This is a genomic window from Variovorax sp. GW822-FHT04E09, assembly GCF_058800845.1.
Genome location: NZ_JBXAMR010000004.1, coordinates 612,465 through 658,476 on the forward strand (window position 1 = coordinate 612,465; position 46,012 = coordinate 658,476).

44 protein-coding genes (1 of these 44 running past the window's edge) are annotated in these 46,012 nt (G+C 67.9%); 27 read left to right on the forward strand and 17 right to left on the reverse strand.

Annotation, left to right across the window (positions count from 1 at the left end; all coding sequences use genetic code 11):
* Nucleotides 1–702 carry the 3' portion of a porin gene (locus AC1RL8_RS19920; protein ID WP_492686119.1) on the forward strand. Its footprint begins 576 nt before the window's first position, so the window shows 702 of its 1,278 coding nt (coding positions 577–1,278); the start codon falls outside the window, past its left edge; its stop codon occupies nt 700–702.
* A gap of 32 nt (nt 703–734) precedes the next feature.
* Nucleotides 735–2,081, forward strand: coding sequence for an amidohydrolase (locus tag AC1RL8_RS19925; RefSeq protein WP_492685736.1), 1,347 nt, complete (start codon nt 735–737; stop codon nt 2,079–2,081).
* A 71-nt stretch (nt 2,082–2,152) separates the two neighbouring features.
* Here the strand turns inward: AC1RL8_RS19925 and AC1RL8_RS19930 are convergent, their stop codons facing one another.
* The 7 genes from AC1RL8_RS19930 to AC1RL8_RS19960 form a co-directional block, all read right to left on the reverse strand.
* Nucleotides 2,153–3,664 carry a tripartite tricarboxylate transporter permease gene (locus AC1RL8_RS19930; protein WP_062479412.1) on the reverse strand — a complete coding sequence of 504 codons (1,512 nt, stop codon included), beginning with the start codon at nt 3,662–3,664 and terminating at the stop codon, nt 2,153–2,155.
* 18 nt (nt 3,665–3,682) lie between these two features.
* Nucleotides 3,683–4,168 (reverse strand): tripartite tricarboxylate transporter TctB family protein, encoded by a 486-nt coding sequence (locus tag AC1RL8_RS19935; RefSeq protein ID WP_062479410.1) that lies wholly within the window; start codon nt 4,166–4,168, stop codon nt 3,683–3,685.
* Nucleotides 4,169–4,385: 217 nt separating this feature from the next.
* A complete protein-coding gene (tfpB, locus tag AC1RL8_RS19940) occupies nt 4,386–6,176 on the reverse strand; it encodes a type IV pilus assembly ATPase TfpB (RefSeq protein WP_492685735.1) in 1,791 nt (596 codons plus the stop codon).
* 18 nt (nt 6,177–6,194) lie between these two features.
* Nucleotides 6,195–6,977, reverse strand: coding sequence for a class I SAM-dependent methyltransferase (locus AC1RL8_RS19945; protein ID WP_159278211.1), 783 nt, complete (start codon nt 6,975–6,977; stop codon nt 6,195–6,197).
* Complete coding sequence (locus AC1RL8_RS19950; protein WP_492685734.1) at nt 6,977–7,519, reverse strand: DNA-deoxyinosine glycosylase; 543 nt, start codon at nt 7,517–7,519, stop codon at nt 6,977–6,979. The genes AC1RL8_RS19945 and AC1RL8_RS19950 overlap by 1 nt, the downstream gene beginning before the upstream one ends.
* Nucleotides 7,520–7,624: 105 nt before the next feature.
* A complete protein-coding gene (locus AC1RL8_RS19955; protein ID WP_062479399.1) occupies nt 7,625–8,110 on the reverse strand; it encodes a hypothetical protein in 486 nt (161 codons plus the stop codon).
* Nucleotides 8,111–8,240: 130 nt separating this feature from the next.
* Entirely contained in the window at nt 8,241–9,101 is an 861-nt protein-coding gene (locus AC1RL8_RS19960) for a TatD family hydrolase (protein WP_492685733.1), read from the reverse strand.
* A gap of 89 nt (nt 9,102–9,190) precedes the next feature.
* Here AC1RL8_RS19960 and AC1RL8_RS19965 point away from each other — a divergent pair, with 89 nt between their 5' ends.
* The 4 genes from AC1RL8_RS19965 to AC1RL8_RS19980 are packed head-to-tail and all read left to right on the forward strand — an operon-like array spanning nt 9,191 to nt 13,245.
* Nucleotides 9,191–10,189, forward strand: coding sequence for a S1C family serine protease (locus AC1RL8_RS19965; RefSeq protein WP_139700083.1), 999 nt, complete (start codon nt 9,191–9,193; stop codon nt 10,187–10,189).
* 20 nt (nt 10,190–10,209) lie between these two features.
* Nucleotides 10,210–11,235: an AAA family ATPase gene (locus tag AC1RL8_RS19970; RefSeq protein ID WP_095949404.1), complete on the forward strand. Its 1,026-nt coding sequence runs from the start codon at nt 10,210–10,212 to the stop codon at nt 11,233–11,235.
* A complete protein-coding gene (locus tag AC1RL8_RS19975) occupies nt 11,216–12,211 on the forward strand; it encodes a DUF58 domain-containing protein (RefSeq protein ID WP_492685732.1) in 996 nt (331 codons plus the stop codon). The genes AC1RL8_RS19970 and AC1RL8_RS19975 overlap by 20 nt, the downstream gene beginning before the upstream one ends.
* Entirely contained in the window at nt 12,208–13,245 is a 1,038-nt protein-coding gene (locus tag AC1RL8_RS19980; protein ID WP_062478619.1) for a VWA domain-containing protein, read from the forward strand. Before AC1RL8_RS19975 ends, AC1RL8_RS19980 begins: the two co-directional genes overlap by 4 nt.
* Here AC1RL8_RS19980 and AC1RL8_RS19985 read toward each other — a convergent pair.
* Together AC1RL8_RS19985 and AC1RL8_RS19990 are read right to left on the reverse strand one after the other, a co-directional pair.
* Nucleotides 13,229–13,870 (reverse strand): TetR/AcrR family transcriptional regulator, encoded by a 642-nt coding sequence (locus AC1RL8_RS19985; protein ID WP_139700079.1) that lies wholly within the window; start codon nt 13,868–13,870, stop codon nt 13,229–13,231. The two genes, AC1RL8_RS19980 and AC1RL8_RS19985, sit on opposite strands and share 17 nt — an antisense overlap.
* Nucleotides 13,871–13,941: 71 nt before the next feature.
* A complete protein-coding gene (locus AC1RL8_RS19990; RefSeq protein ID WP_095743881.1) occupies nt 13,942–14,544 on the reverse strand; it encodes a phenylacetic acid degradation protein PaaY in 603 nt (200 codons plus the stop codon).
* Nucleotides 14,545–14,694: 150 nt separating this feature from the next.
* On the opposite strand from AC1RL8_RS19990, the gene AC1RL8_RS19995 reads away from it, so the two are divergent.
* From AC1RL8_RS19995 to AC1RL8_RS20065, 15 genes are all read left to right on the forward strand, one after another.
* Nucleotides 14,695–15,498: an enoyl-CoA hydratase-related protein gene (locus AC1RL8_RS19995; protein WP_447741538.1), complete on the forward strand. Its 804-nt coding sequence runs from the start codon at nt 14,695–14,697 to the stop codon at nt 15,496–15,498.
* Nucleotide 15,499: 1 nt separating this feature from the next.
* Nucleotides 15,500–15,946, forward strand: a complete 447-nt coding sequence (gene paaI / locus AC1RL8_RS20000; protein ID WP_492685731.1) for a hydroxyphenylacetyl-CoA thioesterase PaaI — start codon at nt 15,500–15,502, stop codon at nt 15,944–15,946.
* 14 nt (nt 15,947–15,960) lie between these two features.
* Nucleotides 15,961–17,271 carry a phenylacetate--CoA ligase PaaK gene (gene paaK / locus AC1RL8_RS20005; RefSeq protein ID WP_159275001.1) on the forward strand — a complete coding sequence of 437 codons (1,311 nt, stop codon included), beginning with the start codon at nt 15,961–15,963 and terminating at the stop codon, nt 17,269–17,271.
* Nucleotides 17,272–17,311: 40 nt separating this feature from the next.
* Nucleotides 17,312–18,322, forward strand: coding sequence for a 1,2-phenylacetyl-CoA epoxidase subunit PaaA (paaA, locus tag AC1RL8_RS20010; RefSeq protein ID WP_492685730.1), 1,011 nt, complete (start codon nt 17,312–17,314; stop codon nt 18,320–18,322).
* Entirely contained in the window at nt 18,319–18,615 is a 297-nt protein-coding gene (gene paaB / locus AC1RL8_RS20015) for a 1,2-phenylacetyl-CoA epoxidase subunit PaaB (protein ID WP_159275003.1), read from the forward strand. Before paaA ends, paaB begins: the two co-directional genes overlap by 4 nt.
* A gap of 14 nt (nt 18,616–18,629) precedes the next feature.
* The gene (gene paaC / locus AC1RL8_RS20020) at nt 18,630–19,409 is read left to right on the forward strand and encodes a 1,2-phenylacetyl-CoA epoxidase subunit PaaC (RefSeq protein ID WP_095949436.1); all 780 of its coding nucleotides are present in this window, start codon (nt 18,630–18,632) and stop codon (nt 19,407–19,409) included.
* The gene (gene paaD / locus AC1RL8_RS20025) at nt 19,409–19,933 is read left to right on the forward strand and encodes a 1,2-phenylacetyl-CoA epoxidase subunit PaaD (protein WP_492685729.1); all 525 of its coding nucleotides are present in this window, start codon (nt 19,409–19,411) and stop codon (nt 19,931–19,933) included. Before paaC ends, paaD begins: the two co-directional genes overlap by 1 nt.
* Before the next feature lie 12 nt (nt 19,934–19,945).
* Nucleotides 19,946–21,031: a 1,2-phenylacetyl-CoA epoxidase subunit PaaE gene (gene paaE, locus AC1RL8_RS20030; RefSeq protein ID WP_062478643.1), complete on the forward strand. Its 1,086-nt coding sequence runs from the start codon at nt 19,946–19,948 to the stop codon at nt 21,029–21,031.
* A gap of 53 nt (nt 21,032–21,084) precedes the next feature.
* Nucleotides 21,085–22,230 (forward strand): ABC transporter substrate-binding protein, encoded by a 1,146-nt coding sequence (locus AC1RL8_RS20035; protein WP_070063655.1) that lies wholly within the window; start codon nt 21,085–21,087, stop codon nt 22,228–22,230.
* A gap of 139 nt (nt 22,231–22,369) precedes the next feature.
* Entirely contained in the window at nt 22,370–23,398 is a 1,029-nt protein-coding gene (locus AC1RL8_RS20040) for a branched-chain amino acid ABC transporter permease (RefSeq protein WP_062478648.1), read from the forward strand.
* Nucleotides 23,395–25,293 (forward strand): branched-chain amino acid ABC transporter ATP-binding protein/permease, encoded by a 1,899-nt coding sequence (locus AC1RL8_RS20045; RefSeq protein ID WP_492685728.1) that lies wholly within the window; start codon nt 23,395–23,397, stop codon nt 25,291–25,293. The genes AC1RL8_RS20040 and AC1RL8_RS20045 overlap by 4 nt, the downstream gene beginning before the upstream one ends.
* On the forward strand, nt 25,290–26,021 hold the full coding sequence (locus tag AC1RL8_RS20050) for an ABC transporter ATP-binding protein (RefSeq protein WP_492685727.1): 732 nt from the start codon (nt 25,290–25,292) through the stop codon (nt 26,019–26,021). Before AC1RL8_RS20045 ends, AC1RL8_RS20050 begins: the two co-directional genes overlap by 4 nt.
* Before the next feature lie 58 nt (nt 26,022–26,079).
* On the forward strand, nt 26,080–28,140 hold the full coding sequence (gene paaZ / locus AC1RL8_RS20055; protein WP_492685726.1) for a phenylacetic acid degradation bifunctional protein PaaZ: 2,061 nt from the start codon (nt 26,080–26,082) through the stop codon (nt 28,138–28,140).
* Nucleotides 28,140–28,898, forward strand: coding sequence for an SDR family NAD(P)-dependent oxidoreductase (locus tag AC1RL8_RS20060; RefSeq protein ID WP_492685725.1), 759 nt, complete (start codon nt 28,140–28,142; stop codon nt 28,896–28,898). The genes paaZ and AC1RL8_RS20060 overlap by 1 nt, the downstream gene beginning before the upstream one ends.
* 29 nt (nt 28,899–28,927) lie before the next feature.
* Entirely contained in the window at nt 28,928–29,488 is a 561-nt protein-coding gene (locus AC1RL8_RS20065; protein WP_095949416.1) for a methyltransferase family protein, read from the forward strand.
* Here AC1RL8_RS20065 and AC1RL8_RS20070 read toward each other — a convergent pair.
* The 5 genes from AC1RL8_RS20070 to AC1RL8_RS20090 all read right to left on the reverse strand — a co-directional run bounded on the left by AC1RL8_RS20070 (nt 29,469) and on the right by AC1RL8_RS20090 (nt 33,066).
* Nucleotides 29,469–29,891 (reverse strand): hypothetical protein, encoded by a 423-nt coding sequence (locus AC1RL8_RS20070; protein ID WP_492685724.1) that lies wholly within the window; start codon nt 29,889–29,891, stop codon nt 29,469–29,471. The genes AC1RL8_RS20065 and AC1RL8_RS20070 overlap by 20 nt on opposite strands.
* A 5-nt stretch (nt 29,892–29,896) precedes the next feature.
* Nucleotides 29,897–30,505, reverse strand: coding sequence for a flavin reductase family protein (locus tag AC1RL8_RS20075; protein WP_492685723.1), 609 nt, complete (start codon nt 30,503–30,505; stop codon nt 29,897–29,899).
* A gap of 92 nt (nt 30,506–30,597) precedes the next feature.
* Complete coding sequence (locus AC1RL8_RS20080; RefSeq protein WP_062478668.1) at nt 30,598–31,074, reverse strand: hypothetical protein; 477 nt, start codon at nt 31,072–31,074, stop codon at nt 30,598–30,600.
* A gap of 49 nt (nt 31,075–31,123) precedes the next feature.
* The gene (locus AC1RL8_RS20085) at nt 31,124–31,849 is read right to left on the reverse strand and encodes a hypothetical protein (protein ID WP_492685722.1); all 726 of its coding nucleotides are present in this window, start codon (nt 31,847–31,849) and stop codon (nt 31,124–31,126) included.
* A 257-nt stretch (nt 31,850–32,106) separates the two neighbouring features.
* On the reverse strand, nt 32,107–33,066 hold the full coding sequence (locus AC1RL8_RS20090; protein WP_139700034.1) for an AraC-like ligand-binding domain-containing protein: 960 nt from the start codon (nt 33,064–33,066) through the stop codon (nt 32,107–32,109).
* Nucleotides 33,067–33,278: 212 nt separating this feature from the next.
* On the opposite strand from AC1RL8_RS20090, the gene AC1RL8_RS20095 reads away from it, so the two are divergent.
* The 6 genes from AC1RL8_RS20095 to AC1RL8_RS20120 are packed head-to-tail and all read left to right on the forward strand — an operon-like array spanning nt 33,279 to nt 39,220.
* A complete protein-coding gene (locus AC1RL8_RS20095; RefSeq protein ID WP_095743865.1) occupies nt 33,279–34,469 on the forward strand; it encodes an amino acid ABC transporter substrate-binding protein in 1,191 nt (396 codons plus the stop codon).
* Nucleotides 34,470–34,473: 4 nt separating this feature from the next.
* On the forward strand, nt 34,474–35,352 hold the full coding sequence (locus AC1RL8_RS20100) for a branched-chain amino acid ABC transporter permease (RefSeq protein ID WP_492685721.1): 879 nt from the start codon (nt 34,474–34,476) through the stop codon (nt 35,350–35,352).
* Nucleotides 35,349–36,281 carry a branched-chain amino acid ABC transporter permease gene (locus AC1RL8_RS20105; RefSeq protein WP_492685720.1) on the forward strand — a complete coding sequence of 311 codons (933 nt, stop codon included), beginning with the start codon at nt 35,349–35,351 and terminating at the stop codon, nt 36,279–36,281. The genes AC1RL8_RS20100 and AC1RL8_RS20105 overlap by 4 nt, the downstream gene beginning before the upstream one ends.
* A complete protein-coding gene (locus AC1RL8_RS20110; RefSeq protein ID WP_095747464.1) occupies nt 36,278–37,027 on the forward strand; it encodes an ABC transporter ATP-binding protein in 750 nt (249 codons plus the stop codon). The genes AC1RL8_RS20105 and AC1RL8_RS20110 overlap by 4 nt, the downstream gene beginning before the upstream one ends.
* Nucleotides 37,024–37,734, forward strand: coding sequence for an ABC transporter ATP-binding protein (locus AC1RL8_RS20115; protein ID WP_492685719.1), 711 nt, complete (start codon nt 37,024–37,026; stop codon nt 37,732–37,734). The genes AC1RL8_RS20110 and AC1RL8_RS20115 overlap by 4 nt, the downstream gene beginning before the upstream one ends.
* 34 nt (nt 37,735–37,768) lie before the next feature.
* Nucleotides 37,769–39,220 carry an aldehyde dehydrogenase gene (locus AC1RL8_RS20120; protein WP_492685718.1) on the forward strand — a complete coding sequence of 484 codons (1,452 nt, stop codon included), beginning with the start codon at nt 37,769–37,771 and terminating at the stop codon, nt 39,218–39,220.
* A gap of 28 nt (nt 39,221–39,248) precedes the next feature.
* Here the strand turns inward: AC1RL8_RS20120 and AC1RL8_RS20125 are convergent, their stop codons facing one another.
* From AC1RL8_RS20125 to AC1RL8_RS20135, 3 genes are all read right to left on the reverse strand, one after another.
* Nucleotides 39,249–40,637: a T6SS immunity protein Tli4 family protein gene (locus AC1RL8_RS20125; RefSeq protein WP_493196593.1), complete on the reverse strand. Its 1,389-nt coding sequence runs from the start codon at nt 40,635–40,637 to the stop codon at nt 39,249–39,251.
* Between the two features lie 11 nt (nt 40,638–40,648).
* Nucleotides 40,649–43,723 (reverse strand): phospholipase D-like domain-containing protein, encoded by a 3,075-nt coding sequence (locus AC1RL8_RS20130; RefSeq protein WP_492685716.1) that lies wholly within the window; start codon nt 43,721–43,723, stop codon nt 40,649–40,651.
* A gap of 12 nt (nt 43,724–43,735) precedes the next feature.
* The coding region (locus AC1RL8_RS20135; RefSeq protein ID WP_492685715.1) for a type VI secretion system Vgr family protein at nt 43,736–46,012 on the reverse strand (2,277 nt) is incomplete at its 5' end.

Genomic DNA, 46,012 nt, shown 5'->3' on the forward strand with positions numbered 1-46,012 from the left:
CTGCCGCCAGACCTCGGCGGCTTCCACGGGCAGCTCCAGTACGCCTTGCCCGAGAACGTCCGCTACAGCCCGGACGTGACGCCGACGAACGCGCGTGGGCGCTACCTGGGCGGGCGCTTCGGCTACGCCAAGGGACCGCTCAACGTGGCGCTGGCGTTCGGTGAAGACAACAAGGACCGCCTGCCCTCGGGTTCGGCGGCCAAGCCGCCCGTCGACGCCGGCGGCGAGGACCGGCTGAAAACCCTCAGCCTGAGCGCCACCTACGACTTCGGCCCCGTCAAGCTGCTGGGCGAACTGTCGCAGCTGCGGCACCGGCGCGCGCAGGCACAGCCGTGGATGCAGGATCGCACCGACAAATACAACGGCTACCTGGTGGGTGCCACGGTGCCCGTGGGCCCGGGACTCGTCCGCGCGTCGTTCGGTCGCGTCAGCTACAAGCCCGGCGCCACCGGCCTGCCGGGAGACACCGCGCAAGGCGCCAGCGCCAGCCAATGGGCGCTGGGCTACGTGCACCACCTGTCCCGCCGCACGGCGCTGTACGCCACGTTCGCTCGCGTTCGCATCCGGGACGGCCAGAACGACAAGGCGATCGGCGCCGTGACGAGCGCCAGCGACGCGCCCTATCCGGGCTACATGACCGCCAGCGGCTGGCGCCCGCGCAGCGCCACGGGCTACGACTTCGGCATCCGCCACATCTTCTGATCTTCATCTTCATGCGCCCCTGCATTCATTCCATGCCGACCCACGCACACACCTTCGCCCTTCGTTCACTGGCCGCCGCCCTCCTCGCCTTCAGCCTCGGCGCAGGCGCAGGCGCACAGACCCAGCCCGCCGCATCGCCGCAGGCGTCGGCGATCCCGCCGCTCGTCGATGCGATGTACCCCCGGCTCGACGCCCTCTACAAGGACCTGCACGCCCACCCCGAACTTGCTTTCAAGGAAACACGCACCGCCGCCCTGCTCGCCGCCGAGATGCGCGCCATCGGCTTCGAGGTGACCGAGAAGGTCGGCGGCACCGGCGTCGTGGCGCTGTACCGCAACGGCCCCGGGCTGGTCGTGATGGTGCGCACCGACATGGACGGCCTGCCGATGGAAGAGAAGACCGGCCTGCCCTACGCCAGCCAGGCCCGCACCGAGTGGGGCGGGCGCGACAGCTTCGTGGCCCACAGCTGCGGCCACGACATCCACATGGCCAGCTGGCTCGGCACCGCGCGCACGCTGGTCGCGCTCAAGGACCAATGGAAAGGCACGCTGATGTTCATCGGCCAGCCCGCCGAAGAAACCGTCTCGGGCGCCAAGGCGATGCTCGCGGACGGCCTGTTCACGCGCTTTCCCAAGCCCGACGCCGCGTTCGCGCTGCACACGGCGCCCACGCCCCACGGCGCCATCGGCTACGGCATCGGCATCAGCAGTTCCAACTCCGACGCACTGGAAATCGTGTTCAAGGGACGCGGTGGCCACGGCTCGCGGCCGCACACCACCATCGACCCGATCGTGATCGCCGCGCGCTTCGTGACCGACGTGCAGGCCGTGGTGAGCCGCGAGAAAGACCCGGCCGAATTCGGCGTCGTGACCATCGGTGCCATCCAGGGCGGCACCGCCGGCAACATCATTCCCGACACGGTCACGCTGCGCGGCACCATCCGCTCGTACAAGCCGCAGGTGCGCGAGCAGCTGCTGGCCGGCGTGCGCCGCATGGCCATGGCCGCCGCCGCGACGAGCGGCGCGCCCGAACCCGTGGTCAAGCTGGTGCCGGGCGGAGAAGCGCTGGTCAACGACGAAGCGGTCGTGACCCGCGCGGCCGCCGCGCTCAAGCAGGCGCTGGGCGCGGCACAGGTCGTTCAATCCACGGTGCCATCGACGGGCAGCGAAGACTTCTCGGCCTTCGTCAACGCCGGCGTGCCGTCGATGTACTTCACGATCGGCGTGCTCGATGCGCGGGACATCGCGGCCTCCGCCCAACCCGGCGGCAAGCCGCTGGCCCGCAACCATTCGCCCTTCTTCGCACCGGTGCCCGAGCCGTCGATCAAGACCGGCGTGCACGCGATGACCGTGGCGGTGCTCAGCGCGCTGGGCAGGTAGGGACAACGGCATCCCCCAAAGAAAAACGGCGCCCGAGGGCGCCGTTTGTGTGTTCAGAGAAAGCCCGTCGATCAGTCTTCGACGAAGGCCTCTTCGCGCTTCGATTTCACGGCCGGCAGCAGCACGATGATGAGCAGCAGGGCTGCGGCCGCCAGCAGGCTGGCCGAGATCGGACGCGTGACGAACACGCTCCAGTCGCCACGCGACAGCAGCAGCGAACGGCGCAGGTTCTCTTCCATCATCGGGCCCAGGATGAAGCCCAGCAGCAGCGGCGCAGGCTCGCAACCCAGCTTGAAGAAGGTGTAGCCCACCAGACCGAAGATGCCCACCATCCAGATGTCGAAGGTGTTGTTGTTGGTCGAGTACACGCCGATCGCGCAGAACAGAACGATCGCGGGGAACAGGAACTTGTAAGGCACCGACAGCAGCTTGATCCACATGCCGATCAGCGGCAGGTTCAGCACGATCAGCATCGCATTGCCCAACCACATCGAGGCGATCAGGCCCCAGAACAGCTCGGGGTTGCTGGTCATCACCTGCGGGCCGGGCTGGATGTTGTGGATGGTCATCGCACCCACCATCAGCGCCATCACGGCGTTGGGCGGAATGCCCAGCGTGAGCAGCGGAATGAAGGAGGTCTGCGCACCGGCGTTGTTGGCCGACTCGGGAGCCGCCACGCCGCGGATGTTGCCCTTGCCGAAGGGCACTTCGCCCGGCTTCAGCTTGGTCTTCTTCTCGATCGTGTAGGCCGCGAAAGCCGCCAGCAGTGCACCGCCGCCGGGCAGGATGCCCAGGGCCGAACCCAGCGCCGTGCCGCGCAGCACGGCAGGCACCATGCGCTTGAAGTCTTCCTTGGTCGGGAACAGGCCCGAGACCTTGGCGGTGAACACTTCGCGCTCGTCGTCCGGGCGCGAGAGGTTGGCAATGATTTCGCCGTAGCCGAACACGCCCATGGCGATGGCCACGAAGCCGATGCCGTCGGTGAGTTCAGGGATGTCGAAGCTGTAGCGTGCGACACCCGAGTTCACGTCGGTACCGACCAGGCCCATCAGCAGGCCCAGCACGATCATCGCGATCGCCTTGAGCAGCGAGCCCGAGGCCAGCACCACGGCGCCGATCAGGCCCAGGATCATCAGCGAGAAGTATTCGGCCGGGCCGAACTTGAAGGCCAGCTCGGTCAGCGGCGGTGCGAAGGCGGCAAGAATCAGCGTGCCGACGCAACCCGCGAAGAACGAGCCCAGACCGGCCGCGGCGAGCGCCGGACCTGCACGGCCCTTGCGCGCCATCTGGTAGCCGTCGATCACGGTCACCACCGACGACGATTCGCCCGGCAGGTTCACCAGAATCGCGGTGGTCGAGCCACCGTACTGTGCGCCGTAATAAATACCGGCCAGCATGATCAGCGCCGACACAGGCGGCAGCGCATACGTGGCGGGCAGCAGCATCGCAATCGTCGCGACCGGGCCGATGCCCGGGAGCACGCCGATCAGCGTGCCCAGAATGCAGCCGACCAGGCAGTACAGCAGGTTCGTGAAGGTAAAGGCAACGCCAAAACCCATTGAGAGGTGTTCAAACAGTTCCATGTGAGCAGCTTTCTTCTCTCAACCGATGAAGGTCGGCCAGACCTGGATCTGCAGCTTCAGCGCCCAGATGAATGCAACGTAGCTGCCGATGGCCAGAACGGTGGCCAGGATCAGCACGGTGGGCAGCTTGAACTCGTGGCCCGCGAGGCTGGCGATGATCACGAGCGCGTAGATCGCGATGATCATGCCCATGGCCGGCACGCCGATGCTCGGCAGGCCGCCGAGCAGCACGCCGAAGGCGAGGTTGGCGCCCAGGATGAACACCACTTGCTTCCAGGCCCACTTGCCGATTTTTTCGCCATCGGTCGTTTCAACGGTGAGCCCGCTGAACATGATGCCCAGGCCGATCAGCGCCATCAGGATGCCCAGCATGAGCGGGAAGTAACCCGGACCCATGCGGGCGCCGCTGCCCACGCTGTAGGTGGTGGCGCCCCATGCGAACGCCACGCCCACGACGGTGAACATCAGTCCCGAGAAAAAGTCTTTCTGACTTTTGATTTTCACGAACAGTCTCCTCGAACAATTTCGATGCGGGATTGTCGAGTCAGCCTCCGGTCAGGCCGATGTGGATTCCACTAACCGAGGGACTAGGGATAACCCGAAATGACTCATCGGATCCCTTCAAGAAACACCGCGGAACCGGCTTTGCCGGGCCGCTGGTGTTGCCCCCGGCGAGGGGGTTGGCGTAGCGACACGAAGTGCGCGAAGCCTGGGGGAGGACCTATTCCAGCGGAGGCGTGGCGCTGAGCACTTCTTCGATGGTCGTCACGCCCTCGGCCACGCGCAGCGCGCCGGCCAGGCGCAGCGGCCGCATGCCGTCGATCACGGCCTGGCGTCGCAGGCCCGTGAGGTTGGGCTCCTTGGTGACCTGGTCCTTGAACGGCTCGGTCACGCTCAGCAGTTCGTACAGGCCCATGCGGCCCATGTAACCGGTCATGCGGCAATCGACGCAGCCCACCGGCTTGTAGGCGCGCACGGGGCCGGTGATCTGCCACGGCTTGACGATGGCCTCGAGGCTCTCGCGCGTGACCGCGTCGTCGGGCTGCTTGCAATGCGGGCACAGCGTGCGCACCAGGCGCTGCGCGAGCACGCCCAGCATCACGGCGGTGATGAGGTACGAGGGCACGCCCAGCTCCATCATCCGCGTGATGGCGCTGGGCGCATCGTTGGTGTGCAGCGTGCTGAACACGAGGTGGCCGGTGAGCGCGGCCTGCACCGCCATCTCGGCGGTGGCGAGGTCGCGGATTTCGCCGACCATGATGATGTCCGGGTCCTGCCGCATGAGCGCGCGCAGGCCCTCGGTGAAACCGAAGTCCAGCTGCGGCTGCACCTGCGTCTGGTTGAACGAAGGCTCGATCATTTCGATCGGGTCTTCCACCGTGCTCACGTTGACCTCTTCGGTCGCCACGCGCTTGAGCGTGGAGTACAGCGTGGTGGTCTTGCCCGAGCCCGTGGGCCCGGTCACCAGGATGATGCCGTTGGGCCGCGTGACCAGCTGTTCCCAGCGCTGCGCGTCGTGCTGCGCGAAGCCCAGCGCGTCGAGGTCTTTCACCGCAGTGTCGGGGTCGAAGATGCGCATCACCATCTTCTCGCCGAAGGCGGTCGGCAAGGTCGACAGGCGCATTTCGATTTCGTCGCCGCGCATGTTGCGGGTCTTGATGCGGCCGTCGAGCGGGCGGCGCTTTTCGACCACATCCATGCGGCCCAGCAGCTTGATGCGCGCGACCATCGCGTTCATCACGCCCATGGGCATCTGGTAGGCCGGGTGCAGGATGCCGTCGATGCGAAAGCGGATCACGCCCTGCTCGCGACGCGGCTCCAGGTGGATGTCGCTGGCGCGCTGGTCGAAGGCGTACTGCCACAGCCAGTCGACCACCTGCACCACGCTCTGGTCATTGGCGTCGAGCTGCTTGGTGCTCTTGCCCAGCTCGACCAGCTGCTCGAAGCTCGCGCCGCCGGTGTTGCCGCCGGCCTTCTGCGCGGCGCGCACCGACTTGGCGAGCGCGAAGAACTCGGCCGTGTAGCGCTGGATGTCGGCCGGGTTGGCCACCACGCGGCGCACGGTGCGCTTGGACTGGCGCTCGACCTCGGCGATCCAGTCGATGAGGAACGGTTCGGCCGTGGCCACCACCACCTCGTTCGGCAGCACCTGCACGGGCAGCACCTTGTGGCGCTCGGCATACCCGGCGCTCATGGTGTCGGCCACCTTGCCCACGTCGACCTTGAGCGGATCGATGCGCAGGTAGGCCAGGCCGGCGCGGCCGGCGAGCCATTGCGTGAGCGCCTCGAGGTCGAGCGGCTTGCCGTCGGCCTCGCGCGTCATGGCCACGTTGGCCAGGCGCACCAGCGGCGCCTGCCGGCTCTCGGCCTGGGCGCAGCGTGCGATGGTGCGCTTGGCCTCCATCGGCGAGATCACGCCGTCGGTGGCGAGCCATTCGATCAGGCGACGCAGGTCGAGCGGCCCTTCGTGGCGGGCAGCGGAGGCGGAAGCGGCGGCGGGTACAGCGCTCATGAACCGGAGGTCAGGTGATCAGGTGGTGAGGGAAAGCGTCATCGGCTTGAAGACCCGCAGCCATTTCGGCGCGGGCAGGCCCCAGCGAGTCTGGATGGTTTGGGCGCGCTCGGCAAGCACCTCGCGCTTCGGGCGCGACGCCGTGCGCTGGGCCAGCACCACCGTGTTGCCTTCGCGCGTCGGCTTGAAGGCCCAGACCGCGTCGGCGCCGAAAGCGGCGGCGATTTTCTCGAGGCTGCGCTCGTAGCTCGACGAGCGGCCGAACAGGTTGACCGTCATGCAGCCGTCTTCGGTGAGCAGCGCGCGACAGTCGGCATAGAAGGCTTCGCTGTCGAGCACCGGCGCGGCGGCCTCGTGGTCGTACAGGTCGACCTGCAGCGCGTCGACCGTGCCCTGCCACTCGGGCTTGCGGATCTCCTCGGCCGCGTCGGCGATCACCACGCGCAGCTTCAGGTCGTCGGCCGGCAGCTTGAACCAGCCGCGGCAGGCCGACACCACCTGCGGGTTCAGCTCGACCGCGGTGGTGCGCATGCGCAGCGTTTTGCGGCTGAACTTGGTGAGCGTGGCCGCGCCCAGGCCCAGCTGCATCGCGTGGCGGTTGCCCACACCCTTGCTGTCGACGAACAGCAGCCAGGCCATCATGCGCTGCACGTACTCGAGCTCGATCTCGAAGGGCGCGTCGAGCTTCATCGAGCCCTGGACCCATTCGGTGCCCAGGTGCAGGTAGCGGATGTCGCCCCAGTCGGAAAAATTGACTTCGGGCAGGACGAGGGTTTTCTTGGAAGAAGCGGAAGAAGCCATCAGAGAAGGTGGTGGGCAACGAAGACCTCGCGCCAGGCCGCGAGCTTGCGCTCGAAGGACCACGACGCGTTGGCGGGGCTGGTGGAGGGCAGCGAATACACCGGCACCCCGAGGGTGCGCGTGTGGCGTGCGTGCTTGAAGCTCTCGCCGCCGTTGTGGGCGATGGCGGCGAGCTTCGGCAGTTGCAGGCCGGCGATGTCGTTCACGACCGGCGAGCGGATCGCAGTGTCGAGGCTGCCCTCGCGCTCGCAGGCGCCGTACACGTCCCACACGCCGAGGCCGCGATCGAGCAGCCAGTCGCAGCGCGCGCGGTAGCTGTCTGCGCCCATCGGAAGCAGGGGGTCGGGCCAGAGGGCTTGCAAGATCTTCCAGAACTGATTTTGGGGATGCGCATAGTACTGCTGCCGCTCGAGCGACTTGACGCCCGGGAAGCTGCCGAGGATGAGCACACGTGTGTTCGGCGAGACGATGGGCGCAAGGCCGGTCAGCACCGCGGCGGCGCTGGCGGCGACGGTCGGGGACGGGACGGCGGTCGGTTTCATGGGCGGTATCTTGGCATTGCCGCACGGCGTGCCTGAACGCCCATAAAAAAACCCGCCGAAGCGGGTTCTTTCGTCAAGCACGGGCCGAAGCCCGGTGCATGGAAGTTACGGCTTCTTGGCCGCTTCGTTCTCGGCCGTGCCCGGCACCTTCTCGCCGATCGCCTTGCCGGCGCTGCGCATGCCGTCGGCCGTCTTGTGGCCGGCCGTTTCCACCGCGTCGCCGGTCTTCACGGCCGCCTTCTTGGTGGCGGTGGTGGCCTTCTTGGTGGTGTTCTTGGTCGCGTTCCAGGCCTTCTTAGTGCCGCGCTCGGTGGCGTTGGCTGCCTTCTTGGTGCCGCTCTTGGTGGCATCCCAGGCCTTCTCGGCGCCGCTCTCGGTGGCGTTCACGGCCTTCTTGGTCGTGCTCTTGGTGGCGTCCCAGGCCTTTTCGGTGCCGCGTGCGGTCGCATCGACGGCGTCCTTGCCGGCTTCCTTCACCTTCTCGGTGGTCGTGGGCTCGGCCGCGGTGGTCTGCGCGATGGCCGACACACCGATGGAGGCCAGCGCCAGTGCGAGCGCGACGGGCAGGGTACGAACAAAAGATGTGGTCATGAAAGACTCCTTTTTTGAGTGAAGTGCGGAGTGACGACAGTGCCACTGGACAACCAACGTCACTTCGAACTTCAAGGATGACAGCAAAAAGGGCCCGATGACCTGCGCTGGCGCAACTCGGGAACTTGGCCTACGCGGCGGGCGGACGCCCCTCCGACACGTTCAGCAGACTTTGGAGCTTCGGCAGGGCTGCCACCGCATTGCGCGTGGTGTTTTCGGCCAGCGACGCGATGTCGATGCCCCGCAGCTGCGCGACCACTTCGGCGATGCGCGGCAGCTCGCCGGGCTCGTTGCGGCCCTGCGCCTGGCCCGCGTCGCGCTGCGCCTGCGTGCGGTACAGCCAGTGCGGCTGGATGTCGGGCGCGTCGGTTTCCATCACCAGCGCGTCCATCGGCAAGGTGGCCGCGAGGCGGCGCAGCTGCAGCGCGCGCTCGAAGGTCACGGCGCCGCCGAAGCCCAGCTTCAGGCCGATCTCGATGCAGGCCTGCGCCTGCTGCTCGCTGCCGTTGAACGCATGGGCGATGCCCTGCCACGGCCGCCCACCCGCGGTCTGGCGCAGATGCTTGAGCACCTTGTCGACCGAGCGCCGCACATGGATGAGCACGGGCAGCCGGTGCTTGCGCGCCAGTTGCAACTGAGTGTGAAAGAAGCGTTCCTGTCTATCGGCGTCCAGGCTTTCCACGAAGTAGTCGAGCCCGATCTCGCCGACCGCCACCAGGCGCGGGTCGTCGCGCCGCGCGTGCAGCTCGGCATCGAGCGTCTGCAGGTCGTCGTCGCTCGCCTGCCCCGTGCACAGCGGGTGGATGCCCAGCGCGTAGGCGTCGCCCTGCGCGTGGGCCAGCTCGCGCACGGTGGCGAAGTTGAAGGCCGCCACCGCCGGAATGACGCACAGCACCACGCCCTGCGCCGCCGCGCGGGCGCGGATGACGGGCATCTCGGCACCGAATTCGGGCGCATCAAGGTGACAGTGGGTATCGACAAACGCAGCCATCGCGCGATGATGCCCGAAGGGATGCACAGGCGCGGAAAGCGTGCTACTGTGAACTCCTTCACGCGTCCTTTTTTGCCGGAGGTGCTCCGATGCGCAGGCCCGCTTTCTACAGCCGCTCGCCCCGCACGCTGCCGCCGGCCGCAGCACCGGCGGCCGGGTCGCCGGCGGATGCCGCGGCTGTGGCCGAGGCCGACGCCGTGCAAGCCCCACCCCCTCGCGCACGCTGGCAGCCCGGGCGCCGCGCCTTCGCACTGCTCACCGTCAGCTGCATCGCCATCGCCGCCGGCGGCGCCTTCTGGGCACCGCGCCAGGGCGCCAAGGCGCTCACGCAGAAAGACATCGACGCCGCCGTGCTGCGCACGCTGCAGACCGCCACCCTGCCCTCGCCCGCCGCCAAGGCCGCCGACATCGTGCGGCCCTCGGTGGTGCGCGTGGTCGGCTACGGCCCCGAGAAGGCCACGCCCGAAGCCAAGACCCAGAAGCGCGGCCGCAACATGGCCAAGGGCAAGCCGCCCGAGGCGCCCGCCGACGGCGGCACGCCGGGCGAGGTCGAACGCGGCGTGGGCACGGGCGTGGTGATCGTCGACAAGGGCGTCATCCTCACCAACCTGCACGTGGTCGCCGGCGCCGAGAAGATCAAGGTCACCTTCGCCGACGGCCTGGAGGCCATCGCCGTCATCACCGGCGTGCAGCCCGAGAACGACCTGGCCGTGCTGCAGGCGCAGAAGATCCCGGACGACCTGATCCCCGCCGTGATGCGCTCCACCGCCGACCTGCGCTCCGGCGACCAGGTGGCGGCCGTGGGCTTTCCGTTCGGCATCGGGCCCTCGGTGTCGGCCGGCGTGGTGTCGGGCCTGAAGCGCTCCTTCCGTTCGCCCGAGGGCAAGCAGGAGCTGGGTAACCTGATCCAGTTCGACGCCGCCGCCAACCCCGGCAACTCGGGCGGGCCGCTCATCAACATGGACGGCGAGGTGCTGGGCATCGTCACCGCCATCCTCAACCCGACGCAGCAGCGCACCTTCATCGGCATCGGCTTCGCGGTGCCGATCGAGAACGCCGCTTCGGCGGCCGGCTCGCCGCCCTTCTGATTTCTTCGAAAGCCCTTCGCATGAGCACAGAAAACCCGACCTCGTCGACCTTTGCAACAGCCCCTGCCACCGCCGAGCTGATGGAGCAGATCCTCTACGAGGTGAAGCGCGTGGTCGTGGGGCAGGACCGCTTTCTCGAGCGCGTGATGGTCGCGATGCTCGCAGGCGGCCACCTGCTGGTCGAAGGCGTGCCGGGGCTGGCCAAGACGCTCACCATCAAGACGCTGGCCGACACCGTGCGCGGCCAGTTCAAGCGCATCCAGTTCACGCCCGACCTGGTGCCGGCCGACCTCGTGGGCACGCGCATCTACAACCAGAAGACGGGCGAGTTCAGCACCTCGCTGGGGCCGGTGTTCGCCAACCTGCTTTTGGCCGACGAAATCAACCGCGCGCCGGCCAAGGTGCAGAGCGCGCTGCTCGAAGTGATGCAGGAGCGCCAGGTCACCATCGCCGGCGAGACGCACAAGGTGCCGCGCCCCTTTCTCGTGATGGCGACGCAGAACCCGATCGAGACCGAGGGCACCTACCCGCTGCCCGAGGCGCAGGTCGACCGCTTCATGATGAAGGTGATGGTCGACTACCCGAGCGACGAGGAAGAGTTCGTGATCGTGCAGCGCGTGATCGGCCCGGTGGTCACGGCCACGCCGGTCGCCACCACCGAACAGCTGGCCGAGCTGCAGGCCGAGGCGCGGCGCGTGTACGTCGACCCCTCGCTGATCCAGTACGCCGTGAAGCTCGTGTCGGCCACGCGCACGCCCGAGAAGCACGGCCTGAAGGACTTGCGCCGCTTCATCACCTTCGGCGCCAGCCCGCGCGCCAGCATCAGCCTGACCGAAGGCGCGCGCGCCCTGGCGCTGCTGCGCGGTCGCAGCTACGCGCTGCCCGAAGACATGAGCGCGCTGGTGCCCGACGTGCTGCGCCACCGCGTGACGCTGTCCTACGAAGGCCTGTCCGAAGGGCTCACGCCCGACGGGCTGATCGAGAAGATCATGAAGGCCGTCCCCGCCCCTCCCAAGCCCCTCGAACATGAAAAGCTGGTGGCGTAAGGCCCCCGAGGCCGCGAACGACGACCGGCTCGCGATCGAAGCCGGCGGGGCCGAACGCGCGCTGCGCCGGCTCGAATGGACCGTGATCCGCCGCCTCGACGGCCTGCTGCAGGGCGACTACCGCACGCTCATGCGAGGCACCGGCCTGGACCTGGCCGACCTGCGCGAGTACCAGCACCACGACGACGTGCGCCACATCGACTGGAACGTCACCGCGCGGCTGCAGACGCCGCACGTGCGCGTGTTCACCGAAGACCGCGAGATGGCCGCGTGGTTCGTGCTCGACCTGAGCCGCTCGGTCGATTTCGGCTCGGGCCTGAAGGCCAAGCGCGAGATCTCGGCCGGCTTCGTCGGCGTGCTCGCGCGGCTGCTCACGCGGCACGGCAACCGCGTCGGCGCGCTGGTCTACGGCCGCGACCTCGAGGCCGTGATCCCGCCGCGCACCGGCCGCCGCCATGTGCTGCACCTGCTGCACGCGATGGAAAAGCGCGCGAACCAGGCCGAGGCCGCGCCCGCGCAAAAGGGCATGACGCGCCTGGCCGACCTGCTGACCTCCGCCGCCGCGCTCATGCCGCGCCGCTCCACCGTCTTCGTGGTGTCCGACTTTCTCAGCGAGCCCGGCTGGGAGCGCCCGCTGGGCCAGCTGGTGCAGCGGCACGAAGTGATTGCCGTGCGCCTGTTCGATCCGCTCGAGCTCGAGCTGCCCGACCTCGGCCTGGTGCCGCTGCGCGACGCCGAGACCGGCGAGCAGCTGTGGGTCGACACCCATGACGCGGGGTTCCGCGAACGCTTCGCGCGGCTGGCCGCCGAGCGCGAGACCACCCTGCGCGAATCGCTGGCCCGGGCCGGCGTCGACGCCCTCGAACTCTCGACCAATGACGATCTGGTCGAAGCCATCGTGCGATTCGCGGACCTGCGCAAGCGCCGGGTCCGCGGTGTTGCAGCGGGTGGCGGGAAGGCGGTGGTGGCGGCATGACATTCCTCTGGCCTCAATTCCTCTGGCTGCTGGCGGCCTTGCCGCTGCTGGTGCTCCTGTATGTCTGGCTGATCCGCCGCAAGAAGAAGATGGCGGTGCGCTACGCCAGCCTGTCGATCGTGCGCGAGGCCATGGGCCCGGGCCAGAGCCTGCGGCGCCACATCCCGCCGCTGCTGTTCCTGGTGGCCATCACCGCGATGCTCGTGGCGGCGGCGCGGCCGATGGCGGTGGTGGTGCTGCCGTCGAACCAGCAGACCATCATCCTGGCGATGGACGTGTCGGGCAGCATGCGTGCGGCCGACGTGCAGCCCAACCGGCTGGTGGCCGCGCAGGAGGCGGCCAAGAGCTTCATCAAGGACCTGCCGCGCCACGTGAAGGTGGGCATCGTCGCCTTCGCGGGCAGCGCACAGGTGGCGCAGCTGCCCACCACCAACCACGACGACCTCGTGACGGCCATCGACAGCTTCCAGCTGCAGCGCGCCACGGCCACGGGCAATGCCATCGTGGTGTCGCTGGCCACGCTGTTCCCCGACGCGGGCATCGACATCTCGCAGTTCAGCGCCCCCAGCCGCCAGCGCGGCATCCCGATCGACCAGAACGAGAAGCAGCTCAAGGAGTTCACGCCCGTGGCGCCCGGCTCGTTCACCTCGGCCGCGATCATCATGCTGACCGACGGCCAGCGCACCACCGGCGTCGACCCGCTGGACGCCGCCAAGGCCGCGGCCGACCGCGGCGTGCGCATCTACACGGTGGGCGTGGGCACGGTCGACGGCGAGACCATCGGCTTCGAAGGCTGGTCGATGCGCGTGCGGCTGGACGAAGAAACGCTCAAGGCCATCGCCAACAAGACCAGCGCCGAGTACTTCTACGCCGGCACCGCGAGCGACCTGAAGAAGGTCTACGAGACGCTGAGCTCCAAGCTCACCGTCGAGAAGAAGGAAACCGAGATCTCGGCGCTGTTCGCGCTGGGCGCCGCGGTGCTCACGCTGCTGTCGGCGGGGCTGTCGCTGCTCTGGTTCAACCGGATTCTTTAGCGGCGTTTTCTTCCTGTGCCACGGCGGGCGGCAGCTTCACCGCCCCCACGCCGCCCAGGAACAGGTCGGCCACGATCGGCGCGATGGCCGCGTGGTCGAGCCGGCCGCCGGGCTTCATCCAGGTGAACATCCAGTTGATCATGCCGAACAGCAGCATGGTCAGCGGCTTGGCGAGTTCGTCGCTCGGTGCGCCGGGGCGCAGCGCCGACACGGCGCGCGCAAAGCCGGCGACCACGGCGCGCTCCTGGTCGAGCACGCGCTCGCGGTCCTCGTCCTCGAGAAAGCGCACGTCGTCGGTCAGCACGCGGTGCGCGTCCTGCGCGCCGGCGTACTCCTCGACGATGCGGTAGATGAAGCGGCGCAGCCGCTCTTCGTCGGTGGACGGTTGGGCCTCTTCCTCGGCCACCAGGGCCGCCAGCTTCGAGACGTGCGTCTCGGCGATGCTGATGAGCAGGCTGCTCTTGTCCTTGTAGTAGTGGTAGAGCGTGGCCTTCGACAGGTTGCAGGCCTCGGCGACCTGGTTCATCGAGGTCGCGGGGTAGCCGCGGCGGGCGAACAGCTGGGCGGCCTGCGCGAGGATCAGTTCGCGCTGGTCGTCGTAGGTGGCGGATCTTCCACGCGGCATCGGGTCTTCTTCCTGGGTTGTCTGTCGGTTGCTGGCGTGCAGCAGGCTCGATCTTGCATGAAGCCGCAGGGCTAGCCGCGGCGGGTGGCGATCAGGGATTTCACGTCGGTGGCGGGCAGGCGCGGGCGGTCTTTTTCCACCTCGGCGAGCGGCGCCACCTCGTGCAGGCTGGCCAGGCTGCGCACCGTCAGCGCCTGGTAGGTCTGCGTGCCTTCGAGCTTCCAGGCGATCTCTTCGTCGCTGAGTTCGCGCCGCACCTTGGCCGGGATGCCCGCCGCGAGCGAACGCGCGGGCACCTTCATGCCGGCGGGCACGAAGGCGCAGGCCGCGACGATGGCTTTCTCGCCCACCTCGGCCTCGTCCATCACCACCGCGTTCATGCCCACCAGCGCATCGCGCCGCACGATGCAGCTGTGCAGGATCGCGCCGTGGCCGATGTGGCCGTTGACCTCCACCACCGTGTCGTTGTCGGGAAAGCCGTGGATGCAGCAGTGGTCCTGCACGTTCGAGCCCTCCTGCAAGACGATGCGGCCGAAGTCGCCGCGCAGGCTGGCGCAGGGGCCGACGTAGCAGTTCGGGCCGACGATCACGTCGCCGATCAGCACGGCCGTGGGATGCACGTAGGCGCTCGGGTCGACGACAGGAATCACGCCGTCGATGGAATAGCTGGGCATTCGGTCTCCTTGTTTTTTCGCAGGCCTCAGGGTTTGCCCTGAATGCACCCCGCTTGTGCCGGAATCGAGGTCGATCCTAAAATCAACCGAACGGTCGGTCAATAGTGTTTACGCACCGAGCCGTCCCCACAAAGGATGAAAGAGACACGCATGACTGAGCCTTTGGTACTCATCAGCGACAGCGGCGCCGTCCGCACGCTGAGCCTGAACCGCCCCGCGGCACTCAACAGCTTCACGACCGGGCTGCATGCCGAGTTGCTGGCTGCGCTCGAAGCCGCGGCCGCCGACAGCAGCGTGCGCTGCGTGGTGCTCACCGGTGCCGGCCGCGCCTTCTGCGCGGGGCAGGACCTGGCCGACCCGTCGGTCGCGCCCGACCCCACGCCGGGCGCCGCGCCCAAGGACCTGGGCCACGTCATCTCTACCTACTACGGCCCGCTGGTCGCGCGCCTGCGCTCGATGCCGGTGCCGGTGGTTGCCGCCGTCAACGGCGTGGCGGCCGGCGCGGGCGCCAACCTCGCGCTGTGCTGCGACCTCGTCGTGGCCGGCCGCTCGGCCAGCTTCATCCAGGCCTTCACCAAGATCGGCCTCGTGCCCGACACCGGCGGCACCTGGCTGCTGCCGCGCCTCGTGGGCCCGGCGCGCGCGCTGGGCATCGCGATGCTGGGCGACAAGCTCCCGGCCGAAGAAGCCGCCCGCATCGGCCTCATCTGGCAGTGCGTGGACGACGCGGCCCTGGCCGACACCGCCGCCGCGCTGGCGGCGCGCCTGGCCGGCATGCCCACACGCGCCCTCGTCGCCACCCGCGAGGCCATGGCCGCCGCGCAGAACCTCGACCTGGGCGCGGCACTTGCCGAAGAAGCGCGCATCCAACGCGAGATGGGCAATGCCGACGACTACCGCGAAGGTGTCGAGGCTTTCCGCGCCAAGCGCGCCCCGGTGTTCAAGGACCGCTGAGATGACCGACGCTTCCCGCACCCCGCAACAGACCGCCGAGTTTGTGCGCGACGGCATGTTCGCGAACGACAACGCCAGCAAGGGCCTGGGCATGCGCATCGTCGAGGTCGGCCCCGGCCAGGCCACGCTCGAGATGCGCGTGCGCCCCGACATGCTCAACGGCCACGCCATCTGCCACGGCGGCTTCATGGCCACGCTGGCCGACTCCACCTTCGCCTTCGCCTGCAACTCGTACAACGAGCTGACCGTGGCCTCGGGCTTCGCCATCGACTTCCTCGCGCCGGCGCGCGAGGACGACGTGCTCACCGCGCGCTGCTTCGAAGTCTCCAAGGCCGGGCGCACCGGCGTGTACGACACCGAAATCACCAACCAGCGCGGCGAGCGCATCGCGATGTTCCGCGGTCGCTCGTACACCGCCAAGGGCCGGCCGGCCGTCCCGGCCGCTTGAGGAGACACCCCACCATGACCGTGAAACGCCCCGCCCCCGGCGACCTCGACCCGATCGAAACCGCCAGCCGCGACGAGATCGCCGCCCTGCAGCTCACGCGCCTGCGCGCCACGCTGCGCAACGCCTACGACCACGTGCCGCACTACCGCCAGGCCTTCGATGCCAAGGGCGTGCACCCCGACGACCTGAAGTCGCTGGCCGACCTGTCGAAATTCCCGTTCACGGTGAAGACCGACCTGCGCGACAACTACCCCTTCGGCATGTTCGCCGTGCCGCGCACGCAGGTCGCGCGCATCCACGCGTCGTCGGGCACCACCGGCAAGCCGACCGTGGTGGGCTACACCAAGAAAGACATCGACACCTGGGCCGACCTGGTCGCGCGCTCCATCCGCGCCGCGGGCGGACGGCCCGGCGACATGATCCACGTGGCCTACGGCTACGGCCTCTTCACCGGCGGCCTGGGCGCGCACTACGGCGCCGAGCGCGCGGGCTGCACCGTCATCCCGATGTCGGGCGGCCAGACCGAGAAGCAGGTCCAGCTGATCCAAGACTTCAAGCCCGACATCATCATGGTCACGCCCAGCTACATGCAGGTGATCATCGAGCAGTTCGAGCGCCAGGGCCTCGATGCGAAAGACAGCTCGCTCAAGGTCGGCATCTTCGGCGCCGAGCCGTGGACCGAAGCCATGCGCCGCGACATCGAGACCCGCGCCGGCATCGACGCCGTCGACATCTACGGCCTCTCCGAAGTGATGGGCCCGGGCGTGGCCAGCGAATGCGTCGAGAGCAAGGACGGCCCGGTGATCTGGGAAGACCACTTTTACCCCGAGATCATCGACCCCGAAACGGGCGAGCTGAAGGCCGACGGCGAAGAAGGCGAACTGGTCTTCACCTCGCTGAGCAAGGAGGCCATGCCCATCGTGCGCTACCGCACGCGCGACCTCACGCGCCTGTTGCCGCCCACCTCGCGGTCGTTCCGCCGCATGGGCAAGATCGTCGGGCGCAGCGACGACATGATGATCATCCGCGGCGTGAACGTCTTCCCCACGCAGGTGGAAGAGATCGTGCTCGCGCACAGCGCCCTCACCGGCCTGTACCAGGTGCGCGTGAGCCGCGAAGGCCTGCTCGACCAGGTCGAGGTGCACTGCGAACTCACGCCGCACGAAGCCGCCGCGGCCGACCGCAACGCCATCTCCGAGTGGGTGCAGCACCGCGTGAAGACGCTCATCGGCATCTCCACCCGCGTGGTCGTGCACGGCCCCGACGAAATGGAACGCACGCAGACCGGCAAGGCCCGGCGCGTCGTCGACACGCGCCCGCGCTGAGCGCCCGCGCCCCCACACACCGCACCGAAAGGACACGCACATGTACACCCAGGCCATGGACACGATGGGCAAGGACGCAGGCGACGGCAAGCAGAAGGCCGTGCGCTCCGCCGACGAGCTGCGTCTCGAGGAACGCTTCGACGCGCGCATCGACGCCGGCGACTTCATCGAGGCGAAAGACTGGATGCCCGAGCACTACCGCAAGACGCTGGTGCGCCAGATCAGCCAGCACGCGCACTCCGAAATCGTCGGCATGCTGCCCGAGGGCAACTGGATCAGCCGCGCGCCCACGCTCAAGCGCAAGGCCATCCTCTTGGCCAAGGTGCAGGACGAAGGCGGCCACGGCCTGTACCTGTACGCCGCCGCCGAAACGCTGGGCACCTCGCGCGACCAGATGTTCGACGCGCTGCACACGGGCAAGGCCAAGTACAGCTCGATCTTCAACTACCCCACGCTCAGCTGGGCCGACATGGGCACCATCGGCTGGCTGGTCGACGGCGCGGCCATCATGAACCAGGTGCCGATCTGCCGCTGCTCGTACGCACCGTATGCGCGCGCCATGATCCGCATCTGCCGCGAAGAGAGCTTTCACCAGCGCCAGGGCTATGAAGCACTGCTGACGATGATGAAGCAGGGCACCGAGGCGCAGAAGGCCATGGTGCAGGACGCGGTCAACCGTTGGTGGTGGCCCTCGATCATGATGTTCGGCCCGCCCGACGACCAGTCGCCCAACTCGGCGCAGTCGATGCGCTGGGGCATCAAGCGCTTCAGCAACGACGAGCTGCGCCAGAAGTTCATCGACGCCACCGTCGAACAGGCCGCGATCCTCGGCGTGACGCTGCCCGACCCTGATCTCAAGTGGAACGAAGAACGCCAGTCGCACGACTTCGGCGTCATCGACTGGAGCGAATTCTGGCGCGTGATCGCCGGCGACGGCCCCTGCAACCGCGAACGCCTGCAGGCCCGCGTCGATGCCTGGGACGACGGCGCCTGGGTGCGCGAAGCCGCCCTCTCCCACGCCAACAAACAACCTCTGAAGGAAGCAGCATGAGCACCGAAATGAAGCAAGAGTGGCCCCTGTGGGAAGTGTTCGTGCGCAGCAAGGCCGGCCTGGACCACAAGCACTGCGGCAGCCTGCACGCAGCCGACCCCAAGATGGCGATCCAGATGGCGCGCGACGTCTACACGCGCCGCCAGGAAGGCAGCAGCATCTGGGTGGTGCGCTCCGACCAGATCGTGGCCAGCGACCCGGGCGACAAGGACATGTTCTTCGACCCGGCCGAAGACAAGGTGTACCGCCACCCCACCTTCTACGCGCTGCCCAAGTCCGTGGACCACATGTGAGCGAGCGGCACGCCATGCAAGCCTCGATCGAACTGAACCGCACGCCCGCCGTGCACTACCTGCTGCGCATCGGAGACACCTGCCTGGTGCTCGCGCAGCGCCTGGGCGAATGGTGCGGCCACGCACCGGTGCTCGAAGAAGACATCGCGATGGCCAACATCGCGCTCGACCTCGTCGGCCAGGCCCGCGCGGTGCTCACGCATGCCGGCCAGCTCGAAGGCGCCGGCCGCGCGCACGACGAAGACCAGCTCGCCTACCTGCGCGACGAGCGCGACTACTTCAACCTCACGCTGGTCGAGCTGCCGCGCGGCGACTTCGCCTTTGCCGTGCTGCGCAACACCATGGTCGCCACGCTGCTCAAGCTGCTGTGGCAACGCCTGGCCGCGTCGAGCGACGCCGAGGTGGCCGCCATCGCCGGCAAGGCGCTGAAGGAAGCGCGCTACCACCAGCAGCACTCGGCCGACTGGGTCGTGCGCCTGGGCGACGGCACCGACGAATCACGCCGCCGCACCGAGAAGGCGCTCAAGCAGCTGTGGCTCTACGTGCCCGAGCTGTTCGACAGCGACGACGTCGATGCGCAGGCCAGCGCCAGCGGCCTCGGCCCGGCCTGGAGCGAACTGCGCGAACCGTGGCTGGCCGAGATGCAGCAGGTGCTCGACGCCGCCGGCTTGGCCATGCCGAAGGAAGCCGCGTTCCGCAGCACCGGCAAGCATGGCGTGCACAGCGAGCACATGGGCTACATCCTGGCCGAGATGCAGCACCTGCAGCGCAGCTTCCCCGGAGGCGTGTGGTGATGAACGCCGTGGCGTCGCGCATTGATGCGGCGTGGGCCGTGCTCCATTCGGTGCCCGACCCCGAGGTGCCGGCCGTGTCGGTCTGCGACCTGGGCATCGTGCGCGAGGTGATCGAGCACGACGACGGCCTGGAGATCGTGCTCACGCCGACCTACTCCGGCTGCCCCGCGACCGAAGCCATCGAGCACGACGTGCTGGCCGCCATCGAGAACGCCGGCCTCGGCCGTGCGCGCGCCACGCTGCGCCGCGCCCCCGCCTGGACCAGCGACTGGATCAGCGACGCAGGCCGCGACAAGCTCAAGGCCTACGGCATCGCGCCGCCCGCGCACCTCACGCCCGAGCAGGCCTCCAACACCGCCATGCCGATCAAGCTCTTCGGCCGCATGGCCGGCGAGCGCATCGCCTGCCCGCGCTGCGCCAGCGAGCGCACCGAGCGCCTGTCGGCCTTCGGCTCCACCGCCTGCAAGGCGCTCTATCGCTGCATGGCCTGCCGCGAACCCTTCGAACATTTCAAGCCTATTTGAGGCACGCCCACGATGAGCACCCTCTTCCATCCCCTGCGCGTGAAGGCCATCGAGCCCGACACGCACGAGGCCGTCATCGTCTCGTTCGAGGTGCCGCCGGCGCTGCGCGAAGTCTTCGGCTTCACGCAGGGCCAGTACCTCACGCTGCGCCATGACATCGACGGCCAGGACCTGCGCCGTTCCTATTCGATCTGCGCCGGCCTCGACGACGGCGAGCTGCGCGTCGGCGTGCGCAAGGTGCGCGGCGGCGTGTTCTCCAACTGGATCAACGCCCACCTGCAACCCGGCGACAGCCTGCAGGTGATGGCGCCGCAAGGCCGCTTCTTCGTGCCCATCGAGCCCGAGGCCGCGCGCCACCACGTGGGCATCGCCGGCGGCAGCGGCATCACGCCGATCCTGTCGATCATGAAGACCGTGCTGGCGCGCGAGCCCAAGAGCCGCTTCACGCTGATCTACGGCAACCGCCAGCTGCAGTCCACGATGTTCAAGGAAGAGATCGAGGACCTGAAGAACCGCTACATGACGCGGCTCGTGCTGCAGCACGTGTTCTCCGACGAGCACACCGATTCGCCGCTGGGCTTCGGCGTGATGAACCGCGAGAAGATCGGCGAGTTCCTGGCCTCGGTGGTGCCCGCCGCGCAGATCGACCACGTGTACGTGTGCGGCCCGTTCCAGATGAACGACGAGGCCGAGGCCGCGCTGCTCGCCGCGGGCGTGCCCGAAGACCGCATCCACATCGAGCGCTTCGGCGTCGCGCTGCCCTCGGCCAGCCAGGTCGGTGCGGTGGTGCACGAGGCGCAGCCGGGCGACGCCAAGCAGGCGCGCGTGACCATCGTGCGCGACGGCCTGCAGCGCGAGATCACCTACACCGAGGGCCAGCCCAGCATCCTCGATGCGGCGTCGGCGGCCGGGCTCGAGGTGCCGTTCTCGTGCACCTCGGGCGTGTGCGGCACCTGCCGCGCGAAGTGCGTGGACGGGGAAGTCCGCATGGAAAGAAACTTCGCACTCGACAAGAATGAGGTGGCCGCGGGATTCGTGCTGACCTGCCAGGCCCACCCCCTGACCGAACGCGTCACGCTGTCCTTCGACGAGCGTTGAACGCACGGCTTTTTCCTCGGCCTTTCCCCTTTCAACCCGGAGACAAACCAACCATGAAATTCTTCAAGCCCCTGCTGATCGCCGCCCTGTGCGCCACGGCCCTCTCGGCCTGGGCCGACGTCAACGTCGGCGTGACCATCTCGGCCACCGGGCCGGCGGCGTCGCTCGGCATCCCCGAGAAGAACACCATCGCGCTGATGCCCAAGACGATCGGCGGGCAGAAGATCAACTACATCGTGCTGGACGATGCCTCCGACACCACGGCCGCCGTGAACAACACGCGCAAGCTGATCGCCGAGAACAAGGTCGACGTGATCCTGGGCTCGACCACCACGCCGGCCTCGCTCGCGATGATCGACGTGGCCAGCGAAGCACAGACGCCGATGATCTCGGTGGCCGCCTCGGCCCGCATCATCGAGCCGATGGACGCCAAGAAGAAGTGGGTGTTCAAGACGCCGCAGAACGACATCATGATGTCGCTGGCCATCGCCGAGCACATGGCCGCCAACGGCGTGAAGACGGTCGGCTTCATCGGCTTCTCCGACGCGTACGGCGAAGGCTGGTCGCAGGAATTCGCCAAAGCCGCCGACCTGAAGAAGATCAAGATCGTGGCCAACGAACGCTATGCGCGCTCCGACACCTCGGTCACCGGCCAGGCGCTGAAGCTCATGTCGGCCAAGCCCGACGCGGTGCTGGTGGCCGGCTCCGGCACGCCGGCCGCGCTGCCGCAGAAGACGCTCAAGGAGCGCGGCTACACCGGCAAGATGTACCAGACGCACGGCGTGGCCAACGCCGACTTCCTGCGCGTGGGCGGCAAGGACGTGGACGGCACCTTCCTGCCGGCCGGCCCGGTGCTCGTGGCCGACCAGCTGCCCGCCAGCAACCCGGTGAAGAAGTCTGCGCTCGCCTACGTCGCCGCCTATGAAGCCGCCTACGGCAAGGGCACGGTCTCGACCTTCGGCGCGCACGCCTGGGACGCGGGCCTGTTGATGAGTTCGGCCGTGCCGGTCGCGCTGAAGAAGGCCCAGCCGGGCACGCCGGAGTTCCGCGCCGCCCTGCGCGATGCGCTCGAGCAGACCAAGGACGTGTCGGGCGCGCACGGCGTGTTCAACATGACCGCGGCCGACCACCTGGGCCTGGACCAGCGCGCGCGCGTGATGGTCAAGATCGAAAACGGCGCCTGGAAATTCCAGCCCTGAAGCACTGAACTCGCCCCCAGGCTTCGCGCACTTCGTGTCGCTTCTCCAACCCCCTACCGGGGGCAACACCTGAGGCCCGGCAAAGCCGGTTCCTCGGTGTTCCTGATCTGAATCACGGGCGACGCCCGAAGGTTGTTTTATGGACTTGCAGATTGCCCTGTTGCTGGGGCAGGACGGCATCGTGAACGGCGCGGTCTACGGACTGATGGCGCTCGCGCTGGTGCTGGTGTTTTCGGTCACGCGCGTGATCTTCATTCCGCAGGGCGAGTTCGTCGCCTTCGGTGCGCTCTCCATGGCGGCGCTGCAGGGCGGGCGCACGCCGGCCACGCTGTGGCTGCTGGTGGCGCTGGGCGTCATGGCGCTGGCCGTGGAGGTGTGGCGCTGGAAGCGCGGCGCGACCATCGACTGGCGCTCGGCCTTCACCTGGTGCGTCGCCTTCCCGGCGATCGCCGCGGTGCTGGTGCTGGGCCTCAAGCCCACGTCGATGACCATGCAGGCGGTCACCACGCTGGTGCTGATCGCGCCGCTGGGTCCGCTGCTCTATCGCCTGGCGTACCGCCCGCTGGCCGATGCCACGGTGCTGATGCTGCTGATCGTCTCGGTCGCGCTGCACGGCGTGCTGGTCGGCCTGGGCCTGTTCTTCTTCGGTGCCGAAGGTTCGCGCACCACGCCGTTCTCGGACGTGCGCTTCGACATCGGCGGCATCCCCGTGAGCGGCCAGTCGCTCGTGGTGGTGGGCGTCACGCTGCTGCTGGTGATCGCCATGTTCTGGTTCTTCGGCCGCTCCATGGTCGGCAAGGCGCTGCGCGCCACGGCCATCAACCGCGTGGGCGCGCGGCTCTCGGGCATTCCCACCGAGCTGTCGGGCGACCTGAGCTTTGCGCTCGCGGCACTCATCGGCGCGGTGTCGGGCCTGCTGATCGCACCGATCACCACGGTCTACTACGACACCGGTTTTCTCATCGGCCTGAAGGGCTTCGTGGCCGCCATCGTCGGCGGGCTCGCGAGCTACCCGCTGGCGCTCGCGGGCGCGCTGCTGGTCGGCCTGCTGGAGGCCTTCTCTTCGTTCTGGGCCAGCGCCTACAAGGAAGTGCTGGTGTTCACGTTGATCATTCCGGTGCTGTGGTGGCGTTCGCTGCGCAGCCATCATGTGGAGGACGAGGAATGAGCGCGTCGCCCACCACTTCTTCCACCACGGCTGCACACGCGGGCCGTCCGCTGGTCACGCCGCGCACGCTCACGCTGGTGTGCATCGTCGCGCTCGCGCTGGCCTGGGGCTGGCTGCCCGACTTCACGGTCGCGGTGCTCAGCAACATCGGCCTGTATGCGCTGGTGGCCGCCGGGCTGGTCATGCTGACCGGCGTGGGCGGCATGACCTCCTTCGGCCAGGCCGCGTTCGTCGGCATGGGCGCCTATGCCACCGCGTGGATCTGCACCTCGCCCACGGCCGCGGGCTGGCTCGGCGGCATCGCCGGTTCGGCGCTGGTGCCGTGGCTCGGCCTGCTGCTCGGGCTGGTGCTGACCTTCGCGCTGGCCTGGGCGCTCGGCGCGGTCACACTCAAGTTGTCGGGCCACTACCTGCCGCTGTGCACCATCGCCTGGGGCCTGAGCCTGTACTTCCTGCTCGGCAACATGGAGTTCCTGGGCGGCCAGACCGGCATCACGGGCGTGCCGCCGCTGGTGGTGGCGGGCATCTCGCTGGCCTCGCCGCGCGCGCTCGGCGTGGTGATCTGGGCCGTGCTGCTGCTGGCGCTGTGGGCGCTGCACAACCTGCTCGACTCGCGCGAAGGCCGCGCCATCCGCGCGCTCAAGGGCGGCCGGCTCATGGCCGAATCGATGGGCGTCGACACCGCACGCCACCGCATCAAGCTGTTCGTGCTGGCCGCGCTGCTGGCGGCCGTGTCGGGCTGGCTCTACGCGCACATGCAGCGCTTCGTGAACCCCACGCCCTTCAACCTGAACATCGGCATCGAGATGCTGTTCATGGCGGTGGTCGGCGGCGCGGGCCACCTGTGGGGCGCGGTGCTCGGCGCCACGCTGATCACGCTGCTGAAGGAGAAGCTGCAGGACATCCTGCCCGCGCTGCTGGGCACCAGCGGCAACTTCGAGGTGGTGGTGTTCGGCCTGCTGATGCTGTTCGTGCTGCAGCGTTTTGCCGACGGCCTGTGGCCCACGCTGGCGCGGCTGGTGAGCCGCTGGGTGCGGCCGGTGGCCAAGGCGCCCGCCGCCAACGCGGCGGCACCAGCGGCGCAGCTCGCGCAGCGCGTGCTGCCGGCGGCGGGCACGCTGCTGTTGCAGGCCGATGCGGTCAGCAAGCGCTTCGGCGGCCTCATCGCCAACAACGACATCTCGATGACGCTGAAGGCCGGCGAGATCCACGCGCTGATCGGACCGAACGGCGCAGGCAAGAGCACCTTCTTCAACATGATCTCGGGCGTGGACGACCCCAGTTCGGGTGAAGTGCGGCTCGAAGGCGACGCCATGTCGGGCCGCCCCTCGCGCGCCTTCGCGGCGCGCGGCCTGGGCCGCACCTTCCAGCACGTGCGCCTGCTGGGCCAGCGCAGCGTGGTCGAGAACGTGGCGCTCGGCGCGCACCTGCGCGCCAAACGCGGCTGGCTCGCGGCGATGCTGCGGCTGGACCGCGCCGAAGAGGCCGCGCTGATGGCCGAGGCCCGCAAGCAGATCGAGCGCTGCGGCCTGGGCGCGCACGCCGACACACCGGCCGCCTCGCTCTCGCTGGGGCAGCAGCGTGTGGTCGAGATCGCACGCGCGCTCGCCGGCCAGCCCTCGGTGCTGCTGCTGGACGAACCCGCCGCCGGCCTGCGCCACCTGGAAAAGCGCGCGCTCTCGGAGCTGCTGGGCCAGCTGCGCGCCGAAGGCCTGGGCATCCTCGTGGTGGAGCACGACATGGAGTTCGTGATGAACCTCGCCGACCGCATCACCGTGCTGGAGTTCGGCACCGTGATCGCCACCGGCACGCCGGCCGAAGTGCAGGCCAACCCGCGCGTGCTCGAGGCCTACCTGGGCGGCGCCGACGACGAACTGCTGGAAGACGCCCGATGAGCCATCCCATCCTTCAACTGGAAGACTTCTGCGTCGCCTACCGCACCGTCGAGGCGGTGCACAGCGTGCGCCTGCACGTGAACGAAGGCGAGATCGTCACCGTGATCGGCCCCAACGGCGCCGGCAAGACCACGCTGCTGTGCGCGGCCATGGGCCTGCTGGTGTCGACCGGCAAGCTGTCGCTCGATGGCGAGCGCATCGCACGCCCCGGCGTCGAGACCATGGTGGCGCGCGGCGTGGCGCTGGTGCCCGAGCGGCGCGAGCTGTTCGGCGAGATGTCGGTCGAAGACAACCTGCTGCTCGGCGGCTTCTACCAATGGCGCAAGGGCCAGCGCGACCAGCGCGCGCGCATGGACGAGATCTTCGAGATCTTTCCGCGCCTGAAGGAGCGCCGTCCGCAGATGGCCTCCACGCTCTCCGGCGGCGAACGCCAGATGCTGGCCATCGGCCGCGCGCTCATGGCGCGCCCGCGCCTGCTGATGCTCGACGAGCCCTCGCTGGGCCTCGCTCCGCTGGTGGTGCGCGAGGTGCTGCGCGTGGTGTCGCAGCTGCGCAAGCACGGCGTGTCGGTGCTGCTGGTGGAACAGAACGCCCGCGCCGCGCTGCAGGTGGCCGACCGCGCCTATGTGCTCGAAATGGGCGCCGTGGCACTCGAAGGCAATGCCGGCGATCTGCTGCTCGACCAGCGAATCATCGATACCTACCTGGGCATCGGGAACAAGAAATGACCCCCGCGCAGCGCGCGCACCGCGCCGCTGCGCCTTCCCTCTTCTAAGGACACGCGCCATGACCACCCTTCAAAGCTACATCGCCGGCCGCTGGATCGGCCAGCAAGCCGCGCAATCGCTGCGCAGCGCCGTCAACGGCCAGGCCGTGGCGAGCACGCACGCCGAGGCCATCGACTTCGCCGAGGCGCTGGCGCACGCGCGCCGCGTCGGCATCCCCGCGCTCATGAAGCTCGACTTCCAGCAGCGCGCCGAGCGCCTGAAGGCGCTGGCCAAGTACCTGGCCGCGAACAAGGAAGCGCTGTATGCCGTGTCGGCCCACACCGGTGCCACGCGCGCCGACGGCTGGATCGACATCGAAGGCGGCGCCGGCACGCTCAGCGCCTACGCCAGCATCGGCACCAACGAGCTGCCCTCGGGCAACCTCGTGCACGAAGGCCCGGCGTTTCCGCTGGGCAAGAAGGGCGGCTTCGCGGGCACGCACATCCTGGTACCGCGCGGCGGCGTGGCGGTGCACATCAACGCCTTCAACTTCCCGGTGTGGGGCCTGCTCGAGAAGTTCGCGCCCAGCTTCCTCGCGGGCATGCCCTGCATCGGCAAGCCGGCCACGGCCACCAGCTACCTCACCGAGGCGCTGATGAAGCTCATCGTGCAGTCGGGCATCCTGCCCGAGGGCAGCCTGCAACTCGTGATCGGCAGCACGGGCGACCTGCTCGACCGCCTCGAAGGCCCCGACGTGGTCACCTTCACCGGCTCGGCCGACACCGCCGCCAAGCTGCGCGTGAACGCGAACCTGGTGCGCCAGTCGATCCCGTTCAACGCCGAGGCCGACTCGCTCAACTGCGCGATCCTCGCGCCCGACGTGACGCCCGACGACGAGGAGTTCGACCTCTTCGTGAAGGAAGTGGCGCGCGAAATGACCATCAAGGCCGGCCAGAAGTGCACGGCCATCCGCCGCGCGATCGTGCCGCGCCAGCACCTCGATGCCGTGGCCGAGAAGCTGCGCGCGCGCTTGGCCAAGACCGTCATCGGCGACCCGTCGCGCGAAGACGTGCGCATGGGCGCCCTCGCCTCGCGCGACCAGCAGGCCGACGTGGCCGAGCGCGTCGCCACGCTGCTGCAGGGGGCGGAGCTGGTGTACGGCGAGCGCGACGGCTTCGCGCCCGTGGGCGACGGCGTGGGCGAAGGCGCGTTCTTCGCGCCCACGCTGCTGCTGAGCCGCAAGCCGCTCGAACACGACGCGGCGCACGACGTGGAGGCCTTCGGCCCCGTCAGCACGCTCATGCCCTACGACGGCATCGACGAAGCGCTGGCACTGGCCGCGCGCGGCAAGGGCAGCCTCGTGGGCACGCTGGTCACGCGCGACCCGGCCATCGCCGCCAAGGCCATCCCGGTCGCCGCCGCCTGGCACGGCCGCCTGCTGGTGCTCGACCGCGAGGCCGCCGCCGAATCGACCGGCCACGGCTCGCCGCTGCCGGTGCTGAAGCACGGCGGCCCGGGCCGCGCGGGCGGCGGCGAAGAGCTCGGCGGCCTGCGCGCCGTGAAGCACTACCTGCAGCGCGCCGCGCTGCAGGGCTCGCCCACCATGCTCGCGGCCGTGACCGGCGAGCACGTGCGCGGCGCCGCGCTGCGCGAGAGCGAGGTGCATCCCTTCCGCCGCTACTTCGAGGAACTGCGCATCGGCGACTCGCTGCTCACGCACCGCCGCACCGTGGGCGAGGCCGACATCGTCGCCTTCGGCGGCATCTCGGGCGACTACTTCTACATGCACTTCGACGAAGAGGCGGCCAAGGCCTCGCCCTTCGGCAAGCGCATCGCGCACGGCTACTTCGTGCTGTCGGCGGCCGCGGGCCTGTTCGTCTCGCCCTCGCCCGGCCCGGTGCTGGCCAACTACGGCCTGGACACGCTGCGCTTCGTCAAGCCCGTGGGCATCGGCGACACCATCCAGGCGCGCCTGACCTGCAAGCGCAAGATCGACCGCAACAAGAAGGACGCGAGCGGCCAGGGCCAGGGCGTGGTGGCCTGGGACGTGGAGGTGACCAACCAGCTCGGCGAACTGGTCGCGAGCTACGATATCCTGACGCTCGTCTCCAAGAAACCCACCACCCCAAGCTCCACCTGATGTTCGATCTCACAGGAAAAGTCGCGCTCGTCACCGGCGGCAACGGCGGCATCGGCCTCGGCATGGCGCAGGGCCTCGCCAAGGCCGGCGCCCGCGTCATCGTCGCGGCGCGCAATGCGCAGAAGTCGGCCGCCGCGGTCGAATCGCTGAAGGCATTGGGCAGCGACAGCTTCGCGCTCGCGCTCGACGTGACCGACGAAGCCTCGGTGCAGAAGGCCTTCGACGAGGTCGCCGCGCGCTGCGGCCGGCTCGACATCCTCGTCAACAACGCCGGCACCACGGTGCGCAAGCCGGTCGACCAGCTCGCGCTGGCCGAGTGGCACCAGGTGATGGACACCAACCTCACCAGCGCCTTCCTGTGCAGCCGCGCCGCGCACCCGTACCTCAAGAAGGCGGGCGGCGGCAAGATCATCAACATCGGTTCGATGATGTCGATCTTCGGCGCGCCCTACGCGCCGGCCTACGCCGCGAGCAAGGCCGGCATCGTGCAGCTCACCAAGTCGACCGCGCTCTCGTGGGCGGCCGACCAGATCCAGGTCAACGCCATCCTTCCGGGCTGGTTCGAGACCGAGCTGACCGACGGTGCGCGCAACCAGATCCCGGGCCTGTACGAGCGCGTGAAGACGCGTGCCGCCGCCGGCCGCTGGGGGCAGCCCTCGGACATCGCAGGCACCGCCGTGTTCCTGGCCAGCGCCGCCTCCGACTACGTGACCGGCACCGCCATCCCGGTCGACGGCGGGTTTTCGATCTCCGGCTGAGTCTTGCGGGCCGTGTAAATTCGGCCGCCATGCTCCTCTGGTTCCAGCTCTTTCTTTTCGTCGCCGGCACGGCCGCGCTGCTGTACGTGTCGCGCGGGCCGCTGAGCCAGCCCGGCTCGCACGGCTTCTACCGCTTCTTCGCGTGGGAATGCATGCTGGTGCTGATCGTGCTGAACCTGCCGGTGTGGCATGTCGATCCGCTCTCGTTCACGCAGCTGCTCTCGTGCGTGCTGCTGGCGCTGTCGATCTGGCTGCCGATCCACGCGGTGCGGCTGCTCAAGGCGCAGGGCAAGCCGAGCGAGGCGCGCAACGACGACCCGGCCCTGTACGGCTTCGAAAAGACCTCGGCGCTGGTGACCACCGGCGCCTTCCGCTACATCCGCCACCCGATGTACACGGCGTTGATGCTGCTGGCCTGGGGCGCCTTCCTCAAGCAGTTCACTTGGCTCACGCTGGCGCTGGTGCTGATGGCCACGCTGTTCCTGTTCCTGACGGCGCTGCGCGACGAGAAGGAATGCCTCGCGCATTTCGGCGACGACTACCGCGCGTACATGCGCGGCACGCGGCGCTTCATTCCTTTCGTGCTGTAGCGCTGCCTGGCGCTTCGGGCGCGCCCTCTTCTTTCCTCGCGCCCCACCAGGCGGAGAGCACCAGCCCGCCCTTGTGCACCAGCAGCACCGCCATGACCACGAGCACGGCCCGCGACGCCACGTAGCCCGCGATACCGAGCACCGTGGACGGCAGCGGCTTGGACGCCCAGAAGATGACCCAGGTCGCCAGCCCGGCCATCGCCAGCCCGCCGACGACCAGCATCACGCCACCCACCATCCAAGTGAGGATCGCCAGCCGCGCGGCCAGGCCGGTCAGGCGGTCGGCGCCGGGCCAGTCGCGCCAGGTCCACAAGGCAGCCAGGCCCAGCGAACCCATCATGGCCGCCAGCAGGCCCATGAGGCTGTAGGCGGCGACGGTGATGATCTGGTTCAGGTCCGGCATGCAGGCTACGGTGTCAAACGCGGCAGCGCCTTCGCATCGACCGCCTCGCCATCGACGATGAAGTGCCCGCCCGCCACGTGGTGCAGCGTGCGCAACTCGTCGTGGCCCTCGAAATGCCAGCGCCCTTCGGAGAACACGCGCACATCGGCTTGCGCCGCGATCACCTCGCCCAGGAACAGGTCGTAGCGCTGCTGGATCGGCGGCTCCGGCAGCAGCCGGCATTCGAGCCAGGCCGCGCAGCCTTCGAGCAGCGGCGTGCCGGTGGCGTCGCCCACGAAGGTCGAGAGGCCGTAGGCGGCGAACTTGTCGCTGCCGTCGCGCTCGGCGATCTCGCGGCCGGAGCTGTTGCCCAGCGCCTCGGTCAGGTCGAGCTGCGCGCGCGTGGGCACCTGCAGCGCGAAGCTGCCTGCGCCTTCGAGCAGCACGCGCGTCCAGGTGCTCTTGTCGAGCACGACCGCCACCTTGGGCGGATCGAAGTCCAGCGGCATCGCCCAGGCCGCGGCCATGATGTTGCGCCGGCCGTCGTGCGCGGCGCTCACGAGGACGGTGGGTCCGTGGTTCAGGAGACGGTAGGCCTTGTTCAGCGGAACCGGCCGGCGATAGGAGGCATTCATGCGCGGGAGGCTCGCGAAAGCGAGCCCGGAGGATGGCGGCCCGCCAGCCTACCAGCAGGCGCCTGGCGGCTCAAACGCGCGGTTGTTGCCCGTCACGCCGCATAGGCGTCGCACAGGGCGAGGTACTCGTCGCCCGAAATCTCCAGCGCGGTCGCGCGGCGCAGCACGCGGGCCTTCGGCTTGGGCAGGTCGGTCTTGATCTGGATCTGCTTGCCGATGGGAATGCCCATGTAGTCCTGGTTGACCCAGGTGTTCTCGACGATGTTGTGCCACGGCAGCAGCAGGCCGTTCTCGAAGGTCAGGCCCTGGCGGCCGATGACGAAGGCAGGCGTCGCGATGTTGGCCAGCGTACGGATGCACTTGACGGCCAGCCAAGCGGCCAGCAGGCCGAAGCCCGCCGCAATGAGGATGCCGATGTTCTTGTCCTGCGCGCGGATGCACAGCACGGCGAGCACGACCGCGACCACCACCCAGAGCGTGGCACCGGCGATCAGCCGTGTGCGGGAGTAGAAGACGGGGCGGTCCTGGCGGGTTTTTTCCTGTTGGCTGGCGGAGCTGTAGATTTCCATTTTGGAGTCGCTGTACTTTGGAGATTGAAGAAAGAAAAAGAAGAGGGAGTCACGCCGACGGCAGGCGTTGCATGAGGCAGCTCATCAGCACCGGCTCGTTGTCGATCTTCGAGCGATCGATCTTGCGGGTCTTGCCGTTGGCGACGATGAGCAGGTGCTCGTCGACGTCCATCGCTTCGGCATCCGACTGCGTGCGGATCGTGTCGATGCTCGACCACGCGATGAGCTGGCCCTTGTGCACCAGCCCTTCGGCATTCAGTGCCAGCGCGCCGAAGGGCACGGTGTCGCCCGCATGCAGGCGCCGCTCGACATCGTGGCGCAGCACCTCGCCCACGGCCTCTTCCACTTCGGCGACGAGCGCGTACGGGTCGTCCCACAGGTCGAGGCGCAGGCGCAGCGTCTGGCCGTCGCGGGTGGTGAGCAGCAGGTGGTTGCGGTTGTGGCGATGGCGCAGCCGCGTCACGTCGGCGAAGGCGATAGTCTGCGTGCCCAGCTGCAGGCCGTGCGCGGTCAGCGTCAGCACCTGCGGGGTGCGCAGCCACGCGAAGAAGTCGCTGCCCTTCCAGCCGATCAGGTAGATCGCGGCCGGGATCGCCAGCACCAGCACGAAGAAGGCGCCCTTGTAGCGCACGAAGTCCGGCGTGATGAGGTACGGAAGGATGTAGATCTTTGCCGGCACCAACACCATGGCGCAGAAGACATAGATCGCGGCCAGGCCGGCCAGCACACAGTAGAACGCGTAGCGCGGAAAGATGCGGTCGTGACGAAGGGGCATGTGAAGCAAATACCCAATGCGTCGACAACGGGCGTGATGGCGTGGAGCTGAATTGCGCGCACGACCATACCAGCGGGAAGCGTCGCTCTCGAGGCTTCGCATGCGTTAACGCATCTTTTTTTTGAGCCGAGAACGCCCGCCGAGCAACCGGTTAACCGAGAAGCCTTAAGTTTGATGCCCGCTTCGACACAAGCGCTGCTTAAGCATTCATGGCAACTCTGCAAGCAACGCGCGGTGTGCGATTCGCACCCGCGCAATCAGCGCGGCAACGTCGCCTGCCGCCTGAACTCGCTCGGGCTGCCGCCCGTGTGCGCGCGGAACACGCGGCTGAAGTGCGAGAGGTTGCCGAAGCCCGCGCCCAGTGCGATGTCTGTGATGGAGCGCGCGGCGTTCGCGGGGTCGATCAGGTCGCGGATGCTGGCCGCCAGCCGCTGGTGCTGGATGTAGCCGGTGAGCGTGTCGTCGTCGCCCGCGAAGGCCTGGTGCAGCAGGCGCTTGCTGCAACGCAGCGCCAGCGCCATGCCGTCGATGGACAGCGCCGGGTCGCGCAGGTTCTGCGCCACGTGGCGGTGGATGCGGTCTTTCAGTGCCTCGCGCTGGGTCTGGGCGGTGCTGCGGCCCGCGAGTTCCATGAGCGACAAGCGCACCAGCTGGATCAGCAGCTCGCCCGCGCCGCGCGCGGCGGCCTCGCTCATGTGGGGCAGCTCCAGGTAGGTGTTGCGCATGGTCTCCAGTGCCACGCGCGAGATGCCGCTGTCGCCGCCGATGCGCCGCGCCACGAGGTCGCCCAGCGGCAGCGCGGGCGAGGCGATCTGGTCTTTCGGCAGCATCACGATGAGGTGGTCGCTGCGCTCGGGGTTGGCCACGGTGTAGTCGAGCGTGGTGTCGTACAGCGTCCAGCCGCCCGCGCGCACCGCCGCCGCACGCCCGCGCTGCGTGACCTCGGCCGAGCCCTGCCAGGGCGCGACGATCTTCAGGTAGGGCGCATCGCTCAGGCGCGCCATCTGCGGGGTGCGCAGCACGCGGTGGCGGTTGGCCTCGAGCCGCGTGAGGATCACGTCGCCCGCGTGCGAGGACGCCAGGTGGCCGTCGAAATCGCTGTCACCGTACAGGTCGGAGCCGAGGCCGCCGAAGTGGCGCCACACCCACTCGCACCACAGCGGCCCGCGTTCCTTCGGCGGGATGGCGTCGGTGGACAGGAGCAGGGACGCGGTCATGGGGCGAAAGCAGTGAAGACGAAAGATTGCAACACGGCAGCAGGATGCCGCGCATTGTGGAGTGCCCGCAAAGCCCTCGCCTTTGCGGGTTAACCACTAGGCGCCTGCACGCTGCGTCAAGTGCTTTGTGCGCGGCGGGCACAGCGGCAAAGGGCGTGCGTTTCTACGATCCCGGTCAGCGGGCGCATACCGACGCCCGGAAGGAGACCTCCATGCTTCACCCCACCCGCCGCCACTGGATCCAGGGCACGGCCACCGCGCTGGGCGCGGCTGCCGTTGCGCCGCAGCTGTTCGCGCAAAGTGCGCCCGTTCGCATCGGCTACGCCATCGCCCGCACCGGCCCCTGGGCCGCGGGCGCGCAGGTGAGCCAGGAACCCAACTACCTGCTGTGGGCCGAGCAGGTCAACGCCGCGGGCGGCCTGTCGGTGAAGGGCACCAAGCGGCCCATCGAGCTCATCGGCTACGACGACCGCAGCGAGACCGAGACCTGCGTGCGCACCTTCGAGAAGCTCATGGGCAGCGACAAGGTCGACCTCGTGCTGCCGCCCTGGGGATCGGGCGCCAACTTCGCGGTCGCGCCGCTGGCCAACCGCTTCGGCTACCCGCTGCTCGCGCCCACGGCCCTGTCGCGCAAGCTCATCGACATGCGCCTGCCCTTCTTCTTCTCGCTGCTGCAGCAGCCCGACAAGATGATGGGCGCGCTGGTCGACATGCTGGTGGCGCAGAACGTGAAGACCATCACCATCGTCTACATGGACGACCTGTTCGGCCTGGAGAACTTTGCGGCGCTGAACAACGCGCTGAAGAAGACGCAGATCCAGGTGCTCGACCGCAAGAGCTACCCGCTGGGCGTGAAAGACCTCGCGCCGGTGCTGCGCACCATGAAGGACCTGAACCCCGACGCCTTCATCGGCATCACCTACCCGCCGGACACCATCCTGGCGAGCCGGCAGGCGCGCGAAGTGGGCTTCAACCCGAAGTACTTCTACGCCTCGGTGGGCACGGCCTTCCAGCTCTACAAGAACGTGATGGCGGCCAACACCGAGGGCGTGATCGGCATGGGCTCGTGGAACGGCAAGACCAGCCCCGAAGCCAAGGCCTACTTCGATGCGCACACCAAGAAGTTCGGCAAGGAGCCCGACCGCTGGGCCAGCGGCCATGCGTGGGCCGGCCTGCAGATCCTGCAGCAGGCGGTGGAGAAAGTGGGCCTCGATCGCAAGGCGCTGCGCGAGCAGATCGCGAAGAACGAGTTCAAGACCATCCTCGGGCCTATCCGCTTCGAGGGCAGCGAGAACGCGTCGATCCCCGGCACCGTGTCGCAGTGGCAGGGCGGCGACTTCGAAGTGGTGTGGCCCAAAGACCGCGCCACCGCGCAACTGATGCCGAAGCCGGCCTGGAAATAACAGCGTGTCGTTCTCTGGATGGGCCGAGCTCCTGGCCGGCGGATTGATCACGGGCGGCATCTATGCGCTGGTGGCCATCGGACTGAACCTGCAGTACGGGCTGATGCGCATCATGAACATCTCGCACGGCGAGTTCCTGATGCTCGGTGCCTTTCTCACCTGGTGGGCACACACGGCGCTGGGCGTCTCGCCGCTCCTGTTCATGCCGGTGGCCTTCGTGCTGCTGATGGCGCTGGGCATGGCGGTGCACTGGCTGTGCTTCCGGCAGGTGGCGGCGCGCGCGCCGAACGTCGACGTGTTCGAGGCGCGCAGCCTGATGGTCGGCTTCGGCCTCATGTTCTTCGTGCAGAACACCGCCCTGCTCGTGTGGGGCGGCGACCTGCGCGGCTACGACTACCTGGCCGAGCCGGTGCAGCTGGGCGAGATGCGCTTCACCGCCAACAAGCTCGTGCTGTTCGGCGTGGCACTGGCGCTGAGCCTCGTGCTCATCGCGCTGCTCAAGCTCACGCTGCTGGGCAAGGCGGTGCGCGCGCTGATGCAGTCGCCCACCGGCGCGCAGCTCGTGGGCATCAACACGAAGCGGCTGCACCCGCTGATGTTCGGCATCGGCCTGGGCCTGTCGGGCGTGGCGGGCGCGCTGCTGTCGATGACCTACGAGATCTCGCCCTCGATGGGCGAGCCCTACACCGTGACGGCGCTGATCGTCATCACCCTCGGCGGCTTCGGCAGCATCGCAGGCAGCCTCGTCGGCGGCCTGCTGCTGGGCGTGGTCGAAGCGCTGGGCATGCACTACACGAGCCCCTCGCTCAAGATGCTGCTGTCGTACACCGTGTTCATCGGCGTGCTGATCTGGCGGCCCAACGGACTGTTCTCCAGAAGATGAATTCCCTTTTTCAAAACAAACCGTGGTGGGTGCTCGCCCTCGGCCTCGCGCTGGCTGCGGCCGTGCCGTGGGTCGCGAGCGAGTTCATCGCTTCGGTCGCACTCGGCTGCCTGATGTACATCGCGCTGGCCACGAGCTGGTCGCTGTTCTGCGGTGCCACGCGCTACCTGTCGCTGGCCACCTCGGCCTTCTTCGGCCTGGGTGCGTACGCGAGCGCCACGCTGCTCGAGGTGCTGCCCTGGCCGCTGGTGATCCTGAGCGGCGCGGCCATCGCGAGCGCGGTGGCGGTGCTGATGGGCGCGGCCGTGCTGCACCTGCGCGGCACCTATTTCGCCGTGCTGACCTTCGGCATGACCGAGCTGATCCGCCATGCCGTCACCTTCGTCGAGAAGCAGGTCTCGGGCACCGTGGGCCGCGTGCTCACCGTGGTGCCATCGAACGAGACCGTGTACCTCACGGTGCTGGCCATCGCGGGAGTTGCGATTGCAACGGCCCTGCTGATCAAGCGCAGCCGCTTCGGCCTCGCGCTGTCAGGCATCGGCGCCGACGAGCAACGCGCGCAGACGCTGGGCGTCGACACGCGCCGCGTGAAGATCGCCGGCTTCGCACTCACCGCCGCCTTCGCGGGCGCGGTCGGCGCAGCCATGGCGGTGCGCTGGACCTACATCGAGCCGGCAGCCGTGTTCAGCCCCTTCATCGGCTTCCAGACCGTGCTGATCGCGATGATCGGCGGGGCCGCCAGCATCGGCGGGCCGGTGGCCGCGGCCATCGTGTTCAGCCTGCTGTCGGAGACGCTGCGGCTGCAGCTGCCCTACGGCTACATGATGGTGCTGGGGCTGCTGCTCATCCTGTGCGTGATGTACCTGCCCAACGGCCTCGCGTCGCTGTGGCAGCGCAAGGCGGCCGCGTTGCGGAGGCACGCACCATGAAGGCCACGCCACTTCTCGAAGCCCGCGACCTCACGGTGCGCTTCGGCGGGCTCACCGCCGTCGACGCCGTGAGCGCCACGCTGCATGCGGGCGAGCTGGTCGGCATCATCGGCCCCAACGGCGCGGGCAAGACGACCTTCTTCAACGCGATCTCGGGCGTGGTCATGCCGACCTCGGGCCGGCTGCTGGTGGAAGGCGACGTCGACCTCACGCGGCGCGGCCCGCACCTGTACGCCGCCCACGGCATCGCGCGCACCTTCCAGACGCCGCGCGTGATGGCCGACATGACGCTCGAAGACAACGTGCGCTTCGGCATGCAGTTCGCGGGGCGCCGCCGCGCGCCCATCGCGGGGTTGGGCAGCACCGGCGAGATCCTCGACATGCTGGGCCTGGGCGGCCTCGCGACGCAGATCGCGGCCGACGTCACGCCCTCGCAGCAGCGGCTGCTCGAGATCGGCATGGCGCTCGGCACCCGGCCGCGCGTGCTGCTGCTCGACGAGGTGGCGGCCGGCCTCACCGAGGCGGAGGTCGATGCCATGGCACGGCGCATCCGCCGCCTGCGCGACGACCACGGCCTCGCCGTCGTGTGGATCGAGCATGCCGTGACCACGCTGCTGAAGTACGTCGAGCGCGTGCTGGTGCTGCACCAGGGCCGCAAGATCGCCGACGGCACGCCGGCCGAGGTCGTGCGCAATGCCGAGGTGGTCGAGGCCTACCTGGGCGACGAGATGGAGGCCACGGCATGAGCGGCACGCAACTCACTGTGCGCGGTCTTGAGGCCGGCTACCACGGCTTCCAGGTCATCCAGGGCCTGGACCTCGACGTGATGCCGGGCGTCACCGTCGTGCTCGGGCCCAACGGCGCGGGCAAGACCACGCTCCTCAAGGCGCTCGCGGGGCTGCTGCCGCGCACCGGCGAGGCGATGCTCGACGGCACGGCGCTGCCATCGGCCGACGCCACCGCCTGCGTGCGGCGCGGCCTGGCGCTGGTGGCCGAGGGCCGCCAGCTGTTCCCGCAGATGACCGTCACCGAGAACCTCGAACTCGGCGGCTGGCTCATTCCCGCACGGCTGCGCGCCGAGCGCCTCGCGCGCGCCTTCGACGACTTTCCGCGCCTGAAGGAACGCGCCACGCAGCTCGCCGGCACCATGAGCGGCGGCGAGCAGCAGATGGTCGCCGTGGCGCGCGCCCTGATGAGCGGGCCGCGCCTGCTGATGCTCGACGAGCCCTCGCTCGGCCTGGCGCCGCGCATGGTCGACGAGCTGCTCGCCATCGTGCGCCGCATCGCCGACCAGGGCGTGACCGTACTCATGGTCGAGCAGAACGTGCGCAAGGCTTTGCAGGCCGCCGACCGCGGCTACGTGCTCGAGCGCGGCCGCGTCGTCGCCTCGGGCGAAGCGCAAGCGCTGCTGCATTCCGACGCCGTGCGCCAGGCCTACCTGGGCGCGGCCTGAACACCCCTCTTCCTCTTTCTTGCAAAGGACACCCATGACCGACATCTCCATGCTCATCGACGGCGAACGCCGCGCGGCCACCGGCGGCGCCACCTTCGAGCGCCGCAACCCGCTGGACGGCGGCATCGCCACGCGCGCCCCCGCCGCCACACCCGCCGACGCCGTGGCCGCCGTCGACGCCGCGCAGCGCGCCTTCGCCACCTGGTCGCAGACCGGCCCCAACGAACGCCGCGCCCTGCTGCTCAAGGCCGCGCACGCGCTCGAAGCGCGCGCCGACGCCTTCGTGCAGGCCATGGCGCGCGAGACCGGCGCCTCGGCGCTGTGGGCGGGCTTCAACGTGCATCTGGCGGCCGGCATCCTCACCGAGGCCGCGTCGCTCACCACGCAGATCGCGGGCGAAGTCATTCCGTCCGACGTGCCGGGTAGCCTTGCCATGGGCGTGCGGCAGGCGGCCGGCGTGGTGCTGGGCATCGCGCCATGGAACGCCCCCGTGATCCTGGCCACACGCGCCATCGCCACGCCGCTGGCCTGCGGCAACACCGTCGTGCTCAAGGGCTCCGAGCTATGCCCCGAGACGCATGCGCTCATCATCGAAGCGCTGGCCGAGGCCGGCCTGCCCAAGGGCACCGTCAACTTCGTGACCAACGCGCCGGCCGACGCGGGCGCCGTGGTCGAGGCCATGGTCGCGCACCCGGCGGTGCGGCGCGTCAACTTCACGGGTTCCACGCGCGTGGGCCGCCTCATCGCGCAGACTTGCGCCACGTACCTGAAACCCGCCGTGCTCGAACTCGGCGGCAAGGCGCCCTTCGTGGTGCTCGACGACGCCGACATCGACGCGGCCGTGAACGGCGCGATCTTCGGCGCCTTCGCCAACTCGGGCCAGATCTGCATGTCGACCGAGCGCCTCGTGGTCGACAACGCCGTCGCCGACGAATTCGTCTCGAAGTTCGCCGCCCGCGCACGGGCGTTGCCGCTCGGCGACCCGCGCGAAGGCCCCGTCGTGCTGGGCTCGGTCGTCGACATGAGCACCGTGACCCGCTGCAACGCCCTGATCGACGATGCGCTCGCCAAGGGCGCCGTGCTCGTGTGCGGCGGCAAGGCGCAGAACACGCTGATGCCCGCCACCGTGCTCGACCACGTCACGCCCGCGATGGCCATCTACCACGAGGAATCGTTCGGTCCGGTGAAGGCGGTCGTGCGCGTGAATGGCGTGGAAGAGGCCGTGGCGGTGGCCAACGACAACGAGTTCGGTTTGTCGTCAGCGGTGTTCGGCCGCGACGTGGCGCGTGCGTGGAACGTCGCGCAGCGCATCGAGGCGGGGATCTGCCATGTCAACGGACCGACGGTGCACGACGAGGCGCAGATGCCGTTTGGGGGGGTGAAGGCGTCGGGTTATGGGCGGTTTGGGGGGCGGGCCGGCGTCGAGGCGTTCACGGAGCTGCGGTGGATTACGGTGCAGACGACGGCGCGGCGGTATCCGTTCTGAGCAAGGCCAGGGCTGGCCGGTCGCAGCGCTACTTCGCAGGCAGGTTCGCCAGTTCCGGCATCGGCGGCTGCGTGGGCCGCAGGCGGATGCTGCCGAGCAGCGCGCTCAAGCGCTCCATGCTTTGGTCGAACGGCGGTGGGTTGACGCTCAGCTCTGGAGCCTCGAGCCGGGTGTAGCTGCGCATGTCCACCAGGATCGAAGGCAGCACGAACGTGCCCTGCCAGCCCCCATAGCCCGTGAACACGCTGTAGACGTTCATGGGCTTGCCTTCGTTGTCGGGCTTCTGCGCCGCAAAGCCGCCTTGCTGCGCGGTGAGGCCACCGATCTTGACAATGCGGGGGCCGATTTTCTTCGTCACGTACTTGTCGGCCAGCTCCTTCTCGTAGCCCCCAATGTGGCCGGTCAGTGCGCGGCCTGCGGCCGTGAGGGTCGTGGTTTCGGGGCCGAGCCGAGGATCGACGTTGGACGTTTGAATGGTGTAGAGCACCCCGGGCGCATCGTCGTAGCGGATCGACATGCGATTGAAAATCGTCGACTTGCCATCGTCGGCGATGAAGCCGTAAGGGATGCAGATGCCGAGGTCTTTGGGGATCTCGCCGGCTGCGCGAGGGCGGAAGCGCTGAAGGAAAGGGAGGAACTCTTTCTGGTGTGCGGCCTTGCCAAGGTCGCTTCCGCTCTTGAAGGCGTAGATATAGCCGTTGCGTTCGATATAGGCATAGAAGTAGGACCCATCCGAGTCATGCCCTGCACCTGGCTGCAGCGGTGAACCACGTTTCCAAAAGCCAAAGCTTTCAGGAATCCCCAAGTCCAGTGTCTTCCAATCAGCCTGCACTTCAGCCAAGGCAGCTTGCAGCTCCTTCACCGCCGCCAGATCATCGGCCCTCGCCCCCTCGATGTCTTTCCTCTTCTCATCAGAGGCTGTAGCCATTCTCTTTTGACGATCATCCGCGGACTCTTGGCGACTCCTTATCTCGGAATTCAATTCTTCCATCCGATAGCGCTTTTCGCTCTCGTGACTTTCCGCGAACTTTTGCAGATTGGATGTCTGATCGATCTTTACCGTCGCAACATCCACAGTGCCGATTCGCAACCGATCCTGGCCATCGCGGACGTTCTCCGAAAATTTGCGGACTCCGAATGTTTCGCTCCGCCGGCCATTAGCCACCGGCCACTGCACCGGCCGGGTCACATCGAACACCAGGCGCCCCAGGCACTCTTGAGACGTACCGCTCGGCGACACATAGCCGGGCGCCGTGGATTCGAGCAGTTCCTTGGCATTGGGCTTGGGCACCACATACTTTTCTTCCTGCCGCTCCTGAGTGGTCTTGCGCGGCTCCTGCGAATTGGAGGGCTGGCAGCCTGTCAGAAGGACCAGCAACAAAAGAGCTGGAGCCGCAGTGTGCGTTGAAGAAGGCATGGGTCGGTGAATCAAACATTTTCTCCTTGGGGAGCCGTCGCAGTATTGGTCATGGACGCCAAGGCGGACTGGACAGCTTCGGGATTTTGTGTCGGACTGGGCATCTGGTTCGCAAGCAAGGTCAGGTTCATGCGCGAGCGGTTGTTCTCTCCCTGTGTCCAGGCAACGGGGAGCGCAACGATAAAGCCCTGGATGTCTTTAGGAGCGGATTCGAGTACCCTGCTTTTGGCATCCCAGGTAAACGATTCGTCACGCGGCTCTGTATCTCGCCAGAAGCGCTCGTTGAAAGGCATGTAGTGCTCAAGCACCCCCTTCTTGCTGTCCCAGGTGGGCCAGATGGAACTGGGCCCCTGTGCCTTGGGCAGGAACTTGAACGCTGCCCTGTAGGCCTTTGCATTCGCCGCCGCCACCTTCTGAATCGCCTGCCATGTCGCAGGAGATGCTGGGTGTGTAAGCACCGTCTCCAGGCTGCTCGCCGGATGCGTCGCCCCATCGGTCAATCCAAACAGCTTTCGCCACAACCGCACTCGCAGGTCGTGAACGGCCGCGCCCACATCCACGCTGTCTTTGCCGTTGAGGGCAACTTTCACCTTCGTGTCGTCGTTCACGATGATCGCCAACTCCGAATCCCGGTCACCCTGCATGCTGCGGTCGTTGATGTTGGCACTGCCCAGCACCGCTACGCGGTCGTCGGCAATCAGCAGTTTGGAATGCACGTAGCACTGTTCGGTCATCGGGCGGCCCCCCAGGGTCGTCCAATTGCGCAGATTCAGCAGAGTCAGGTACTTGGACCATCGCTCACCGACGATTCTTGACAGCTCTCCCCCCGTTGCGCTCTCGGCATCCAGCGCACGTACGGCAGACCTCGCTGCCTCTTCGCTCATCTTCTTCTCGTGCACATACTCACCCAGCATCACCGCTCGCCGCACACCGTTGAGCAGGCTGTCGTCGGCGAATACCAGCGACTGCATCGTCAGATGCAACTGCGCCATGATGTTCATTGTGTCGAGCGTGCCTTCCGGGTGCATCGGCAGCACCAGGTAGACATGGAAGTCGCTCTTTTCGAGCACAGCCCGCTCGATGCGCCGCACCAGCGCCCTGCCCACAGGGTTGAGCAGCGCTGGCTGCTCTGGCCCCAGCTTGTTGGTGATCTCTGCCATGGCTGTGTTCTTGATCGTCGCCATCACGTCGTTCATGAAGTCGGCACCGCCGCCCCTCAGGTCGCGACGCACATCGTCGATCTTGCTCCAGATCAACTTGCTTGCAATCTCATTCGCGGGGACGCCTTCGATGCCCAGCATGCGGGCGTACTTGCGGTAGCCCGGTGACATGCGGATGTCGATCAAGGCGCCCATGGGACCGGAAGGCATCGCATCGCGCGGTGGAACTTGCTTGCCGCACGCCGTCTGGTAGAACTGCCCCTCGATGTAGATGAAACACTGCGACCCGGCGATGGCCTTCAGCATGCCCTTGAGGCAGTTGTTTTGCGCGTAGCTGTCGGCCCTCTGCGGCGCGCCGAGGGCCGCACCTTCATCGGCAAGCAATCGACGTGGTGCGCTGCGCAACACCTGCACCCAGGATTTGCCGGGCTTCGCCGCGGCGGCTGTTGCTGCAGCAGGCACATGTGCAGCGGGAATGCGCGGCAGCTTCAACGGCTTGAAGGCCGCAGGCGGCACCCCGAGCACGTCGTAGATCTGTTTGATGACGCCGTTGACGCCCTGCACCAGGCGTGCACTGGATCCTTCGTATCGCTTGGCAATACCATTCCAGCGGCGGACGAAGTTGCGACTCAGGTCATGTACCGAGGGGCCTTCGACGCGACATTGCACGTCGTGCCAGGGCATCCGGGGTTGCTTGGCAGGGTCGACCACCTTGGGCGGCGGCAGCGTCTTGCCAAGTTTGCGCAGATTGGCGTACGGCTGCTTGCGGTTGGAGGCACCAGAAGTCAACAAGCCCAGAAGCGAAAAGGTCAACGCCTCGAAGGCTTTTCTCGTCTCTTCCAGCAGCTTGGGCGGAAGCCCGCTCATGTCGATGTTGTTCAGCCACGCGACCACGACGGTCGCACTGTCGATTGCATTGGCGGTCCCGCTTTCGTTCAGTCGATCGAACTGGTTTTGCAGGGATTTGTCGAGGCTGCCGTAGGCCCAGCGAGATATGCCTTGGGCAGCATCGAGAGGGATATCCTGCAGCTGCCGCATGAACTCAGGCACCAGGTCGATGGCACTCCACCAGTCGGCGAACTCCTTGTGCGTGTCTTTCACTTTGTCGCTCACGGCACCGATCGCGTCCTGTGCAACGGCCACCGGCTTGATGGGGGCCGATGTGACGAACTGCGCCGCCTCTGCGACCTTGCCTTCGAAGCAGGCGGCGACCAGTTCCGCACGCGTCAGGTACTTGACTTTCTCAACGTGGCTGACTTCGTGGATGGGCGGTATGCAGGTGTTGTAAAGCTCCTTGTTCGTGCGGCCACCGGACTCGAGCTTGAAGGCGCCATCGTCGTTGCGGCCATAGGCCAGGTCCATGCCGCCCATGAAGGCATATTGGTTGTCGACGACCACGAGTTTCTGGTGGTGCGCAAAACCGATGTTGAGTGCGCCGGACATGTCGCTCTGTGCAATGGCCGGGAGGCAATGCGCACGATGCGGCCCTGTGCGACCCGCGTTCAGGTGATGGAGCACCAACATGGTCTCGAAGTCGCCAGTGTCGACACCGATCTTCGGTGACATCCAGGGCATGACAAACACGTCGGCATGGTTGAGCGCCTCGTCCAGAAGCTGGAACAGCATCTTTCCGTCCTGCGTGATCTGGACGTCGAAGTTCACCTGCCAGCCGGCGATGAAGATGCATTTTTTTGCATTCTTGATGGCGGCTCCGACCTTGTCGAAGTATTCCTTGCCTGAGACGTAGAACTCGACCTTGTTTCCGCTTCGAACGTCGGAAAACTGATCTCCCCAGACTTGCTCCTTGTCTTGCCCCGGCACCTTGACGCCATCTTGAACGAACCAGCCGGGGATGCTCTTGGCCGGCGCGACAGGTTGGTGCTTGCCGTCCCACAGCTGAGTGATCTGTTTTTGGGTATCAACCATGTCGAATCTCTGTTACTTCTTGACGTGCTCGTAGAGCGTGCCTTCGCTCGCGGCGCCCAGCGCCTCCTTGGCGTAGGCGAGGTTGGGCTGCACCTGTTTCGCAAAGCGGGTTTGCTCGCGTTGCCCGGTGAAGTCGGCCGCGTCGAGGGCATGGAGCATCCGGTCTTCGGCATTCCAGTCATCGGATTCCTGCACGCCAGTCAACAAGACTGTCTGCCCCGGATAGACCAGCCAGATAGCGCTGGGGTGTGTTCGATAGGCCTGCTCCAGCGCCTTTTCCTGATCGTCCGACAAGACGAGCTTGCCCTCCTCATCCGTTTTTCCCTCCGCGACCAAGCACCTTTCGTCGATGGTGTACAGCGCTGTCGGCGCGTCTCCGGTCGCGATGCGCCAAGGCGTATGGGCCAGTGCGTGCCCTCCTGTTCCCGGTGTGTCAGCGAGGCGCAGATCGAACTTGATGCTCGAGGCGCTCAGCGTAGAACGGACAAAGGTCGGCAAGCGATAGTCCTTGGCGGTCGGCCCGGCCAACTTCCGCTGCACCGAGTGATAAGTGATCTTCCCCGGACACTCGAAGGTGATGTCCCCATCCTGCAGCGTGATCGACGCACCCTGCGCCGTCGCGATGCGGATCTTCTTCTTGGCCGCGAACTCCACCGTCTGGTCGGTGCTGGCGATCTTCAGGGCCTCCTTGGCCTGCACGCGCAGTTCGTCGTGCTGCGCCTGGAAGTCCAGGTCGTCGTTGCCCGCGATCACCGACAGGCCCGTGTCCGCATCGGCCTTCTGCGCCCCGGCCAGCACGCCGATGGCCTGACCGCTGTGCACGCGCAGCACGTCGGCCAGCGCCAGGTTGATGTCGCCGCCGCTGGCCAGCGTGGCGGTCTCGCCGCTGACGATCTGCAGCTGCTGGCCTGCCACCATCGCCAGTCCGCCGCGTGCGGCCAGCGCGATCACGGCGTCGCTGGTGTGGGGCACCTTGCCTTCGCCCGTGGCGACGGCCTTGTCGGACGCATCTGTGTAGGCGGCATCGAGCGCATCGGCGGCGACCATGCCGCTGGCGGTGCGCTCCATCGCGGCGTAGGGCGCGCGCTCCTTGTCGAGCTGCGATTCGTTGGCCTTGTTGGCCCCGATGTGCCCGGCCAGCTGCACGGTCTCGTGGGTCCTGGCCGCATCGCTCAGAGCCTGACCCAGCTGCTGCACCTGCTTGAGCAGCGCCATGCCGGCGGCGAAGTCGCCCACGGGCTCCAGCTTCTGGCCGCCTGCACCGTGGTACGTGCTCAGCAGCACGCCCTTGCCGCCGCGCAGGGCCGCATAGCCGTCGGTGCGCAGCTCCAGGCCCTGGCCTCGGAAGCTGCCGCGGAAGTTGTCGGCCTGGTGGATCAGGTGGCCCAGGTTCAGCTGGCTGTGGGCGGTGCTCGCGTGCAGCTGCACGCGCAGCTGCTGGTTCGAATCGTCGAACACCAATTGACTGAAGCCCTCACCACCGAACTCCTTGGTCTTGAAGCCGCTCAGGGCCGCGGCGTTGCGGTGGCCCTTGTCGTCGGCGCTGGCGCCGTGCCAGGGTGGGGCGTGGCCCGCCGCGAGGTTGGCCTGGGCGCTGGGCGAGGCATTGCTCGCCTGGGCGAAGGCGTCGTTGGTGTCGTTGCTGCCCTGTTCGCTGTTCTCACCGGCACGCGATGCGCCGCCGGGCGTGGGGGCGATGCCGCCGTCGCCGCGACCGTTGTACAGCGCGCCGACGATGACGGGCTGGTCCACATCGAGGTCGACGAACTTGACCAGCACTTCCTGGCCGATGCGCGGCAGCCACTGCCAGCCCATGCCGGGGCCCGCCTGGCGCTGGGCCACGCGGATCCAGCGGGTGCTGCGGTTGTCCTGGGCGCTGTCTCCATTGCTGTTGTCGCTGGCGTTGTTCTGCCAGTGGAAGCGCACGCGCACGTCGCCGCGGTCGTTGCAGTACAGCTCGTCGGCGCCGTTGGGCGAGGTCTCGCCCGAAGGCCCGACCACGATGGCGCTGTGCACGCCGCTGGCCGTGGGCCTGGCGTGCAGGCGGGCACCGTCGGCCGCAGCCAGGGCGGGGCGCCAGGGGCGCGGGGCGTGCACACCCGAGAAGCTGTTGGCGTAGCCCTGGGCCTGGGCGATTGCCAGGCTCTGGGGCTGCGGGTAGATGCTGTTGTCGTTGCTCGAGCCCGTTGCGGCCGACACCAGACCGAACACGTCGGCCTCGGCCGTCACAGGGGCGCAGGGCTGGTCGAACACGAGGTGTTCCGTCAGCGCGCCCAGCTGCGCCGCAAT

What these genes read in the sequence shown, in the direction of transcription:
- AC1RL8_RS20095 (WP_095743865.1), top strand. Translation starts at nt 33,279, where the DNA reads ATGCTTCACCCCACCCGCCGCCACTGGATCCAGGGCACGGCCACCGCG.
- AC1RL8_RS20115 (WP_492685719.1), top strand. Translation starts at nt 37,024, where the DNA reads ATGAGCGGCACGCAACTCACTGTGCGCGGTCTTGAGGCCGGCTACCAC.
- AC1RL8_RS19925 (WP_492685736.1), top strand. Translation starts at nt 735, where the DNA reads ATGCCGACCCACGCACACACCTTCGCCCTTCGTTCACTGGCCGCCGCC.
- AC1RL8_RS19970 (WP_095949404.1), top strand. Translation starts at nt 10,210, where the DNA reads ATGAGCACAGAAAACCCGACCTCGTCGACCTTTGCAACAGCCCCTGCC.
- AC1RL8_RS20065 (WP_095949416.1), top strand. Translation starts at nt 28,928, where the DNA reads ATGCTCCTCTGGTTCCAGCTCTTTCTTTTCGTCGCCGGCACGGCCGCG.
- paaI (WP_492685731.1), top strand. Translation starts at nt 15,500, where the DNA reads ATGACCGACGCTTCCCGCACCCCGCAACAGACCGCCGAGTTTGTGCGC.
- AC1RL8_RS19955 (WP_062479399.1), bottom strand. Translation starts at nt 8,110, where the DNA reads ATGACCACATCTTTTGTTCGTACCCTGCCCGTCGCGCTCGCACTGGCG.
- paaB (WP_159275003.1), top strand. Translation starts at nt 18,319, where the DNA reads ATGAGCACCGAAATGAAGCAAGAGTGGCCCCTGTGGGAAGTGTTCGTG.
- AC1RL8_RS19995 (WP_447741538.1), top strand. Translation starts at nt 14,695, where the DNA reads ATGACTGAGCCTTTGGTACTCATCAGCGACAGCGGCGCCGTCCGCACG.
- AC1RL8_RS19980 (WP_062478619.1), top strand. Translation starts at nt 12,208, where the DNA reads ATGACATTCCTCTGGCCTCAATTCCTCTGGCTGCTGGCGGCCTTGCCG.
- AC1RL8_RS20120 (WP_492685718.1), top strand. Translation starts at nt 37,769, where the DNA reads ATGACCGACATCTCCATGCTCATCGACGGCGAACGCCGCGCGGCCACC.
- AC1RL8_RS19965 (WP_139700083.1), top strand. Translation starts at nt 9,191, where the DNA reads ATGCGCAGGCCCGCTTTCTACAGCCGCTCGCCCCGCACGCTGCCGCCG.
- AC1RL8_RS20035 (WP_070063655.1), top strand. Translation starts at nt 21,085, where the DNA reads ATGAAATTCTTCAAGCCCCTGCTGATCGCCGCCCTGTGCGCCACGGCC.
- paaD (WP_492685729.1), top strand. Translation starts at nt 19,409, where the DNA reads ATGAACGCCGTGGCGTCGCGCATTGATGCGGCGTGGGCCGTGCTCCAT.
- AC1RL8_RS19950 (WP_492685734.1), bottom strand. Translation starts at nt 7,519, where the DNA reads ATGAAACCGACCGCCGTCCCGTCCCCGACCGTCGCCGCCAGCGCCGCC.
- AC1RL8_RS20075 (WP_492685723.1), bottom strand. Translation starts at nt 30,505, where the DNA reads ATGAATGCCTCCTATCGCCGGCCGGTTCCGCTGAACAAGGCCTACCGT.
- AC1RL8_RS20045 (WP_492685728.1), top strand. Translation starts at nt 23,395, where the DNA reads ATGAGCGCGTCGCCCACCACTTCTTCCACCACGGCTGCACACGCGGGC.
- tfpB (WP_492685735.1), bottom strand. Translation starts at nt 6,176, where the DNA reads ATGAGCGCTGTACCCGCCGCCGCTTCCGCCTCCGCTGCCCGCCACGAA.
- AC1RL8_RS20110 (WP_095747464.1), top strand. Translation starts at nt 36,278, where the DNA reads ATGAAGGCCACGCCACTTCTCGAAGCCCGCGACCTCACGGTGCGCTTC.
- AC1RL8_RS20060 (WP_492685725.1), top strand. Translation starts at nt 28,140, where the DNA reads ATGTTCGATCTCACAGGAAAAGTCGCGCTCGTCACCGGCGGCAACGGC.
- AC1RL8_RS20105 (WP_492685720.1), top strand. Translation starts at nt 35,349, where the DNA reads ATGAATTCCCTTTTTCAAAACAAACCGTGGTGGGTGCTCGCCCTCGGC.
- AC1RL8_RS19930 (WP_062479412.1), bottom strand. Translation starts at nt 3,664, where the DNA reads ATGGAACTGTTTGAACACCTCTCAATGGGTTTTGGCGTTGCCTTTACC.
- paaK (WP_159275001.1), top strand. Translation starts at nt 15,961, where the DNA reads ATGACCGTGAAACGCCCCGCCCCCGGCGACCTCGACCCGATCGAAACC.
- paaZ (WP_492685726.1), top strand. Translation starts at nt 26,080, where the DNA reads ATGACCACCCTTCAAAGCTACATCGCCGGCCGCTGGATCGGCCAGCAA.
- paaE (WP_062478643.1), top strand. Translation starts at nt 19,946, where the DNA reads ATGAGCACCCTCTTCCATCCCCTGCGCGTGAAGGCCATCGAGCCCGAC.
- AC1RL8_RS20085 (WP_492685722.1), bottom strand. Translation starts at nt 31,849, where the DNA reads ATGCCCCTTCGTCACGACCGCATCTTTCCGCGCTACGCGTTCTACTGT.
- AC1RL8_RS19960 (WP_492685733.1), bottom strand. Translation starts at nt 9,101, where the DNA reads ATGGCTGCGTTTGTCGATACCCACTGTCACCTTGATGCGCCCGAATTC.
- AC1RL8_RS19975 (WP_492685732.1), top strand. Translation starts at nt 11,216, where the DNA reads ATGAAAAGCTGGTGGCGTAAGGCCCCCGAGGCCGCGAACGACGACCGG.
- AC1RL8_RS20090 (WP_139700034.1), bottom strand. Translation starts at nt 33,066, where the DNA reads ATGACCGCGTCCCTGCTCCTGTCCACCGACGCCATCCCGCCGAAGGAA.
- AC1RL8_RS20130 (WP_492685716.1), bottom strand. Translation starts at nt 43,723, where the DNA reads ATGGTTGATACCCAAAAACAGATCACTCAGCTGTGGGACGGCAAGCAC.
- paaC (WP_095949436.1), top strand. Translation starts at nt 18,630, where the DNA reads ATGCAAGCCTCGATCGAACTGAACCGCACGCCCGCCGTGCACTACCTG.
- paaA (WP_492685730.1), top strand. Translation starts at nt 17,312, where the DNA reads ATGTACACCCAGGCCATGGACACGATGGGCAAGGACGCAGGCGACGGC.
- AC1RL8_RS19945 (WP_159278211.1), bottom strand. Translation starts at nt 6,977, where the DNA reads ATGGCTTCTTCCGCTTCTTCCAAGAAAACCCTCGTCCTGCCCGAAGTC.
- AC1RL8_RS20125 (WP_493196593.1), bottom strand. Translation starts at nt 40,637, where the DNA reads ATGCCTTCTTCAACGCACACTGCGGCTCCAGCTCTTTTGTTGCTGGTC.
- AC1RL8_RS20070 (WP_492685724.1), bottom strand. Translation starts at nt 29,891, where the DNA reads ATGCCGGACCTGAACCAGATCATCACCGTCGCCGCCTACAGCCTCATG.
- AC1RL8_RS20050 (WP_492685727.1), top strand. Translation starts at nt 25,290, where the DNA reads ATGAGCCATCCCATCCTTCAACTGGAAGACTTCTGCGTCGCCTACCGC.
- AC1RL8_RS19990 (WP_095743881.1), bottom strand. Translation starts at nt 14,544, where the DNA reads ATGCCCAGCTATTCCATCGACGGCGTGATTCCTGTCGTCGACCCGAGC.
- AC1RL8_RS19985 (WP_139700079.1), bottom strand. Translation starts at nt 13,870, where the DNA reads ATGCCGCGTGGAAGATCCGCCACCTACGACGACCAGCGCGAACTGATC.
- AC1RL8_RS20080 (WP_062478668.1), bottom strand. Translation starts at nt 31,074, where the DNA reads ATGGAAATCTACAGCTCCGCCAGCCAACAGGAAAAAACCCGCCAGGAC.
- AC1RL8_RS20040 (WP_062478648.1), top strand. Translation starts at nt 22,370, where the DNA reads ATGGACTTGCAGATTGCCCTGTTGCTGGGGCAGGACGGCATCGTGAAC.